The organism is Neobacillus sp. SAB-20_R2A, assembly GCF_049568635.1.
Lineage (GTDB): Bacteria > Bacillota > Bacilli > Bacillales > Cytobacillaceae > Neobacillus > Neobacillus citreus.
This window is the reverse complement of the sequence record NZ_CP145895.1, coordinates 167,501-225,171: the sequence shown is the minus strand read 5'-3', so window position 1 is coordinate 225,171 and position 57,671 is coordinate 167,501. Positions and strand designations below refer to the sequence as shown.

Annotated in this window: 53 protein-coding genes, 1 riboswitch and 1 other annotated feature (2 of these 55 running past the window's edge); of the genes, 13 read left to right on the top strand and 40 right to left on the bottom strand. The window is 41.7% G+C overall.

Going from position 1 to position 57,671, the window contains the following annotated elements; translation table 11 throughout:
- Positions 1 to 275: the 5' portion of a D-alanine--D-alanine ligase gene (locus V5M37_RS01225; RefSeq protein ID WP_423800398.1), read on the bottom strand. 802 nt of this gene lie to the left of the window's left edge; 275 of the gene's 1,077 nt are visible here — the first part of the coding sequence; its start codon is at positions 273 to 275; its stop codon lies beyond the left edge, outside the window.
- A 173-nt stretch (positions 276 to 448) separates the two neighbouring features.
- Positions 449 to 1,228 (bottom strand): hypothetical protein, encoded by a 780-nt coding sequence (locus V5M37_RS01220; RefSeq protein WP_213148141.1) that lies wholly within the window; start codon positions 1,226 to 1,228, stop codon positions 449 to 451.
- Between the two features lie 275 nt (positions 1,229 to 1,503).
- Between V5M37_RS01220 and mgtE the strand changes: the two genes are divergently transcribed.
- The 3 genes from mgtE to V5M37_RS01205 all read left to right on the top strand — a co-directional run bounded on the left by mgtE (position 1,504) and on the right by V5M37_RS01205 (position 5,006).
- The gene (gene mgtE / locus V5M37_RS01215) at positions 1,504 to 2,862 is read left to right on the top strand and encodes a magnesium transporter (RefSeq protein ID WP_423800397.1); all 1,359 of its coding nucleotides are present in this window, start codon (positions 1,504 to 1,506) and stop codon (positions 2,860 to 2,862) included.
- Positions 2,863 to 3,084: 222 nt separating this feature from the next.
- The gene (locus tag V5M37_RS01210) at positions 3,085 to 4,269 is read left to right on the top strand and encodes an FtsW/RodA/SpoVE family cell cycle protein (protein ID WP_423800396.1); all 1,185 of its coding nucleotides are present in this window, start codon (positions 3,085 to 3,087) and stop codon (positions 4,267 to 4,269) included.
- A gap of 143 nt (positions 4,270 to 4,412) precedes the next feature.
- Positions 4,413 to 5,006: a DedA family protein gene (locus V5M37_RS01205; RefSeq protein ID WP_423800395.1), complete on the top strand. Its 594-nt coding sequence runs from the start codon at positions 4,413 to 4,415 to the stop codon at positions 5,004 to 5,006.
- Positions 5,007 to 5,488: 482 nt separating this feature from the next.
- On the opposite strand, the gene V5M37_RS01200 is transcribed toward V5M37_RS01205, so the two are convergent.
- From V5M37_RS01200 to argS, 6 genes are all read right to left on the bottom strand, one after another.
- Positions 5,489 to 5,803, bottom strand: coding sequence for a DMT family transporter (locus V5M37_RS01200; RefSeq protein ID WP_423800394.1), 315 nt, complete (start codon positions 5,801 to 5,803; stop codon positions 5,489 to 5,491).
- Positions 5,803 to 6,144 carry a DMT family transporter gene (locus tag V5M37_RS01195; protein ID WP_423800393.1) on the bottom strand — a complete coding sequence of 114 codons (342 nt, stop codon included), beginning with the start codon at positions 6,142 to 6,144 and terminating at the stop codon, positions 5,803 to 5,805. The genes V5M37_RS01200 and V5M37_RS01195 overlap by 1 nt, the downstream gene beginning before the upstream one ends.
- A gap of 66 nt (positions 6,145 to 6,210) precedes the next feature.
- Positions 6,211 to 6,315, bottom strand: a riboswitch (guanidine-I (ykkC/yxkD leader).
- 78 nt (positions 6,316 to 6,393) lie between these two features.
- Positions 6,394 to 6,912: a methylated-DNA--[protein]-cysteine S-methyltransferase gene (locus V5M37_RS01190; RefSeq protein WP_423800392.1), complete on the bottom strand. Its 519-nt coding sequence runs from the start codon at positions 6,910 to 6,912 to the stop codon at positions 6,394 to 6,396.
- A gap of 59 nt (positions 6,913 to 6,971) precedes the next feature.
- Positions 6,972 to 8,168: an MFS transporter gene (locus V5M37_RS01185; RefSeq protein WP_423800391.1), complete on the bottom strand. Its 1,197-nt coding sequence runs from the start codon at positions 8,166 to 8,168 to the stop codon at positions 6,972 to 6,974.
- Positions 8,169 to 8,261: 93 nt separating this feature from the next.
- On the bottom strand, positions 8,262 to 8,732 hold the full coding sequence (locus tag V5M37_RS01180) for a DinB family protein (RefSeq protein ID WP_423800390.1): 471 nt from the start codon (positions 8,730 to 8,732) through the stop codon (positions 8,262 to 8,264).
- Between the two features lie 71 nt (positions 8,733 to 8,803).
- A complete protein-coding gene (gene argS / locus V5M37_RS01175; protein WP_423800389.1) occupies positions 8,804 to 10,501 on the bottom strand; it encodes an arginine--tRNA ligase in 1,698 nt (565 codons plus the stop codon).
- 53 nt (positions 10,502 to 10,554) lie between these two features.
- Positions 10,555 to 10,770, bottom strand: a binding site (T-box leader).
- Positions 10,771 to 10,882: 112 nt separating this feature from the next.
- On the opposite strand from argS, the gene V5M37_RS01170 reads away from it, so the two are divergent.
- The gene (locus tag V5M37_RS01170) at positions 10,883 to 11,134 is read left to right on the top strand and encodes an alpha/beta-type small acid-soluble spore protein (protein WP_213148151.1); all 252 of its coding nucleotides are present in this window, start codon (positions 10,883 to 10,885) and stop codon (positions 11,132 to 11,134) included.
- Between the two features lie 53 nt (positions 11,135 to 11,187).
- Here V5M37_RS01170 and V5M37_RS01165 read toward each other — a convergent pair whose 3' ends face one another.
- The 3 genes from V5M37_RS01165 to V5M37_RS01155 form a co-directional block, all read right to left on the bottom strand.
- Positions 11,188 to 11,766: a TetR/AcrR family transcriptional regulator gene (locus tag V5M37_RS01165; RefSeq protein WP_423800388.1), complete on the bottom strand. Its 579-nt coding sequence runs from the start codon at positions 11,764 to 11,766 to the stop codon at positions 11,188 to 11,190.
- 213 nt (positions 11,767 to 11,979) lie between these two features.
- Complete coding sequence (locus tag V5M37_RS01160; protein ID WP_213148153.1) at positions 11,980 to 12,162, bottom strand: Arc family DNA-binding protein; 183 nt, start codon at positions 12,160 to 12,162, stop codon at positions 11,980 to 11,982.
- Between the two features lie 12 nt (positions 12,163 to 12,174).
- The gene (locus tag V5M37_RS01155) at positions 12,175 to 13,041 is read right to left on the bottom strand and encodes an SPFH domain-containing protein (RefSeq protein WP_423800387.1); all 867 of its coding nucleotides are present in this window, start codon (positions 13,039 to 13,041) and stop codon (positions 12,175 to 12,177) included.
- A gap of 182 nt (positions 13,042 to 13,223) precedes the next feature.
- On the opposite strand from V5M37_RS01155, the gene V5M37_RS01150 reads away from it, so the two are divergent.
- On the top strand, positions 13,224 to 13,805 hold the full coding sequence (locus V5M37_RS01150) for an undecaprenyl-diphosphatase (protein ID WP_423800386.1): 582 nt from the start codon (positions 13,224 to 13,226) through the stop codon (positions 13,803 to 13,805).
- Between the two features lie 266 nt (positions 13,806 to 14,071).
- On the opposite strand, the gene V5M37_RS01145 is transcribed toward V5M37_RS01150, so the two are convergent.
- From V5M37_RS01145 to V5M37_RS01135, 3 genes are read right to left on the bottom strand one after another with little or no spacing between them, the layout of a single operon-like run.
- Positions 14,072 to 14,854: an ABC transporter permease gene (locus V5M37_RS01145; protein ID WP_423800385.1), complete on the bottom strand. Its 783-nt coding sequence runs from the start codon at positions 14,852 to 14,854 to the stop codon at positions 14,072 to 14,074.
- A gap of 6 nt (positions 14,855 to 14,860) precedes the next feature.
- Positions 14,861 to 15,664 (bottom strand): ABC transporter permease, encoded by an 804-nt coding sequence (locus V5M37_RS01140; RefSeq protein ID WP_423800384.1) that lies wholly within the window; start codon positions 15,662 to 15,664, stop codon positions 14,861 to 14,863.
- Entirely contained in the window at positions 15,661 to 16,638 is a 978-nt protein-coding gene (locus V5M37_RS01135) for an ABC transporter ATP-binding protein (RefSeq protein WP_423800383.1), read from the bottom strand. Before V5M37_RS01135 ends, V5M37_RS01140 begins: the two co-directional genes overlap by 4 nt.
- 171 nt (positions 16,639 to 16,809) lie before the next feature.
- Here V5M37_RS01135 and V5M37_RS01130 point away from each other — a divergent pair, with 171 nt between their 5' ends.
- On the top strand, positions 16,810 to 17,727 hold the full coding sequence (locus V5M37_RS01130; protein WP_423800382.1) for a nuclease-related domain-containing protein: 918 nt from the start codon (positions 16,810 to 16,812) through the stop codon (positions 17,725 to 17,727).
- 661 nt (positions 17,728 to 18,388) lie between these two features.
- On the opposite strand, the gene V5M37_RS01125 is transcribed toward V5M37_RS01130, so the two are convergent.
- The 8 genes from V5M37_RS01125 to V5M37_RS01090 form a co-directional block, all read right to left on the bottom strand.
- Entirely contained in the window at positions 18,389 to 19,579 is a 1,191-nt protein-coding gene (locus tag V5M37_RS01125; protein ID WP_423800381.1) for a M14 family metallopeptidase, read from the bottom strand.
- 76 nt (positions 19,580 to 19,655) lie between these two features.
- Complete coding sequence (locus tag V5M37_RS01120; RefSeq protein WP_423800380.1) at positions 19,656 to 20,567, bottom strand: class I SAM-dependent methyltransferase; 912 nt, start codon at positions 20,565 to 20,567, stop codon at positions 19,656 to 19,658.
- Between the two features lie 143 nt (positions 20,568 to 20,710).
- On the bottom strand, positions 20,711 to 22,108 hold the full coding sequence (locus V5M37_RS01115; RefSeq protein ID WP_423800379.1) for an FAD-binding oxidoreductase: 1,398 nt from the start codon (positions 22,106 to 22,108) through the stop codon (positions 20,711 to 20,713).
- Between the two features lie 111 nt (positions 22,109 to 22,219).
- On the bottom strand, positions 22,220 to 23,599 hold the full coding sequence (locus V5M37_RS01110) for a dihydrolipoamide acetyltransferase family protein (protein ID WP_423800378.1): 1,380 nt from the start codon (positions 23,597 to 23,599) through the stop codon (positions 22,220 to 22,222).
- A 29-nt stretch (positions 23,600 to 23,628) separates the two neighbouring features.
- The gene (locus V5M37_RS01105; RefSeq protein ID WP_213148161.1) at positions 23,629 to 24,609 is read right to left on the bottom strand and encodes an alpha-ketoacid dehydrogenase subunit beta; all 981 of its coding nucleotides are present in this window, start codon (positions 24,607 to 24,609) and stop codon (positions 23,629 to 23,631) included.
- On the bottom strand, positions 24,609 to 25,673 hold the full coding sequence (pdhA, locus tag V5M37_RS01100; RefSeq protein ID WP_423800377.1) for a pyruvate dehydrogenase (acetyl-transferring) E1 component subunit alpha: 1,065 nt from the start codon (positions 25,671 to 25,673) through the stop codon (positions 24,609 to 24,611). The genes V5M37_RS01105 and pdhA overlap by 1 nt, the downstream gene beginning before the upstream one ends.
- 169 nt (positions 25,674 to 25,842) lie before the next feature.
- Positions 25,843 to 26,400 carry a DJ-1/PfpI family protein gene (locus V5M37_RS01095; RefSeq protein ID WP_423800376.1) on the bottom strand — a complete coding sequence of 186 codons (558 nt, stop codon included), beginning with the start codon at positions 26,398 to 26,400 and terminating at the stop codon, positions 25,843 to 25,845.
- Between the two features lie 132 nt (positions 26,401 to 26,532).
- Positions 26,533 to 27,135, bottom strand: a complete 603-nt coding sequence (locus tag V5M37_RS01090) for a DedA family protein (protein ID WP_423800375.1) — start codon at positions 27,133 to 27,135, stop codon at positions 26,533 to 26,535.
- A 172-nt stretch (positions 27,136 to 27,307) separates the two neighbouring features.
- Here V5M37_RS01090 and V5M37_RS01085 point away from each other — a divergent pair, with 172 nt between their 5' ends.
- The 5 genes from V5M37_RS01085 to V5M37_RS01065 all read left to right on the top strand — a co-directional run bounded on the left by V5M37_RS01085 (position 27,308) and on the right by V5M37_RS01065 (position 34,013).
- The gene (locus tag V5M37_RS01085) at positions 27,308 to 28,144 is read left to right on the top strand and encodes an alpha/beta hydrolase (protein ID WP_423800374.1); all 837 of its coding nucleotides are present in this window, start codon (positions 27,308 to 27,310) and stop codon (positions 28,142 to 28,144) included.
- Between the two features lie 185 nt (positions 28,145 to 28,329).
- A complete protein-coding gene (locus tag V5M37_RS01080; protein WP_423800373.1) occupies positions 28,330 to 29,049 on the top strand; it encodes a response regulator in 720 nt (239 codons plus the stop codon).
- Positions 29,046 to 30,455, top strand: a complete 1,410-nt coding sequence (gene pnpS / locus V5M37_RS01075; protein WP_423800372.1) for a two-component system histidine kinase PnpS — start codon at positions 29,046 to 29,048, stop codon at positions 30,453 to 30,455. The genes V5M37_RS01080 and pnpS overlap by 4 nt, the downstream gene beginning before the upstream one ends.
- 183 nt (positions 30,456 to 30,638) lie before the next feature.
- A complete protein-coding gene (locus tag V5M37_RS01070; RefSeq protein WP_423800371.1) occupies positions 30,639 to 32,555 on the top strand; it encodes a PhoX family protein in 1,917 nt (638 codons plus the stop codon).
- Positions 32,556 to 32,687: 132 nt separating this feature from the next.
- Entirely contained in the window at positions 32,688 to 34,013 is a 1,326-nt protein-coding gene (locus V5M37_RS01065; RefSeq protein WP_423800370.1) for a multicopper oxidase domain-containing protein, read from the top strand.
- Between the two features lie 113 nt (positions 34,014 to 34,126).
- On the opposite strand, the gene V5M37_RS01060 is transcribed toward V5M37_RS01065, so the two are convergent.
- The 5 genes from V5M37_RS01060 to V5M37_RS01040 form a co-directional block, all read right to left on the bottom strand.
- Positions 34,127 to 34,825, bottom strand: a complete 699-nt coding sequence (locus tag V5M37_RS01060; protein ID WP_423800369.1) for a DUF4352 domain-containing protein — start codon at positions 34,823 to 34,825, stop codon at positions 34,127 to 34,129.
- A gap of 113 nt (positions 34,826 to 34,938) precedes the next feature.
- Positions 34,939 to 36,306, bottom strand: coding sequence for an alkaline phosphatase (locus V5M37_RS01055; protein ID WP_423800368.1), 1,368 nt, complete (start codon positions 36,304 to 36,306; stop codon positions 34,939 to 34,941).
- Between the two features lie 176 nt (positions 36,307 to 36,482).
- Entirely contained in the window at positions 36,483 to 37,412 is a 930-nt protein-coding gene (locus tag V5M37_RS01050) for a phosphate ABC transporter substrate-binding protein (protein ID WP_423800367.1), read from the bottom strand.
- A gap of 181 nt (positions 37,413 to 37,593) precedes the next feature.
- A complete protein-coding gene (locus V5M37_RS01045; RefSeq protein ID WP_423800366.1) occupies positions 37,594 to 40,680 on the bottom strand; it encodes an efflux RND transporter permease subunit in 3,087 nt (1,028 codons plus the stop codon).
- A 178-nt stretch (positions 40,681 to 40,858) separates the two neighbouring features.
- Positions 40,859 to 43,606, bottom strand: a complete 2,748-nt coding sequence (locus tag V5M37_RS01040; protein WP_423800365.1) for an alkaline phosphatase family protein — start codon at positions 43,604 to 43,606, stop codon at positions 40,859 to 40,861.
- A gap of 302 nt (positions 43,607 to 43,908) precedes the next feature.
- Between V5M37_RS01040 and V5M37_RS01035 the strand changes: the two genes are divergently transcribed.
- Positions 43,909 to 44,091 (top strand): hypothetical protein, encoded by a 183-nt coding sequence (locus V5M37_RS01035; protein WP_423800364.1) that lies wholly within the window; start codon positions 43,909 to 43,911, stop codon positions 44,089 to 44,091.
- Positions 44,092 to 44,116: 25 nt separating this feature from the next.
- Here V5M37_RS01035 and phoU read toward each other — a convergent pair whose 3' ends face one another.
- The 6 genes from phoU to V5M37_RS01005 all read right to left on the bottom strand — a co-directional run bounded on the left by phoU (position 44,117) and on the right by V5M37_RS01005 (position 49,210).
- Positions 44,117 to 44,776 (bottom strand): phosphate signaling complex protein PhoU, encoded by a 660-nt coding sequence (phoU, locus tag V5M37_RS01030; RefSeq protein WP_423800363.1) that lies wholly within the window; start codon positions 44,774 to 44,776, stop codon positions 44,117 to 44,119.
- A gap of 14 nt (positions 44,777 to 44,790) precedes the next feature.
- The gene (pstB, locus tag V5M37_RS01025) at positions 44,791 to 45,564 is read right to left on the bottom strand and encodes a phosphate ABC transporter ATP-binding protein PstB (RefSeq protein WP_423800362.1); all 774 of its coding nucleotides are present in this window, start codon (positions 45,562 to 45,564) and stop codon (positions 44,791 to 44,793) included.
- 12 nt (positions 45,565 to 45,576) lie between these two features.
- Positions 45,577 to 46,386, bottom strand: a complete 810-nt coding sequence (gene pstB, locus V5M37_RS01020) for a phosphate ABC transporter ATP-binding protein PstB (protein ID WP_423802555.1) — start codon at positions 46,384 to 46,386, stop codon at positions 45,577 to 45,579.
- A 28-nt stretch (positions 46,387 to 46,414) separates the two neighbouring features.
- Positions 46,415 to 47,302, bottom strand: coding sequence for a phosphate ABC transporter permease PstA (gene pstA / locus V5M37_RS01015; RefSeq protein WP_423800361.1), 888 nt, complete (start codon positions 47,300 to 47,302; stop codon positions 46,415 to 46,417).
- Complete coding sequence (gene pstC / locus V5M37_RS01010) at positions 47,302 to 48,222, bottom strand: phosphate ABC transporter permease subunit PstC (protein ID WP_423800360.1); 921 nt, start codon at positions 48,220 to 48,222, stop codon at positions 47,302 to 47,304. The genes pstA and pstC overlap by 1 nt, the downstream gene beginning before the upstream one ends.
- 76 nt (positions 48,223 to 48,298) lie before the next feature.
- Positions 48,299 to 49,210 (bottom strand): phosphate ABC transporter substrate-binding protein, encoded by a 912-nt coding sequence (locus V5M37_RS01005; protein ID WP_423800359.1) that lies wholly within the window; start codon positions 49,208 to 49,210, stop codon positions 48,299 to 48,301.
- 222 nt (positions 49,211 to 49,432) lie between these two features.
- Here V5M37_RS01005 and V5M37_RS01000 point away from each other — a divergent pair, with 222 nt between their 5' ends.
- Positions 49,433 to 49,645, top strand: a complete 213-nt coding sequence (locus V5M37_RS01000) for a hypothetical protein (protein ID WP_423800358.1) — start codon at positions 49,433 to 49,435, stop codon at positions 49,643 to 49,645.
- Between the two features lie 89 nt (positions 49,646 to 49,734).
- Here V5M37_RS01000 and glmS read toward each other — a convergent pair whose 3' ends face one another.
- From glmS to rocF, 7 genes are all read right to left on the bottom strand, one after another.
- Complete coding sequence (glmS, locus tag V5M37_RS00995; RefSeq protein ID WP_423800357.1) at positions 49,735 to 51,537, bottom strand: glutamine--fructose-6-phosphate transaminase (isomerizing); 1,803 nt, start codon at positions 51,535 to 51,537, stop codon at positions 49,735 to 49,737.
- A 450-nt stretch (positions 51,538 to 51,987) separates the two neighbouring features.
- Complete coding sequence (glmM, locus tag V5M37_RS00990) at positions 51,988 to 53,340, bottom strand: phosphoglucosamine mutase (protein ID WP_423800356.1); 1,353 nt, start codon at positions 53,338 to 53,340, stop codon at positions 51,988 to 51,990.
- 36 nt (positions 53,341 to 53,376) lie between these two features.
- On the bottom strand, positions 53,377 to 54,594 hold the full coding sequence (locus V5M37_RS00985) for a CdaR family protein (RefSeq protein WP_423800355.1): 1,218 nt from the start codon (positions 54,592 to 54,594) through the stop codon (positions 53,377 to 53,379).
- Positions 54,587 to 55,414: a diadenylate cyclase CdaA gene (gene cdaA, locus V5M37_RS00980; RefSeq protein WP_213148181.1), complete on the bottom strand. Its 828-nt coding sequence runs from the start codon at positions 55,412 to 55,414 to the stop codon at positions 54,587 to 54,589. The genes V5M37_RS00985 and cdaA overlap by 8 nt, the downstream gene beginning before the upstream one ends.
- 126 nt (positions 55,415 to 55,540) lie before the next feature.
- The gene (locus tag V5M37_RS00975) at positions 55,541 to 56,164 is read right to left on the bottom strand and encodes a zf-HC2 domain-containing protein (RefSeq protein WP_423800354.1); all 624 of its coding nucleotides are present in this window, start codon (positions 56,162 to 56,164) and stop codon (positions 55,541 to 55,543) included.
- A 19-nt stretch (positions 56,165 to 56,183) separates the two neighbouring features.
- Positions 56,184 to 56,747, bottom strand: a complete 564-nt coding sequence (gene sigW, locus V5M37_RS00970) for an RNA polymerase sigma factor SigW (RefSeq protein ID WP_423800353.1) — start codon at positions 56,745 to 56,747, stop codon at positions 56,184 to 56,186.
- Positions 56,748 to 57,008: 261 nt separating this feature from the next.
- A protein-coding gene (gene rocF, locus V5M37_RS00965; RefSeq protein ID WP_423800352.1) for an arginase crosses the window boundary here: on the bottom strand, positions 57,009 to 57,671 show its 3' portion. The gene runs 237 nt beyond the window's last position; the window shows 663 of its 900 coding nt (coding positions 238-900); its start codon lies beyond the right edge, outside the window; its stop codon occupies positions 57,009 to 57,011.

Here is a 57,671-nt window from a genome sequence, read left to right as displayed (position 1 = left end):
TCAAGTGCAGCGTTCTCTTGGTTCTCTGATTGGAATAGAGCAGGCGATAAAGCGGCCGGCACTTGACTGTCAGCGGAATATGCCAGTTCCTTTACTGTTTCAGCCGGTTCTTTTAGCTGCGGACCTTTAATCCAGCGGCCTTCAACATTTATATAAATTGGATGAATTTCAAATTTTTCAAGATCTAATGCTTTCATGACAGCAAGAGCCGTTTGTAATGACACCTGATGCTCTGCGGATTTTCCTCCGTAAAGCAATCCTAATTTTGTTTTCATGTTGAAACCTCCATCTTTTCATTCACAGTCTATTTTATCACTTTCTTTAATCAGAAAGGAAATTCGATATACCTAAGTTTACTTGTTTTTCAAATTTATATTATGAAGCCCATAGTTTGTTTGTTTCCTCTTGATTTTTCCACGACAAAATAAGGCTGACTTTTAGGTCAGCCTTAAACAACGTTAAGTTTCCATTCTTTTGTCTTTTTGTCAAAAATAATTTTTGCATGATAAGGCTTTGTTCTTATATATTGATATTCCTCATACATATCATCCATATTGGCATAGTCGCCAATCACCCAAATTGGAATTTCAATTCGGGTCCGCTGAGCGTCCGCATCCCTAAACGAAATGCAAATCCCTTCCTTGATGAACGGCGTCAAGGACAGCAGGATTTCCTTATTTACCGGAGTGTATGTCCGTTTTTTACGAAGTCCAAGCAGCGATTTTTCCGGTTTTATTTCCCCCAGCTTATCGGAAACCACTTCACTTAGTAAATGGAAAAAATCCTTGAAGCTGCGGTAATATGTTTTATTAAACCAGCCGTCATCATGAGCTAAATAAACGAAACGGTTGCCCAATTTATTATAGAACGGGGTTTTCAAGTGTTGTTTATGGTGGCCTAAGTATAATAATTCCGCCATTTCCTGCCCAGAAAGTTCATTTAAAACATCTTCTTCCAGAAAATCAATCCAGCAGAAATCTCCGTAACCGTAAACATCATCCGCAGCCAATTTGTTTATTCCTTCTTCCGGACAGTACTCGAGCAGGGTGTGCATGTTAAAATCAGCATCATCATAGCGGTGCTTAAGTAACAGCAGGTGATTTAAAGACCCGGAAAAAGCTGCCGCAAATTCGGCGAATTCAATCCCATAGGATAAAACATACTGGTCTGATTGATTTAAATGTAAATAAATAAGGTCCCGTATGTCTTGATGATGATGCTTTTTCAACGCCAAACTCCTCCGTTCAAACACGTTTTATATTTTATCAGTTCCAGTTTCCATGAAACTTCCAAATGCTTATAGACAATACCTCCTCATTTTATCAAAAAATAGGAAAAATAGCTTATTTCATTTCTTTTACAAATAATAATATTCGATTAATGATTTAACCTAAAGGTAATACCCATAATGACGTATACTATGGATTAACCATATTGACTATTCTATGTACTCCAGCCTTATTTAATTTATAACGATTTGGTCTAGGAAAGGAGTGATAAACCTTGGTTAAAGATATGACTCATGAGGAAATAAGTTTATATATTATCAACACATTAACTGAAAATAAAAAGGCCGAATTTGAAGATGCTCTGGATGAACTTCAGCCCTACGATGTCGCGGCGATTTACAAAGAGTTGCCAGAAAAGCAAAAAAGCCGGTTTCTACTTTATTTAAAATATGATCTTCTTGCCGACCTGATGGAAGAGCTGGAAAAGTCCGAGCAGCTTGAATTGTTGAATATGCTGGGGATTGAGAAATCCAGCAAGGTCCTGGATTTAATGGACAATGATGATTTGGCCACGCTTCTGCATGAATTGTCTCCTGAAAAAATAGATTCCCTCCTTTCGGAAATGGATACAAAGGAATCTAATGCCGTCAAGGATATTATGAGTTATCCTCCTGAAACAGCAGGAAGAATTATGACGAACAGGTTTGTTTGGATTCGCAACTATTATACCGTCAGGGAAGCGGTTGATAAGCTTAAATCGTTTGCTGAGTTTGCCGAAACGCTGAATTATTTATATGTCATTGACGAAGATAGCAAGCTGGTGGGAGTTGTATCCTACCGCGATTTACTGCTGGCTGGTGAAGGCGACAGGATTGACAACATTATGTTTGAACGGGTTATTTCTGTTACCGTCACAACAGACCAAGAAGATGTCGCCAAGACCGTTGAACGCTACGACTTTATCTCTGTACCGGTTGTCGATGAGGATCATGTGCTGCTCGGGATTATTACGGTTGATGACGTCATCGATGTCGTGATTAAAGAAGCAAATGAGGATATCGAGAAGCTGTCTGCTTCAGGTAAAGCGATTGATTTTGATACAAAAACGCTCGTTGCCGCAGCGCGAAGGCTTCCTTGGCTTATCCTGCTTCTGTTCATCGGGCTTATTTCAGGACGAATAATTTCAAGCTTTGAAGACACGTTGAAGCAGGTGGTCGCCCTTACCTTTTTCATGCCAATGATTGCCGGAATGACCGGTAACACCGGAACGCAATCGCTTGCTGTCGTTGTCAGAGGTCTAATCTCCCACGATATTGATAAAAAAGTCATCTTTCGTTTAATTATGAGAGAACTCGGAGTGGGAATTTCCATCGGCGCAACGTGTGCGATATTAATATCGATCATTGCGTATATTTGGCAGGGAAACCTGACGTTAGGATTTGTAGTCGGCAGCTCACTATTTTTCACTCTAATCATCGGAACGCTTGCCGGGACCATCATTCCGATTATTCTTTACCGTATAAAGATTGACCCTGCAGTGGCCTCAGGGCCGCTGATTACCACCTTAAATGATATTTTTTCCTTACTCACTTATTTCGGAATTGCGACGATGTTTCTTCATTATTTAATGTGAGACTGAAACTTTTCCTTCGTTAAAATCGTTAAATAGTATGACAGATTTTCCCTATGTTGTTGTAGGCTTACCATTTCTTTGTTAGTCTGATATAAATGGAAACTCGCCGATTGGCGAGTCCGATAGGACGAAGACAGAGGCGTAGTTGAATTTATGCGTTCAGAATTTATGAACATAAATTCTGATTAGCTTAACTAATTGCTTAAAAATAAGGTGTGGTCTATGGATACAGAAATAAAAAAAGCGGACCGTTTTGATTGGACATTAACATTATTATTATTTCTTTTCTTTCTTATCAGCTGCCTAGCAATTTACAGTGCCCAATCGACCGGTCAATACGGGGAACGGAATTTCCTGATTATGCAGGTCTTTTGGTATGTAGTCGGCGCTGCCATTGTTTTGGGATCCATTCTTTTCGACAGCTATCAGTACCGCAAACTGGCCTGGGTTCTATATGGCTTTGGGATTTTCCTGCTAATCCTGTTAGCGGTTGCCCCGCCAAGTATTGCACCAGAAAGGAACGGCTCAAAAAACTGGTTTGTGATTAAAGGTATTGGGACCATCCAGCCCTCAGAGTTCGTCAAAATCTTTTTAATCTTGGCCTTAAGCCGGGCAGTGGCCGCTCATCATGAAAAGTATATTGAAAAAACGCTGACGACCGACCTGCTGTTGTTGCTTAAGCTTGGGCTTATTACCGTGGTGCCGCTTGGCTTAGTCGTAGTGGAAGACTTAGGGACAGCCCTGGTCATCATGGCGATTTTGACCGGTGTTATCCTTGTTTCCGGCATTTCGTGGAAAATCATCTTGCCCATTTGCAGTGTTGGCGCTTCGTTTGTTGCCCTAATCTTTTATCTTGTGTTAAATAAACCGGAAATTCTTGAAAAATATCTCCATGTGGAAACCTATCAATTCAATCGAATATATTCTTGGCTTGACCCGGCTAATCATTCATCCGGATCAAGCTTTCATCTGCTGCAGTCATTAAAAGCAATTGGGTCAGGTCTTATATCTGGCAAAGGCTTCAGCAATGGGGTGGTTTATGTCCCCGAAGCCCATACCGATTTTATTTTTAGTGTGATTGGCGAGGAATACGGCTTTGTCGGCGGCAGCGTTGTCATCGGACTGTACTTTTTGCTAATTTACCATTTAATTAAAACGGCGCTGGATACGAATGAACCGTTCAATACATATGTTTGCACGGGCATTATCTGCATGATTACCTTTCATGTGTTCCAAAATGTCGGCATGACGATTCAAGTGCTTCCGATTACCGGAATTCCCCTGCCCTTTATCAGCTACGGCGGCAGTTCGCTGATGGGGAATATGTTTGCGATGGGTCTTGTCTACAGCATCCGCTATCATCATCGAAACTATATGTTTTCTACAGAAAAATCATTAAGTTCCTGATTGTTTATGAGGCAGCGGCTGTTATGCTGCTTTTTCTTTTTGAATGGAATGTCTCGATGAAAAAGACCATATATATTTCTTTATGAGACAAACTATTATAAACTGATTAGAGTGATTATTATTTACATAAGTGTAGGTGTGCTATGGAAGATTTTATTTTTTCAGTATTAGACTTTTTATCACGGTTAGGCTATTTCGGGATTGCATTAGGTTTAATGATAGAGATCATCCCAAGCGAGCTTGTTTTAGGATATGGCGGCTACATGATTTCGCTGGGGAAAATTAATTTTGTTGGAGCTGTCATTGCCGGGACCATCGGCGGAACACTTGCCCAGTTGTTTTTGTATTGGGCGGGCTATTATGGCGGACGTCCATTTTTGGAGAAATACGGAAAGTATGTCCTAATTAAAAAGAAGCATATTGATGTGGCGGAACACTGGTTTGAGAAATATGGAGTAGGCGTCATTTTTACAGCCAGATTCATCCCTGTCGTCCGCCACGCGATTTCCATTCCTGCGGGAATTGCGAAAATGTCTGCGCTAAAGTTCACTCTTTATACCGTGGCAGCGATTATCCCGTGGACCATATTGTTTCTTGTGTTAGGCAAGACATTAGGTGCAAACTGGTCGCATATTAAAGAAGCGGCGCAGCCATACGTCATGCCGCTCCTGATTGCAGCTATCGTATTAGGAGTCATTTACTTTTTAATTAAAAAGACGAAGAAAACCACTGACTAGACTTGTCAGTGGTTTTCTTGTGAGGTGCAAAACGGTAAATCACAACCCTAACCACATAGCAAATCACATAACCTTTCACAACACAAATTACAGTATATTGCACAGTCCATAAGGCTTTGAGATGAAAATATCTCTAAGCCTTTCTTAAAATTTTCTTTATCTGACTAAAGCAACCGTAATTTGTACAAGTTCATTAGACAGAGTATGATAAATAAGGGGAGAAATTTCCCTTAATTAGCAAATAAGATTAAGAATAACTAAAATAGGCGGAGAAATTTCCCCTATTGACTAAAAAAACTCCAGAATTGGGGATTTTGCTTTGTTTAAGCGGAAAACCTTCCCTTATTTACGCCGGAATGAGCCCTATTCTCCTATTAGCGGAAAAATGTTCGCTTATTTTATGATCACTAGTTACTCCATCAAGGATAAGACTTCTTATGTGTCAAAAAAATCAAGTGAACCTCATTAAATGAAAGGGCAAACTACGAAACCACCTTCAACCCAACCGCCGCACTCAAAACCATGGCTATAAACAGAAGTCTCTTCCATTCCCTCGATTCACCATAAAATAACATACCTAATAACGCCCCGCCTGATGCACCTATTCCAGTCCAAATGGCGTAAGCAGTGCCCATCGGCAATGTTTTCATCGCATTAGCGAGAAATAAGAAACTGCCGCCGAAGCCAATCACTAATAACATAAAGGATTGCCAGTTTCGATCCCTATGCACTTTGTTAATCATCGCCACACCAAACATCTCAAAAAAACCAGCCAACATTAGCGAAATCCAAGCCATTAGGAATCAGCCCCTTCCTCAGCAGAATCTGTCGTTACTAATTTCAAGCCGACCACTCCTGTCAGCAGCACGAGTATTAAAAGGATTTTTACTATATCAAACGGTTCCCCAAAAAAGAGAATATCCGAAATAACCGTACCGGCTGTGCCTAATCCTACAAAAACTGCATATACCGTACCTACAGGGAGTTTATTCCCCGCAGCGATTAAAGCATAGAAACTGATAATTATAGACACACCCGTACCGGCCCATTCCCAAACATTATCAGCATGCTTTAATCCTACCACCCAAAAAACTTCGAAAAATGCTGCAAAAAACACCTTCATCCACTGTAAATTCATTCTATTCACTCCTTCCCCAAATACCGGAACCAAACAAAAAAAGCCCGGAGATAACTGTTTATCAGTATCTCCCAGGCTTTTATCCCTCCGTGTACACAGATATATCTGTGCGTTTTCTCTCGGACCAGACTGGTGCGGATTTTGCACCACGGAACCCTAGAAAACTTTTCAGCTATTTAATTCATACCGCCATTATAGCACAATTTATTTATGAAATTGGTTAGCAGTTTCGACCATTTCAAACCAAACCTAGAGCATCACCTTATGCGGCGCTTCTTCTTTCATTTTGCGGCCTTCAAGTTCAAGCAGCTGCTGTTTAATCGGGGTATTACTGCCGGCATAGCCGGTTAGGCTTCCGCTTTTTCCAATTACCCGATGACACGGGATAATAATCGGCAGCTGGTTCGCCCGGTTGGCTTGTCCGACGGCCCTGACCGCTTTCGGATTTCCAATCGTTTCCGCGACATCCGCATAACTGCGAACTTCGCCATAAGGAATCCTAAGCAGCGCATCCCAAACCTTCCTGCGAAATTCGGTCCCCTCGACGGAAATCGGTAAGTCAAAATCACGGCGCTGGCCGCAAAAATATTCATCCAATTGCCGGACCGCTTCCTGGCAAATGGCTGTATCCTCTTTTAAATCAGGATTTTCTTCCAAAAACTTAACCCAGTCCTCTTCAAACAATTCAATTCTTTTCAAACCCGTTTCGTCTGCAATAATCCGCAATATTCCAACTGGGGACTGATAGACAGCAAAGCCTAAACTCATCGTAATCGCTCCCGGACTTTGTATTTATGTTTATTATACAAAAAATAAAGAAGACTTGCCTAAGCAAATCTTCGATTCGGTTTTTCCTTATTCATTTTTTCCTTATATATGAAAAAGGCATACAAAAGCATTGAAACGAATACAGAGAATGCCGCTGCTTTATAAATGCTGCTATAGCCCAATAGATGGCCGATTTGTCCAAACACCATTGCCCCTATACCGATTCCCAAATCAAAAAAGGAGAAAAAGGTGGCATTGGCCATCCCTCTGCGGTTAATGGGGGTCTTTTCAATGGACCACGCCTGCAGGGCAGGCTGAACCGTGCCAAAGCCAAGGCCATACAGGCCCGCTGCAAGAAATAGAATAGTGCTGTTGGGAAGCCATGATAACAATAGCATCGCCGCTAAAATTAACAACGTCCCGGGAATAAAGACTGCCTGATGCCCCTTCCGATCGTATAACTGTCCTGCAAAGGTTCTCGTAATCATTAAGGCAATGGCATAAATCAGAAAATACCATTCAATTCCTTCAATCTGTTTTTGGGCCGTATAAAGGGGGAGGAATGACGCAATACCACCAAAGGTAACGGTTAAAAAGAACATCAGCATCGATGGCTTTAGAGCGCTCTTTTCGTAAAAATTAAGTCTCCCCTTTGGCTTTTCCTGTCTCGGCTCCACCTTTTTATAGGTTATTCTTGATGACAATAATAAGGCAATCAGCCCTAAACCCGAACAAATTAGAAAAAATGTTTCAAACTTCAATACCCCGGCTAAAACCAAACCTAGCGCCGGACCAAAGGCAAGGGCCAGATTCCCCGACAGCCCATAATAGCCCATCCCCTCCCCGCGCCGGGATGCCGGAATTAAATCGGTGGCGATGGTTCCCGATGCGGTGGTAGAAAGGCCCCAGCCCACCCCTTGGACAACACGCATCACAAATAAGAAGGCAATGCTTGTCAGGAAGCCAAAGGATCCCACTGATAGGACAAAAACGGCCAACCCCAATAAGTATACGAAGCCTCTCCCCTTTGTTTCCAGTGCTTGCCCCGCAAAAGGGCGGAGAAGCAGTGCAGAAAAGGTAAAAATACCAATGACGAAACCAATTAACTGGTCATTGCCGCCTAGTTTCTCAACAAAGAGCGGAATCGTTGGCAAGGTCATTTGAAATCCAAGGAAGATAAAAAAGTTTGCGAATATGATAAGGACAAAATCCTTTGTCCAAATTCTTTCTTTCAGTCTTTCCTGCTGATTATCCATAAAGATTGTTAGACGTCCTCTCTTTTTTCTATGTTTCCCTATTATAACGAAAAATCGTTTCTACTAGAGCAGAAACGAAATTTCACTTTTTATTTATTTCACTTGAGCAGCCGCTTGGACAACTCGTTTCATCGCTGAAATTTGCCCTAAATGCATGGACTCATGGAAGATGGCAAAGCTCGTCAATTCGCCGTACGTTTCTTGACCAAGAAATGGTGTTTTAAGTTTCTCTGCGAAACTTTCAACCGGAATTCCTTGAATTCGTTCAAATTGTTCCTTTAACTGAACCGTCAATTCCTGGACAGATGGGACTTCACCATTCCAATCAGCCGGTTTTGTACCGTTGCCAAATAGTTCTAAATAATTGGCTGGTAAATTAGCTGACTTTTTCGGAAAGCCAAACATAAATTGTTCGGCAACAGTTAACACATGGCCCACATGCCAGTGGATTGTATTATTGAATCCTTCCGGCTGGATATCTACAATGTTTTGATCCAGCACCTCAACATTTTTTAGCAGGTAATTCCTCGCTGTTGCAAAACTTTTTAATAATACCTCACTCATCCCTTAGCCCTCCAATCATTAATCTAACTTTTATTGTATCCCATTTTTAACCAATGGTTAAGTGAAATGCTTTACATTTCTTCAGGCGCCTCAATCCCTAAGAGACGCAAACCTTCTTTAAGAACGACTGTTACAGAATAAACAAGTGCCAGGCGTGCATTTTGCTCCTCGCTCTGCTCGAGTACTTTAACTTCCGCATAGTATTTATTGAAGACTTGAGCAAGGTCAACAATGTATTTTGCGACTTGGGATGGATCATAATTTTCGCACGCGCGCTTAATGGCGTTGGAGAATTCCATTAACATGCTGATTACCTTCCACTCGTTTTCCCATGTAGTCTGGTATACGGACGCCGGTGCCGATTCCGCCTTCCATCCAGCTTTGCGTAATATTGAGCTGGCTCTCGCAAATGTATATTGAACATAAGGGCCGGTTTCCCCTTCAAAACGAAGCATTTCCTCTAAGGAGAATTCAATATCATTCATCCGGTTGTTTTTTAGGTCGTGAAAAATAACTGCACCGACACCGACCTGTTTGGCCACACCATCTTTGTCTGCCAGATTTGGATTTTTTTCCTCAATATTATGCCGGGCCATCGCGATTGATTCGTTCAAAACTTCCTCCAGGAGGACAACCTTGCCTTTACGGGTTGACATTTTCTTGCCGTCTTTTAGCATCATCCCAAATGGAATATGGACCATTTTATCGGCCCACTCGAAGCCAGCTTTATTCAATACCGCAATCAGTTGTTTAAAATGAAGGCTTTGCTCATGGCCGACGACATATAAGGATTGTGCGAAGTCGTAATTTTCTTTCCGGTAGATAGCAGCCGCTAAATCACGAGTGGCATACAGCGTCGCTCCATCCGATTTTTTAATGAGGCATGGCGGAAGCTCCTCTTCGGTCAATTCGACAACTTGGGCCTGGTCAGATTCCACGAGCAGCTGTTTTTCCTCGAGAAGCTGGACAACACGGTCCATTTTATCATTGTAAAAAGCCTCCCCGGCATAGGAGTCAAATTCCACGTTCATAAGCTGATAAATTCTTGAGAACTCCTTTAGGGACTCATCACGGAACCATTGCCATAAGGAGTGCGCTTCTTGGTCGCCATCTTCAAGCTTTTTAAACCAGCCGCGTCCTTCGTCTTCAAGAGCCGGATTCGTTTCCGCCTCTGCATGGAATTTAATATACAGGGCGAGCAGTTCCTTGATTGGATTTGCCTTGACCTTTTCCTCATCTCCCCAGCGTTTATAGGCAGAAATCAGCTTTCCGAACTGGGTGCCCCAGTCGCCTAGGTGGTTGATTTTGATTAGCTTGTAGCCGCACTTTTCAACAATTAAGGCAAGCGCATTTCCAATAACAGTAGAACGCAGATGTCCCATGGAAAATGGTTTTGCGATATTAGGAGATGACATGTCAATGGTAACATTGCCACCCTGGCCAAAAACATGGGCACCATACTGGCTTTTTTCAGTCATAATGTTGTTAATGATTTGTTCGGAGACAAGCCTTTTATTTAAAAACACGTTAAGATAGGCTCCGACCACTTCTACTTTTTCAAAAGTGGGAGACTGGATTTTTTCACTTAACTCTTGGGCAATTAAATTTGGCGCCTTACGTTTCAGTTTCGCGAGTGAAAAACACGGGAAAGCTAAATCCCCATGGTCCTGATTTTTTGGTTTTTCAATTAACTGCTCGATATTCTGGGAGGCTAATTCGCCTTCTAATGCTTGATGTAAGACTTCTGCAAGCCCTTTCTTAAAATTCATTTCCTATGACCTCCTTCATTTTTCTATAAATGCAAAAAACTCCCGTCTCTATTTAAAGAGACGAGAGTTTGAAATTCCCGCGGTACCACTCTAATTGTTCATACTGAACCGGCTTTGATCTTTGTTAACGGAGGATTCTCCGGCACCCCCTACTATTTTCAAGGGCGCTTCTCCAAAGTGCGTTTCATTATCTGCTCCGTATCAGGCTTCCACCGCCCCTGACTCGCTTGGACTTACGAGATAACTACTCTCTTTTTCACCGAATTTATTCGCTTAATTATTGGTTATTATACTGGAAAGAAACGGTTTTATCCAGTCCTTGCCGGTGTTTTTGATGAATTTTTCCGTTCTGGAAATTCTATTCGTAAAGGAGGGATTTGTATGGCGAGAAGAAACAAAATTCTGGTCCCAGAGGCGAGAAGCGGGTTAGATCAGTTAAAGGCTAAGGTCGTGCAGGCACAGCGTCCTGAGGATGCCAAATTTGAGGCTGCAGAAGAAGTGGGCGTACCCTTATCAAAAGGCTATAACGGCAAGCTGACCTCGGAACAAGCCGGCAAGGTTGGCGGCCGGCTTGGCGGCAGCATGGTCCGTGAACTCGTCAAAATGGCTCAGCAAAACCTAAGCAAAAAATAACCCAAACTAAAAGCACTGGAGCACTGGGGCCTGTCCCCCAGTGCTTTATCGCGTTACTTTCCTCTTGGCAGCCCCTTTAACAAAAACACCTTCATAATTTCCGCAATTTGCTCAGAGCTTAACGGGTCATGATTTTTTTCCCAATCCGAAACCAATGCGATATACATTTTTAGCAAAAGAAAGCTAGTTATTTCCGGGTTCACCGCTGGGATTGCTCCCTTAGCAATAGCCGTTTCGATTTTTTCCTTTAAATAACCGATAATTTCGTCCTCCACATGCTGGAGCATTTCCGAAACTGCTAAAGTTCCCATTTCCGCCTCTTCTTGTACCAATTTAATCATTAATTGGTGCCTAGAGCGGAATTCCAGTAAACGATAAAGGGCCCGATGGACATTTTCCGTAAAGGGCAATTCCGGGTTAATGACAGAATCCGCCTCCGCAATCATTTCCTTCACCAAAGAAGAAATAATTTCTTCAAATAACTCCTCTTTATTTTTAAAAAATGTATAAATGGTTCCCTTTCCGACGTTTGCAAGCTTGGCAACTTGGTCCATCGTCGTTGCTTTATAGCCAAACAAGGAAAAAGACCTAGTTGCTGCCTCCACAATCATTCTTCTGCGATCAGGTGCCATAGCGCACATCCTTCTCATTGACTAATTTCGTTCTACGGTCAATTAATATGCTTTTACTATAGCACAGCCTGAATTCGGTTTCAAATTTATCTGGAAGGTTTTTGGAAGGCTGTCAAACTTGCGGAAATTTGGCTAGTCAATAATTATAAAATCGTACAGTGTCAATCTCAGACACTCTGCTGTTAAAAAACCGGAGGCGGTTTGCCTCCGGTTTTAATCTTCTTCTTTTTCTCTGGACGTCTTTGAGTTTTTTAATCTTCCGGCATCCTTTAATGCTTTTTTTATAATCAGCTCAATCTGGGCATTCACACTGCGGAATTCATCATCTGCCCATTTCTCCAAGGCATCATATATTTTCTGATCAACGCGTAGTAGAAAACGCTTCTTATCGGCCACATTATCACTACCTTAATAAATCGATCCTGTATTAATTACGGGCTGACTGCCTTTATCAGAAACGATGGCAACCATTAAATTATTCACCATTTGCGCTTTCTTTTCCTCATCCAATTCGACAATTCCTTCATCCTTTAATTGATCAATTGCCGATTTGACCATGGATACGGCACCTTCCACAATGACCTTGCGCGCTGCGAGGACCGCTTTGGCCTGCTGTCTTTGCAGCATCGCATGGGCAATTTCACTCGAATACGCCAGATGCATGATCCTTGCTTCAATAATCTCCACTCCGGCCAATTCCAAGCGTTTCTGCAGGTCCTTTGTCAACTCGTCACCAACCTCATCCGAGTGCTGCCTTAACGATACTTCATAATCATTGTTGACATTATCATATGGGTACTGGCTGGCAATATGGCGCAGGCCTGTTTCACTTTGCGTATGCACAAACGTTTTGTAGTTTTCAACATCAAAAACGGCTTTGGCAGAATCAAACACCTTATATACAACTACCGCAGCGATTTCAATCGGGTTTCCTTCCAAATCATTTACCTTTAATTTATCACTATTAAAGTTTATTACCCTCAGGGATACTGTTTTTCTTATCGTTAAAGGAAGCGTCAACCAAAACCCTTCATGTTTGATCACCCCAAGGTAGCGGCCAAATAAAGTAAATACCTTTGCTTGATTCGGTTGAATGACAGTGAACCCGGAAAGCAGGAGAAACAACACCACCGCACTAATCACCGCGAGAATAAAAGATACGGGACTTTCCGTCAAGGTAAATTGCCTGAAGGAATATACTGCTGCCGCCCCGACTAACAGAAACAATAATATCCCCAAAAATCCATTAATTCTGTACATATCTTTCTCTTTCATCCCAACCACTCCCCTTTTGAAAAAATTTTCCATCTATATCATTATGATATCATTTTGGTATCAAAAGGTGAAGGAATATTTACCTATATTTTTTAACCCGTTTGGCATTATTAACGGTAACATTTTCACTAACTTTATAGTATAATCCCTTTATCTGGTAGATTCGGAGGTTATAATTTAGCATGTCTATTATGGAAATTAATATTAATGTGTTTCGAATGATTAATAATTTGGGGAAACAATACGACTTTTTGAATCCTCCCATTATGGCTATCGCTGAATACACTCTGTATGTGTTAATAGTGGCTTTAGTGTTGTATTTGTTTACAGGCGGTCGAAAAAATAAAGTGATGGTCATTTGCTCGGTATTCACCTTGTTAATGGCAGAAGGTCTAGGAAAACTAGCAGGAATGCTCCACTCCAATAATCAACCCTTCGCTGAACTGTCCAACGTCAATAAACTTATCGAGAAAGCAGTCGACAATTCCTTTCCCAGCGACCATACGATGATATTTTTCTCCCTATGCGTAACGTTCTGGCTTTTCAGGAGAGGCTGGAGTTTCTTGTGGATCCTGTTGGCTGTGCTTGTAGGGTTTTCGCGGATATGGGTAGGGGTTCATTATCCAGGGGATGTTTTGGTCGCTGCTATCCTTAGTATCATATCTGCTCTAGTTGTGCACCGGTTTGTTCCGAGACTTAAATTTATGCAAAACATAGCAGGAGAACAAAACATTCCAAACCGGACGAAATATGAAGAGCTTTAATATTTAATAGCAAATAGAAACGCTTGGATAAAAATCCAGGCGTTTCTGTTTGTACTATACTATTCAAACGTTTGATTAAAGCGGCTAGGCAAATGTGCTTTACTATTCAAACGTTTAATTAAATTTTGTAATGGGGGAAACTTCTGTATTAATGGGGTACTCCTTTTTTTATGATATGCTATTCAATCGTTTAATTAAAAACGGTACTATACTATTCAAACGTTTAATTAACTAATCAGGGGGTTGACCAGGAATTTTTCCTCAGTTTACGAACCTGTTGATCGATAGCGCCTAACACCAAATTGCCAGATTAGCAGGCATGGCAGGATAAACAGGCTGCCCAGTACAGGGAGCAGCATAAAGTAAATGGCGCTGCCCGTTGTTTTTCCAAGAAGGTACATAAGCGGCAAATAGTTAACCGTCCCAAAAGGGATGACATACGTAAAAAAGCGGGTCACCCATTTTTGATAAATATTTAGCGGGTACTGTGCCATCTCCCGGCCGCCGTCGGTAAAAATATTAGCCACCTCCAAATCTTGTACCGTCCAAAAGCACAGCGTCGCCTGAAGAATGTAGATGCCTGTGAAAATGAGAACGCCGCTGGTAATCATCAGGAATAGGGTAATGATTTTTGCCGCAGTCCATCCGATAGTGAGATTGTCTAGGGTCCAAGCCAAGACAATTAGACTTTGCAGCAGCCGACCGAATTTCGTGAATTCAAATTTTGACCCAAGGACCTGAAGGAACGTGCTCCGCGGCCTCACCAGCAGGCGGTCAAACTCCCCTCTGACCACCAGCCCCGAAAACGTATCAAACCCCCGGGCAAAACACTCGCTTATACTGAATGCCATGTGAATTACCGCAAAGCAAAGCGCAACCTCGAAAAATTGCCAGCCTTTTATTTGCCCGAAGCGTTCAAATAATAAGTAAAGCCCTGCAAAAATGGAAAATGGAATAAAGAACTGGCCTATTGCTAACAGCCAAAACGAAGCCCGATATTGCATCTGTGATTTAAAAAGAATTTTTAAATACTTAAAATATAACCCCACCTATTTTCACCCGCCTTGGACAACTACTTGATTTAGGACTCTGTTTAACGCTAGCCTGCCCGACCAAACTAGTACGAGAAGATAAACTAGCTGAATGACGATTCCGATGAGCGCTTCATGCTGCGGAATGTGCCCCGAGTAGACCCTGAATGGAAAATCGGCGGTCCAGCGAAACGGCAGGATGTAGGCAATATTTTGCAGCCACTCGGGCATCAATGGTATGGGGATAATTAACCCGGCGAAAAATTCACCGAGCACACTGAATAATAGCAGCGAACCGGTCGGTGACTTTGTGATAAAAACGGATATATACATGAACATTGAGACCGCTACTAACAGTAATAGGCCCAGTATTAAAGAACCTAAGAATAAGATAAATGCGGTGAAGCTTGGCGGCAGAGTCATCCTATAAGGACTTGGCAAGAAAAAGGCGACGATTAATATTGGGAAGCAGCGCAGGATGGCGCTTGATAGCCGCTGGGCAAGCAGCTTGGCATACCAAAATCCATATAATTCGCATGGCCGGCAAAGCTCATAGGCAATGTTCCCGCTTGTAATTAGTTCAAACAGTTCGGCGTCGCGGAACCAGATGGTCACAAAAACAAGAAACGCTTGCTGCAGCCATATGTACGTGATGATTTGTGTTAAAGAGATGGGAGGCGCCGTGAGAGCCGATTCATAGAAAGCCTCAAACACCATGATGGTAATCATGCCCCAGAAAAACTGCGTCGCCACCCCGGCGAGCGCGGCCGCCCGATACTGCATGCCCATTAAGAGACGGAGCTTCAACACCGCTAGATACACTCTCATATTTGATACTCCTTATAAAGCTGAACGATGATATCTTCGATTGGCTGTGCCTCTATCGCCACATCCTTTAGATCTACCTTTTTGGAAAGTTCGGCAATCACTTCTGAGGTGCTTATTTTTGACGCATCCAAGCTTAAGGTTGCCCGTTCGGGTGTCCAAGAAAGAGTCTGTGTTCCTTTGATTTGAATCGGGTTTTGATTTTTGTGATAATCCACTGTAATGTTTTTTTGCGTTGCGAATCTCTTTTTTAGGGTTTCTAACTGGCCATCGTATAATAAACTTCCTTTCCCGATTAAAATCACCCTTTCGGCCAGCGCTTCGAAATCATTCATATCATGGGTCGTTAGGATGACAGTCACGCCTTTTTCTTTATTAATAGTTTTAATAAATTGACGGACAGCTATTTTGGAGACCGCATCCAACCCGATCGTCGGCTCGTCGAGAAAAAGGATGTTGGGACTGTGAATCAGGGATGCTGCGATTTCACAGCGCATCCGCTGCCCTAAACTTAGTTGTCTGACAGGAGAATTCATGATCTCTTGCAGTTCGAGAGTTTCAATGAGGAGTTCAATGGTAGATTGATAGTCTTGCTGTGGAATCTTGTAAATATCTTTAAGAAGTTCAAATGAATCGATCACCGGCACATCCCACCACAGCTGCGAACGCTGTCCAAAGACGACGCCGATATTTTTTACATACTCAACCCGGTCCTTCCAAGGGGTAAAGCCCATTATTGAGCATTGGCCTGAGTCAGGGACGAGAATCCCGCTCATGATTTTGATGGTAGTCGACTTGCCTGCCCCGTTTGGACCAATGTAGCCGACGATTTCTCCCTGGCTAATGGAAAATGAGACATCTTTGAGTGCCTCGACGGTGGAATGTTCCCTTACGAACAGGGCCTTGGCTGCCTGCTTTAGACCAGTGGTCCGCTTGGCTACTTTGTAGGATTTGCTAATGCCTTTAAGTTCAATCAACTATGATTCCCTCCCTTTTTTGGAGTCGTGGAGGAAAATAATAACATCGTTTCGTCAAAATTGTCAATAATTTTTGAATGTTAACAAAATATTCATTTTTTGGAGCGGCGGGGTCGGCGATTCCGTTTAAAATGGACTTGGAGTTTATTTTAGAAAAGGATGTGGTCGGATGTGAATATAAAACCACTCGCTGAATCGAAGAGATTTAAGATTTACCGCTCTTTAAACACACGGATGGAGTTGCTTTCAGATGATAGGTGGAATTATCAAAAATTAAAAAGCGGCTTCGAAGGTGAGCTGTTTTTTCAGTCTTTAACAGACAAGCTTCAATGCAACTGCTTTGTGTTAAACGATTTACTGTTTGAATTAAATGGCACTACGTTCCAAATCGATTCGTTGATTATTTTTCAAGATATTATCTCGTTGAATGAAGTTAAAAATTTTACAGGAGATTTTTTTTATCAAGATAGTAAGTTCTATGATTCTAATGGAAAGGAACGCAAAGACCCCTTAGTCCAATTGGAAAATTGCGAGTCTATGTTTCGCCAATTGCTGGAAAAGCTTGGCTTTAAATTCACTGTTATAGGGAAAGTTGTCCACGTGAACCCCGAATTCACCCTTTACCAAGCTCCTCTAAAGGTACCAATCATTTTTCCAACTCAACTTAATAATTATATGCGGAAATTAGAGGCTGCTCCTGCGGCGCTTAATAGCAAACATCGGAAACTCGTAGAGAAATTATTAGCTCTTCATCTGGCGGAGAATCCGTATACCAAATTGCCTGCCTATGAGTATGGCAAGATGCGGAAAGGCCTTACTTGCGCGAAGTGCTTATCTTTCGAGGTTTCAGTTGTGGGTCAGCGGTGTATTTGCGGTGATTGTGGGCATGAGGAAAAAGTTGAGTCGGCGGTGCTGCGGCATGTGGAGGAACTGCGGCTGCTGTTTCCGGATTTCAAGATTACTACTAATTTGGTGTTTGAGTGGTGTGGCGGGGGTGTGGATAAGAAGAGGATCTTCAGGATTCTGATGAAAAGTTTTGAAATGGTTGGGGACAGAAGATGGGTCTATTTTGTACAAAAACAACGTTAGAGACGATTTTAATTTTGTTTTTTTAATAAATAGGCATTTTTAATAGACTTGGATAAGTCATAAATACCCTGTTTTAGGGGATTTCGTTAATAAACACCTTCTATTAGACATTTCCTCTTCTTTCCCCAGCCGTTTTGTCTTTTTGAGGGCTCCTATTAGACATTTCCCCCTCCCTCCTCAGCTGTTTTGTCTTTTTGAGGGCTCCTATTAGACATTTCATTCCTGCTCCCTAGCGTTTTGTCTTTTTGAGGGCTCCTATTAGACATTTCATTCCTGCTCCTCTGCCGTTTTGTCTTTTAGAACCCTTCTATTAGACATTTCATTCCTGCTCCTCTGCCGTTTTGTCTTTTAGAACTCTTCTATTAGACATTTCATTCCTACTCCCCTAGCGTTTTGTCTTTTAGAACCCTTCTATTAGACATTTCATTCCTGCTCCTCTGCCGTTTTGTCTTTTAGAACCCTTCTATTAGACATTTCATTCCTGCTCCTCTGCCGTTTTGTCTTTTAGAACCATTCTATTAGACATTTCATTCCTGCTCCCCCCAGCGTTTTGTCCTTTAGAAGCCCTCAATTAGACATTTCTTACTTTACTCTATATCCCTTCCGTCTATCTTTTAATAAAAAAAAGGCAGCTACTCCCGCCAAGCGGCTGCCTTACAACTCAAAGATACAACCCCGCCAAAAAGATCCCCAAAGCCTTCTCATAAATTTCATCAAATTGCGAAAGGGGCAGCGGGTTCACCCCGTGGCCAAGTTCGACCGTGAAGCCTGGCCGCTGCCAATCCTGAATGAACCAGTCTTTGTAGCCAGCATAGCTCTCGAGGGTTTTAACAGGTTTATACCCGCTTACCCTGCTTAACTCATTGACCATCCTCTCGGATACCGGTGGTTCCATGTTCTCAAAGCCCCAATAGATTTCCTCGCCCTGGGTATGGAAGGCAAAGACTCTGGCATAATCGCGGTTCCGGGTTAAGTCTGCCATTGCGATAGCTTCCGGTTCTGATAACGGCTTCTCGCCGCCATAATCGCGCGGGCCCGGCTCTTTTGGATTCCGCGCCCGCTCCAGCTCCCAGCGCGCCGGGAACTGATCATTCAAATCGACGCCCCGGATATTCGCTTTCCAGCCGGAAAAATCCGTGCTTCCTTTGTTGAATTCAACAACTCTATTTTTCCACTCAGGATTTTCAGGCGGTCCATGCAAAACGAGATTAACCCCATCCGGATTGACCATAGGCACCACCGATAAAGCGGTTTGCTGATACAATCTGGACATCTCAAGGCCGCGGATCGGATTTTGATTAGTCAGCGACAACAGGTAATCGTTTAGAAATGTCATTAACACCGCCGTCGTGATCCACTCATTGGCATGGAAGGATGCATTATAATGAATTCTCTTTGAACCCTTACCCATCCGCAGTTCAGACAACTCGTTGCCGAGAACCGATTTCCCGATTGCGTTTACCTCCATAAATGGATATACGCTCTGCAATCGCCTGATATCCTTCATCGTTCGACTGAAATCGTAGTTTTGCTTTCCTTGAACCAATCTCCAAGTAATTCTCAGCGGCACTTTTATCATTTGCCCAATATACAGCTGGTTCGGGTTAATATGTTGATTTACAAGTAATAATGCATCCATATCCAGATTCCGTTGGCGGCCAATTGCCCATAAGGAATCACCCTGCTGGACCTGGTAGTCCTGTGCGACAAAACCGGGTATCCTAATATGCTGCCCGACAGAAACATTATTGGGATCAATCCCCCGATTTGAATCCAAGATAAGCTGTAAATCTAGATGAAACAATTGGCTGTAGTACCATAAAGAGTCCCCTCGCCTAACAATAATGTCCATGAATGCCTCCTACAGCTAATAATTGGTATCAATAAAAATGTATGCAGGCATTCCGGAAATATTAATTTGCAGCCAGTTATTTATGCACCGCCAAATGCGCGAAGTGAAAATGGTCAAAGGCGTGGAGGCCATCTTCTCTGTTGGAAAAATATAATTCTTCGATATTAGCTGGGGCTAGGTTTTCATACACGAGCATGTTACAATTCTGCAGTTCGAGGTCCAGTTCCAACGGATCAAAGCCTGTTTTCATCGGTTCTCCCGTTTGTGCGGTAATTTGCCGCATCTGAATCAGTCTTTTGGAGGCAAACTGGTCATCAAACGCAGCAGCATCTAGGTAATCGAATACGAAAGAAGTTCCATTTACAGACATTCCTGAAATGGTCGACAAAAGTTGAAAAAAGTCTTTTTTCTCGAGGTACATCACCACACCAAGCAAACTAAAAAAGCTTAATTTTTGCGGATCATAGCCGTATTTTTTGAGTTCGTTTTGAAGTGAATTGTGTTTAAAATCTACGGGGACAAATTTTACGTTGGCTGGCAAGTCAATGTCTAGTTCTTGAAGCCGATTTTGTTTAAAGGCTTGGGTTGCGGGATGGTCGACTTCATAGATGGTGAAATCTTGGGGTAAATCCAACTGCCTTAATGAAAAGGTATCAAATCCGGCACCTAAAATCACATATTGCCGAACACCACGTTCAATCGCTGCCATTAGCGCATCCTCTGCATATCTTGCCCTGCTGACCAATTGCGGAACCGTCTGATTATTCATGACCCAGGCTAATTTTTCCTCAAAGGCAGTCAATTTTGTACCTGGATCAAAGAAGGCAATGGCGTTGGCCCAATTGGCGCCAATCAATTGCTTTTCCTCCTCAAGCAAAAGGGCATTGGCCATATTGTCTTGAAAAATTGGCTGGCTTGATGCAGCTGCATGATAGCCTCTGGCAAAACAGCTTACTAACGCGGTCAAACTTTCCTTTGTTTTTTCCAAATCAATTCCCCTTTCTTTTAAAAAAAAGAAAAAACCCCCAGCAAAAAAATTCGCTAGGAGTTAATAGTAAGCCATCTATCAATACATGTCAATTGCATAATATTTAATTATAACATAAAAATTTTTATTTGTCAATACTTATTTTATTTAAGTTCAAATGGAGCTGACAAAGGAACATCGTCGAAAATCTTCCCTGGATTTAAGATATTGTTAGGGTCAACCATTGTTTTTATTCCCTTCATAATGAAAAGAGTGTCCCCATGTTCCGCTTGAAGGAATTTCTTCTTGCCGAGGCCAATTCCGTGCTCACCTGTACAGGTCCCCCCTTTGGACAGGGCATACTGAACGATTTGCGTATGAACCTCCTCGACCTGCTTCATGTGCTCTTCATCCTTTGTATCCACCGAAAAAACGGCATGGTAATTCCCATCGCCAACATGGCCGAAAATGACAGCATCAATTCCATACTGGTCAACAATTTTTCTAGTATATTGTAAGGCATCGGAAAGCTCTGATAACGGTACGCATACATCCGTTACCATATGCCCCTTACCAGGATTCGCGGCGATGATGGCCAGAGCAGCCTGGTGGCGCGCCTCCCAGAGCTGTGCTCTTTTAATGGAATCATTTTCAAATTCAAAGGTGACACATTGCTCATCCTTGATAATTTCTTGGACGATTTCGAGGCTGTTGGTGACTTCCGGTTCACTGCCGCTAAATTCCATAAACAGCGTCGGTTCCTCCCGATATGATGTGTTTTTAAAGGCATTAACGGCTTGGATTGTTTTTTGATCAACGAGTTCAATCTTCCCAATCGGCAGGCCGGCTTTTAGAAGTACAGTGGCCGCTATTCCCGCTGCTTCAATCGATGGGAATGTTGCTTTGATATCAATGGTGGTCTCAGGGATGCCTTGCAGCTTCAGGATAATCTCTGTAAATACTCCCAGTGTTCCTTCCGAGCCGACAAATAAACCGGTTAAGTTGTATCCTGCTGATGATTTATACGAATATCCTCCAGTGCGAATGGAGGAACCGTCTGCCAGGACTAGCTCCAGTCCGAGAACCTGGTCCCGCATGACTCCATACTTAACTGTATTCGTCCCGCTCGCGTTGGTAGCCGTCATGCCGCCTATCGTCGCATCTGCCCCCGGATCGACCGGAAAGAAGAGTCCATACTTTTTCAACGCTTGGTTTAGCTGATTTCTCGTAACCCCCGGCTGAACCGTGACAATAAAATCATCAGGGCGAACGGAGATAATTTCATTCATCAACGTAAAATCAAGACTAATGCCGCCGTTTAAAGGGATGATATGCCCCTCAAGGCTCGATCCCGCCCCAAACGGAACAACCGCAACCTTATTTTCATTTGCAAACCGCATGATACGGCTGACCTCTTCCTTAGAAACCGGGAAAACCACCACATCAGGCATCCGCGGCGAGTGATACGAAATCCCCTTGCTATGCTGCTCCAACACCGCCCCATTCACACTAACCCGCTCATCATCCCCAACAATCCTTAGCAACTCATCATACAGCCACACAACCTAGCCCCCCTCACAAACTCATAAATTCACAAATTCACAAACTATCCACCCACGTCGGACAAATGTCCGCGCTCGGTGCCTGACTCCATATTAATTCACCCAATCAAATTATCGCCCTTCCAGGATGAATAGTTCCGGGTTTCCGATTAGGGTGCCGATTTCTTCCATGAAGGCGTTGGCAGGGGCCCCGTCGATGACGCGGTGGTCGAAGGTGATGGACATCCCCATGACTTGACCGATGACGATTTGGTCGTCCAGGACGATTGGTTTTTTCTTGATGCTGTGGACACCCAATATGGCGACTTCTGGATAGTTGATGATTGGAGTGGCAAACCAGCCGCCATTTCCGCCTGTACTCGAAATGGTAAATGTACTGCCCGAAAGCTCATGCGGTTTTAATTTTCTTTCTCTCGCCCGCTTTGATAGGTCTTGAAGCTCCGCTGCTATTTCCAAAATCGTCTTTTGGCCAGCATGTTTGATGACCGGGACGAGCAAGCCGTCATCCGTGGCCACGGCAACCCCAATATGAATGTTTTTCTTATAGATAATTTCCAGCTTCTCATCGTCTACCGTTGCGTTAAAGATAGGATACCGGCTTAGTGCCTTGGCTGCGGCCTTCACGAAAAACGGAAGATATGTAAGCTTCACTCCGGCCCTTTCAGCATGCGGCTCCAGCTGTTTCTTTAATTCGACAAGCTTGGTGACAACGACCTCGTCCATCCCGCTGCAATGGATGGCTGTGAATTTTGATAGTTTCATGTTTTGGTAGATTTTCTTCCTTAAGCCCCGGATTGGCTCCCTTACTTCCTCTTCAGGCCCAACTGCTATTTCACGTTCTGATAGAGATTCCATAGGCTGGGCGGATACCGCTGGAGCATCCTGCAATTCGAAAGTCACAACAGCCGCCGCTGCCTCCTTCTCTGCAAGCGTCTTGAAGTTCCTGACGTCCTCTTCCGTCACCTTTCCGCCTTTTCCTGTTGGCACAACCTCGGTAATATCGATACCAAGTTCCCTTGCCAGCTTTCTGACAGACGGTGCCGCAATAACGCGTTTTTTTGGTAAAATGCCTACTGAATTTTGCTGTAAATTATGTTGATTAAATGAATTGGTTTGTGTGGAGACTTGTTTCGTGTGTTCAAATTGTGTGGATTCTCGTTGTAATGTATTGATCCCGTTTGAGCCTTGTTGGATGGATTCATGTTGTCCGGACGTTTTACCAGCTGACACCAGCACTCCCGCTCCCGCCTTTACGTCCTCAAGAACTGTGAATAAAACTTCGCCGACCTTAACAACCTCGCCGACTTCCGCGCCGAAGGATTGTACTACTCCTCCGACTGGTGACGAAATTTCCACCACAGCCTTATCGGTTTGCACCTCTACGATGTTCTCATTTTCCCTTACATAGTCACCGGCCGCCTTAAACCATGTCAAAATCTCTGCTTCGTGTAAGCCTTCGCCAATATCAGGAAGACGGAATTCATAAGCCATATTTTTATGCCACTCCCATTTTTGAAAAATTAATGTGCTAATACCTCTCTAATCCCTTGGCTGATTCTGTCTGCATTTGGAAGCCAGTCTTCTTCCACTGATGGTACCGGATATGGCGTGTCAAAGCTTGTAACCCGCACAATTGGCGCCGACAGATGAAACAACGCTTTTTCGTTAATCATCGCGGAAATTTCAGCACCCGGTCCTCCGGTTTTCACAGCCTCATGAACAATCATGGCCCGTCCTGTTTTTTGCACGGAAGCAATGATGGTATCCTCGTCAATCGGCGACACCGTCCGCAGGTCAATAATCTCAATCGAAACAGGCTGCTCCTGCTCCCACTGTTCAACTACCTTGCTTACGAGCGGCACCGTCTGTCCCCACGTAATTACCGTTAGGTCTTCGCCATCTTTTACAACCTTGGCTTTGCCAATCTCAATGATGTAATCCTCTTCCGGCACTTCCTGCTTGAAAGCACGGTATAACTTCATCGGCTCCAAAAATAAAACAGGGTCATTATCGCGGATAGCCGCTGTTAACAGCCCCTTGGCATCATAAGGGGAACTTGGCATTACCACTTTCAGCCCCGGTGAATGCAAAAATAAACCTTCTAAACTATCAGAATGCAACTCCGGAGTCTTGACTCCCCCGCCATACGGTGCACGGACAACCATTGGCGCACCCAGCACCCCGCCAGACCGGAAGCGAAGTCTCGCTGCCTGTGCTGCCATTTGGTCCATCGCTTCATAAATAAACCCGAAGAATTGGATCTCCGCCACCGGGCGCAAGCCCCTTGCTGCCATGCCGACTGCCGTGCCGACGATTGCCGATTCCGCAATTGGCGTATCTACTACCCTGTCTTCTCCAAAAATAGCCTGCAGGCCGTCAGTTGCCCGGAACACACCGCCGTTTTTTCCAATATCCTCTCCCAAGCAAATGACTCTCGGGTCTCTCTCCATTTCCTTCTTTAAGGTAAAATTAATTGCCTCTATCATTGTCATCGCGGTCATTATTTCAAAACCCCCTCTGATGAAACAGATTGCTGCTGCTCAGTAAGCTGGCTGGTCTTTTTCTCATAAACAATTTCAAATATATCTTCCACTTTACTTTTCGGAGTATTTGCAGCCAGTTCAAAGGCCTCAGTGACCTTTTGCTCTGCTAGCGCAAATTCTCTCTGTTCCAGTTCTTCGTTCCAGATTCCTTTTTCGAGTAAAAACGCCTTTATTCGCTTTAGCGGATCCTTGGCCAGCCACTCATCTACATCACATTTATCCCGGTATTTCGTCGGATCGTCCGCTGTTGTATGCGGGCCCTGTCTGTATGTAACAGCTTCAATTAAAACAGGCTGTCCACTTCGTGCCCTTTCTAACGCCTGCTTCATAGTCGTATAAACCGCCAGGACATCGTTGCCATCCACCTGAATTCCGGTAATTCCATAGGCAACCGCCTTTTGGGCAATGGTCCCGCTTGCTGTTTGTTTCGATCTTGGAACACTGATGGCCCACTGGTTATTCTGAACGAAGAAGACCATCGGAAGCTTGTAAACACCGGCAAAGTTGAGGGCCTCGTGGAAATCACCTTCGGAGGTGCCGCCGTCACCGATGTAGGTCACACTGACACTGTTTTCACCTTGGTATTTACCTGCCCAGGCCCCGCCTACAGCATGAAGGCACTGCGCACCGATGATAATTTGTACTGGAAAAACATTGGCCCCTTCGGCATCCGTTCCCTTTAAATGCCCCATCGTATAAAGGAAAAAGTTTTTCATTGGGAATCCGTGAACAAAAAGGGCAGCCCCTTCCCGATAGCTTGGATAAATCCAATCCTGCTTTTCTAGTGCGAAAGCGCTGCCAACTTGTGCCGCTTCCTGCCCGCTTAATGGTGCATATGTACCAATTCTCCCCTGCCTCTGAAACTTTAAGGCTCTTTGGTCAAATACTCTTGCTTGCACCATCCATTTGTACATCGCAATTAACTCGTCATCACTTACCTCAGGCGCCCCGATTGTCAGCTTTCCGTTTTCATCCAAATACTGAACCCTGTTGACTGGCAATTCATTCGGTTCAATCCACATATAAGTACCTCCTTTTAAAAATCTCCCTAATTCCACCTGCTGGCATTTGTCCATGCTTGCGACTAGCATATATGCCCTCTATGTTTTTGTCAATACAGTTGTTCGAAGGTTCAGAAAATACACTTATTTTCAAAAAAGCAGAAGCACTGCTGCACTTCTGCCTAAATTGTTATTTATTTTGGTTTAATTGTTTTATAAATTCCCTCATAAATCCAGGCAGGTCTGGCCAGGCATGGCCGGAAACGAGATTTCCTTGAACATGGAGATGGTTTTCAATATATGTCGCTCCTGCCGCTTCCACATCTGGTTTGCAGGCAATATAAGCAGTTAACTCGCGGCCTTCCATATACTGTCGTACAGTTGTTAGCACAAGACTAGCATGGCAAATGGCACCGACTGGTTTGTTTGCCTCAAAGAAATGGGCAACAATTCGCGGCACATTCTCATTTAAGCGGATATATTCCGGCGCTCTTCCCCCTGGAATAATCAGCCCGTCAAATTCCTCTGGGTTTACATCCTCAAAAGCAGTTTGGGCTTCGATTAAGTATCCTTTGCTTTCCGTATAAGTATCCCAGCCGATAAAATCATGAACGACCGTCTGCAGCTTCTTTTTCGAAGGAGCTGCGATTTGCACCTCGAACCCTTCTTCCAAGCAGCGAAAATATGGATAATAGACCTCCAGCGCTTCTACAGCGTCCCCTGCTATAATAAGGACTTTTTTAGACATTGAAATTCCTCCTCTCTAAAAATAGGGCCTTTGCCCTTTATTTATATATTCTGAATCTCGAATTCTATTTCCTTCCAATTCTGTGTTTTTTAGCAATTTAAAAAAGCAGGCGGTTGAACCGCCTGCTCCGCTTTACACCTTTCCGACCATTCCCTTTCGCCGCCAATAAACATAAAAAACGCCGAATAGAATGAGTGCCAACAAAATAATGTAAATACTGTATTTAGATAAATATCTCTCTACCAAGATCCAGTCCTGCCCAAGTTTTTTTCCTAGTGTGATGAATGTAAAGGTCCACAATAGTGCTCCACTGTAGGCATAAACGATAAATTTTTTAAGCGGATATCTGTTTATGGCGGCCATGTAGGCTGCCAGGTGACGGATTCCTGGGATAAAATAGCCGACCAGCAAAAGAGGCGGCCCAAATTTTTCAAACAATCTTCTGGTTCGATTGATTTTTGCTTCGGTAATGTGTAATTTTGGACCAAACTTCAATAACAGTGGCAGCCCGAATTTATATCCAATCAAGTAGCTAAGGGAAATACCGCCGACGGCCCCTATAAAAGCACAAACCAATGAACTTAGGAATGCCATCTTCCCTTGGAAGACATTATAACCGACATAGGTCAAGAGCACCTCATCAGGTATCGGCAATCCAATAATGCCGCCGATTAAAGCAATAATGATACCAAAATAACCATAATGCATAAGCAGATAATCTATATGCTGCTCCACTCTTATCCCCGCCTATTTAAAACAATTCAACATTCTTTATATTGATATTAAACCGCACAAATCATGCATTTAGCAAATCCGTTTATCCCTCATATAATCTAACAAACCCTTGAATAGTTTTACCAATAATTAGGGCAATCTATTTTTTAAAAAGAAGAAAGAGATGAAGCCAATGCTTTTCAGACTATTTCTATTGTCCGTTACTTTGGTTATAACAATGTCCTTTACTCAATCTATTAATGGGCAAGAATTGAAACATATGAACCTTCATTATGGTGCGGATGTGAAGCAAACATTAGACATTTATACACCAAGTGGTAAAGAGAGCATTAATCACCCGGTTATCATTTATGTCCATGGCGGCGGCTGGATGCGCGGGGATAAATCTAATGTATCGGATAAGCCCTCTTTTTACACTAACAGGGGGTATGTATTCATATCCGTTAATTACCGGCTCCACCCTAATGCAACGTACAATGACATGGCGAATGATATTTCTAATGCGGTGAAATGGGTTTACGACAGGGCTGACCAATATCATATAGATAAACAACGGTTCAATTTGATGGGTCACTCTGCTGGCGGACATTTGGTCATGCTCATCGGTACGGATCATAGCTATTTGCAGCATGCAGGGATACCAGCAAACACGGTACAATCCATAGTGAACCTGGATGGGCCAATCGACTTAGTGAAGTTTCTCCCTAAAAATGAGCAATATAAAGAGGTTTTTGGATATGATCGTCAAGCCTGGAAGGAGGCATCCCCTGCTGCTAATTCTGTTAATCAACACTTGCCGCCCATGTTGTTGGTTACCCAAAACAGAAATAGTGTTTTTGATTTTATAGAAGAAACAAAAAAAGCTGGCAATACAGCAGATATATTTGTAACTCATTCATTAACACATCGGGAGATTACCAAGCTGCTTGGTTCAAATAATAACTCGGCTGAAGCGATGAGTTTGACTAAAGCAGTGGAGGATTTTCTGAAGACTTATAACTCAATGTAAGAGCGCTTTTGGATAAATGGTAAGCTAGGACTTACCTTTTTCTTTGTTGTTATTTACTCACTTTTAGATATTGAGGCAGAAGAACCGTCCCCATGTCTCAAAGATTTACATTGTCTTTACTCTAGATTTACATTCCCCTAATAAAGGGTTAACAATTTGTATGTATTCTTGAATGGGGGTGTATTATGAAAACTAAAGTACTTGTTGTAGATGATGAACAGTCTATTGTGACGCTTCTTCAATATAATTTGGAGCAGGCTGGTTTTGAAGTTATAACAGCGATGGATGGTGAAGAAGGAAAACTGTTAGCAGAACAGGAGTCACCGGATATTATCGTTTTAGATGTAATGCTTCCAAAATTAGATGGAATGGAAGTATGCAAACAGCTTCGTCTGGAAAACATCAAGACTCCTATTATCATGTTAACAGCAAAAGATGATGTATTCGATACCATATTAGGTCTTGAGCTTGGCGCCGATGATTATATGGTAAAGCCATTCAGCCCGCGAGAAGTAATTGCCAGAGTAAAAGCAATTTTAAGAAGAATCCAGGCTCAAGCGGAACAATCTTCCGAAAATACTAATGATGAGCAGCAGGAAATAGTAATTGGTAATTTAGTCATCCATCCTGAACGTTATGAAGCCTACCTTCAGAAAAAGCCGCTATATTTAACACTAAAGGAATTTGAATTGCTTCTATTTCTTGCCCAAAATAAGGGTCGAGTATTAACCCGCGAACAGCTGCTCAGTGCTGTTTGGAATTATGACTTTGTGGGGGATACTAGAATTGTCGATGTAAACATCTCGCATTTGCGAGAAAAAATAGAAGAGGATACTAAGCGGCCGGTTTATATTAAAACGTTACGTGGACTTGGCTATAAACTTGAGGAGCATAAAGACGAATGACCATATTTAGGACTAGGTTAATAATGGCATTAATCGCCCTAATCAGTTTCGTATTAGTAGGGTTAGGAGTATTGCTTGGTGAGGTGCTCAAAGACTTCTCCTTAGTATCAATGAGTGATGGCCTAAAAATGAACATCATATGGGGCATTGCCATATTCCTTGTCATTGCCGTAGTGGTCATCATTTTTCTTGGAATAAGAATTACCTCAAAGTTTACAAAACCAATCGTTGAAGCCACGGATGTCGCTATTGAACTTGCCAAAGGAAATTACCGGGCAAGAACTAACGTAGATCGGCTGGACAAAACAGGAATGTTGGGCACATCCCTTAATAGACTTGCCCAAAATCTTCAAGAACTCGTTAAATCTCAAGAAATGCAGCAGGAGCAGCTTAAGGTATTGATCGAAAATATGGGTGCGGGTTTAGTCCTAATTGATAGCAAGGGATACATTAATTTAATAAATAAAGGGTTTATCGATATCTTTCATGTTAGCCCCGCCGATTATTTAAATAAACTATATCATGAAGTTATCGATCAGGAAGAAATCTGTGATTTAGTGACCGAGGTTTTTCGAATTGAACAAAAGGTCAGCAAGCAATTACACATTCCATTATTTATTGAAAGAAGATATTTCGCTGTATACGGCGTGCCAATTATTGGCACAAATCATGTTTGGAAAGGAGTTTTGCTCGTTTTCCACGATATTACGGAAATTAAAAAACTCGAGCAAATGCGAAAGGATTTTGTGGCAAATGTTTCGCACGAATTAAAAACTCCCGTTACTTCGATAAAAGGTTTTACTGAAACTCTTTTAGATGGAGCAATGAACAATCAAGAGACATTAGAATCCTTCCTGTCCATTATTTTAAAAGAAAGTGAACGGCTCCAATCTCTCATTCAAGATCTATTAGAGCTTTCAAAAATAGAGCAGCAAGGCTTCAAGTTAAACATACTTGAAATAGATTTATTTAAATTGCTTGAAGATGTTATTGCTCTCCTTAAAGGGAAAGCAGAAGAAAAGAACATTAACCTCGAGCTTCTTTGTCCAGCGGAAAACGTACGAATACGCGGGGATGTGGATCGGCTGAAACAGGTGTTTATCAATTTAATTGGCAATGCTATTACCTATACACCAAGCAACGGGAATGTAGGAGTAATCATTCTTAATCACGGTGAAACTGTTCGTGTTCATGTTAAAGATACCGGTATAGGAATTAAAAAGGAAGAGATCCCCCGTATTTTTGAGCGGTTTTACCGTGTTGACCGTGCCAGGAGCAGGAACTCCGGCGGAACGGGGCTTGGCCTGGCCATCGTTAAACATTTAATCGAGGCACATCATGGTCAAATAAGCGTAGTAAGTAACCTTGGTGAAGGAAGCGAATTTATTATTGAACTTAAAAAATAATCGTTTTTTTATTATAGAAACAGTTCCCTTTCCGGGACTGTTTTTTTTATGGTTCCATTTGAGATAAGGTTTTAACCTAATCTTTTCATTCCCTTAACAAAACTCTAATACGCGCTTAACAAGTATTTTGTTTAATTGAATAGGAGAGTTTAATTTTTCTATTATACGAGGAGGGTCATCCTAATGAAAAAGATGTACTTTGGAAAGAAATATCCTACTATAGCTCTTGCTCTATCATTAACAATTCCTGCCTTAACCCCAGCGGCAGCTGCAACTAATAGTGAAGTAAAGATTGATTCTGTTAAGTTTAACGGAATGCCAGCACCTACTACTATTGATAAAATGGTAAAAACGTACACAGAAGCAACAGTAGATGTAAAATACAGCAATGGTGAAGTAAAGAACTTCCCGCTTACTTATAAGAAACTATTTAAATCTGAAGATAAAGTGGCTATCAATAAAGGCGAGCTGATTCCTGCTGGTACTCCGATTGATGTAAACGGAAATCCGATCATGGATACTAGTGTAGCAGGGCAGCCGACGTACTATGTATCCGATGCTCCTGATTCCAATAGTTTATTAAAGCCAATTGCCGGAAAGCAATATATGGTAACTCATTATGAATACCAAACGATTGATGCTGCTGGCAAATCCGCTTATGGAATTGTTCCTGCATCCATGTCCCTGACAACTCTTGACCAAAATAATAAAACCGGCGAACTAACTACAAAAGAGGTTAAGAAGATCGACTTTTCAAGCGTGAATGGCCTTTGGATTCCATGTAACGGCTCTCTGTCACCTTGGAATACCCATTTAGGATCTGAAGAGTATGAGCCGGATGCCCGTACTTTTGAATCAAACCCACTATCTTCTGTAAGATCTCAAGTAGAAAGCTTTGCCAAGCTTTATTTTGGGGATGCTTCAAACGCAAATCCATATTTCTATGGATTCATTCCTGAAATTACTGTAAACAAGGATGGTTCTACATCGGTCGAAAAACATTACAGTGCTGGACGTTTCTCGCACGAAGTAATGAAGATGATGCCGGATAAGCGCACTGCCTTCTTCGGAGATGACGGGTCCTATACGACGTTGTTTATGTATGTAGCAGATAAAGCGAAGGATCTTTCTGCTGGAACACTATATGCGGCTAAATTCCATCAAACAGGAACAGAGAATGGTGGTGCTGGAGACTTAGAATGGATTAAACTAGGTCATTCAACTGATAAGGAAGTCAAAGACATCATTGACAGCGGTGTTAAGTTCAGTGATATCTTCGAAACATCAGACGTGCCAAAGGAAGGCTTTAAAGCTGTCAAGCAATATTCATACGGAAAAACGGAATACTTGAAATTGAAGCCTGGTATGGAAAAAGCGGCTGCGTTCTTAGAGTCCCGCCGTTATGCAGCAATGCTTGGAGCTACAGCTGAGTTTAACAAAATGGAAGGCGTAACCCTAAACAAAAAGGACAAGAAAGTATACGTTGCGATTTCCGACCAAAGCAAAGGTATGGAGGCAAACTCCACGGATCCGGCTGATGATATCCGTCTTCCAAAAATTAAATCTGGTGTTACGTATCAATTCGATTTAACAGCTGGACAAAAGGACAGTCAAGGCCAAAAGATAAACAGTGAGTATGTAGCGGCTAAAATGTCTGGGCTTATTGCCGGGAAGGATATGCCATCTGCAGATGCATTTGGAAATACCGCAGATGTGAATTCTGTAGCCAATACTGATAATTTAAGCTATTCCGAAGCATTACGAACATTGTTCATTGGTGAAGACAGCGGAATGCACACCAATAATTTCGTTTGGGCCTATAATGTTGATACAAAGGAATTATCAAGAGTTTTATCCGTACCAGCAGGGGCTGAATCAACAGGTTTATTTGCTGCAGATAATCTAAAAGGACACTCTTATATTATGAGTAATTTCCAGCATCCTGGCGATGAGTTGGAAGGTAAGAACATTACTGCAGTAGATAAGAGTGAATTAATTAAAGCTATGGAGAAAGAAATCGGAATCGATAAAACCGGCGGTGTGGGCTATATTTCTGGTCTTCCTTCACTAGGAGATTTACTTAACGAAGATCAAGATTAATAGTTAAATAGTTAAGATTTCAGCATAAATTCATACTCCGGTAATCTAAAGATTTCCGGAGTTTTTCCTTTTTGGTCTAAATATTCATCACTATCATACTAAAAACTATCAAAACAACTTAGGAGTGCTTACATGAAGATTCGCTTTCCTTTAATATTTATTCTTTCGGCTATTGGATGCTTTTTAGCCTTTGCTGTTTTCTTTTTGAACGCAACCCAAGAAGAAGCTTCATCTAAAACAGAAAAAGGACAAACTAAGGTATTTCATCTATATGCTGCAGATATGGAACAGGAATTGTCCCAGGGCACCACTCTCTACTCCTGGGGATTTGGATTATGGAACCCGGAGAAAAAGGCACCGGCTTCCCCGCCTAGTATTCCTGGACCTGAAATCCGCGTAAAAGAAGGAGATCACGTAAAAGTGGTATTTCATAATCAACAAAAAGAAATGCACACTATCCATTTTCATGGAATTGACAATAGTTTTGCCGGGGACGGGACACCGGAGATGAGTCAACATGCGACAATGAAAAACGAATCTTTCACTTACGAATTTGATGCAACTAAAGCAGGAACCTATTTCTATCACTGCCATGTTGAACCGGACAGACATCCAGAAATGGGGCTATACGGAGCAATCATTGTAGAACCAAAAACGCCTAAGTATAAAACAGATGGAGAATTTACACTTCTACTCTCGGAAAGGGATCCACTGTTAAGCCTATCTGAAGGCCAAGAAGCTCACGAGTATGTCGGAACAGCAGCCGAGCATCTTCACCTAGATGGGGAATATGACACAACCGATCGAAAAGCAAGATATTATACAATTAACGGAAAAATTGACCCAGAAATACCGCCACTCCCTGTAAAAGAAGGAGGCACCTATTTAATAAGACTGATTAATGCAGGTTCGGAAGTTCATACCTTTCATACGCATGGTCATCATTTCAAGGTAATCGCTTCTGATGGCAGGGACCTTGAAAATCCGATGACCAAGGATTCAATCACCATCGGGCCTGGAGAAAAATATGATTTACTGCTAAAGGCAAACAACCCTGGTATATGGCCAATCCATTGCCATATGGGCCCTCACGCTACACACGGAATGCATATGATGATGGTTTATGATAAATACCATGATAAAATGACCCATGGCAATATGAGTCCAGTCAGTGGGGCAAAACATCATTTAGCCTTGCTAAAACAATATCAGTTTGAGAAAAAGTATGACTTAATGAAGCCAGAAATAGCGGAAATCAGAAACGGATTACATGAATTTTATAATTTAGTCTCTGATGAATATTTTGAAGAATGGACTGCACTTGATAACGCGGCTGCCTCCGTTGAACAACAACTAAATGGATCAGCAGATCCAGCCGTTTTAGAAAAGTCAATTGACGATCTTGAACAAAAAATCAATGCGATGGAGGAAATTTTACAAACTAGTGATATGAGCTGATTTATTAAAAAGAACCCGTAGGCTACTACCGGGTTCTTTTTAATAGTTTATATTGCGAAAGGAGGGTTTGAATGAAAAACAAAAACACTGAATAGGTCATGCAACAAAATTAACTAATTTAACTCTATTTTTACTTTTTGTGACTTGCCAATTTCCTTGTGGTCTTGGTCAAGTACATCACTTGTTTGGATTTCGATCCAATTTACATCTGGACTAGATTTTTCAACGATAAATCCAAGTGCTCCCTGCTTTGAACCCTTTGGCTCAATTTCTCCACCCAAATATTCTATATAAAAGTCATCTTCGAAGTTTTTTGTCTCACCATTGCTCGTATTAAGATGAGCAATTGGCCCGAAATGAACTGTTTGATCAGATTTATTGACTAGTTCCACTTCCACTTTAATAAAATCGAACTCTTCATAGTTTTCCGTATAATAATGGAAGTAATCCATTAAGGAATATGTGGGCATGTTATGAACGAGCTTAACATTTTTGATTTTCATTTCAACAGGTCCAACTGTAAGGACCTGATTTAAGGATGCGATACCTTTTAAGGTTGCTTTACCTTTACTATCCTCTATTGTTTGTCCTACATTAAGAAGTTTTGTATCATCAGACACTTGTGGATTTGGGACATAAACGTCTGATAAAGATTTGGCTCTGTTTTTATCTTTATTTGAACCGTCATTATTTTTTTCAGATGTTTCTTCCTGTTTTTTAATTTCTTTCGCAGCAGATTCATCCTTTTGGACGGCATTACAGCCAAACAAAACAAGGGATAGCACTAAGATGATAGGCGTTAATAATTTCACGAAAATCCCCTTTCCTTGCTGGTTCATGATAAATCATTTTTTTACATAAGATTAGTTCAATAAAAAAACTTCCCGTTGAACACCGGCCCAACGGGATATAGTTATTTTAAAGATTACTTGCCGTTTTTCAGAATATCAAAGATATGTTTAGCCTGGTCAGTGTTCTCTATATTTCCAGCAAACAGGTTGCTTCCAGGACCATAAGCATATACGTTAACATCTTCACCAGTATGGCCGCCTGTTGTCCAACCAGTTACAGAACGCATGTCAAATATAGTTTCGATTGCATTATCAATCGTTGTTACATTCTTAGATTCAGCAGCCTTTTTAACAGAATCGATTTCTTCAGGTTTTAATTGTAAATCAATGTAGTTTTTAAGAGTAGTTTCTACATCTGCACCTTTTGCGATTTGTTCAGCCATAAAGTCAGGTGTACGCTTTGCTTTTGCAATAGGAGCTCCAAACCAGTTATAATCTCCTCTTGCACCGATAGAGTACCCGCCAGTTGAATGGTCAGCTGTTGCAATTACTAGAGTATGTTTGTCTTTTTTGGCAAATTCAATTGCAGATTTAAAAGCTTTCTCAAAATCTTCCATTTCACTCATAGCTGCAACAATATCGTTATCATGTCCAGCCCAGTCGATTTCGCTTCCCTCTACCATTAAGAAGAAACCATTTTTATTCTGGCTTAATTTATTCAATGCTGTATCAGTCATGTCTTTTAAAGAAGGCATGGATGCTTCACGGTCAAGCATTTTAGGCATTCCGCCAGGAGCAAACAATCCTAACATACGAGGGTTGTCGCTTTTTAACATTTCATCTTTATTTGTTACATATGAGTAACCATCTTTTTGGAATTCTTTAGTTAAATCACGGTCTTGACGAACGAAGTTGCTTACACCCCCGCCAAGCATTACATCGATTTTATGACCACCATTAATCATTTCATTATAATAATCATCTGCAATGGCATTCATGTTCTTACGGCTGACATCATGTGCACCATAAGAAGCAGGTGTAGCGTGTGTAATTTCTGAAGTCGCAACCAATCCAGTAGACTTGCCTTTTTCTTTAGCGGCTTCAAGAACAGTTTTTACAGATGAACCATCATTATCTACACCAATGGCTGCATTATAAGTTTTAATACCTGCTGACATAGCTGTTGCTGCAGCAGCTGAATCCGTTACATTTTGGTGAGGATCTTCTGGATATGTTTTTTGTTGACCAACTAAGTATTTATCAAATTCAGTTTGCTCAACCTCTTTTGTTGAAGGGTTATCTTTTAAATAACGATAGGCAGAAGTATAGGAAACTCCCATTCCGTCTCCAATTAAAAAAATAACATTCTTAATTTCTGCATTGTTTTGAACTACTCCGTTAGCCTTTACATCGTTATTTGCCGTACTGAACAAGGCTCCGAAAGCTACTGAAGATAACACCGCTACTGGTAAGATTTTTTTCTTTAATTTATTTTTAAACAAATTGATAACCTCCGTGAATTTCATTATTTTATTTACTATTAAACTATAAAATAAAATTATCAATCCACTGTTAATCGATCATTAATACTGAGTAAAGATTTTGTATTGATTTCATTAAAGGGTTAAAAATATTAAAAAAAGGTAAATGCGAAGCGCATTTACCTTTTTTGTCAATATTATAGATTTTTTTGAGTTCCTTTAGCGTCACGTTCTACTTTCATTTTAGTTACAGGAAGGTAACCTTGTTCTTTCAATAAAGTTGTTTGAACATCGTCACTCATTAGGTAGTCAAGGAATGCTTTTGCAATTTCAGTTGGCTCACCTTTAGTATATGAGTGCTGGTATGCCCACACTGGGAATTTACCAGATTGAACGTTTTCTGCAGTTGCTTCAACGCCATCGATAGCAAGTGGAGTTACAGTATCATCAGTGAAGTAAGAGAATGCAAGATAACCAATAGCACCGTCTGTTTCGCTAATAATCTTTTTAACAGTGTTGGAAGAATCCTCAGTCACGCCTTCAGCAGGTGTTGCGCCGTCAAGAGCAAACTTATTGAAAATAGCACGAGTACCTGAAGAGTCAGGACGGTTTACAAGAACGATTTTTTGATCTTTCCCGCCAAGTTCTTTCCAGTTTGTGATTTTACCAGTGAAAACTTTGATTAAGTCATCTTTTTTAATATCTTTAATACCAACTTTAGGGTTAACAGCAGCAGTCATACCAACAACAGCTACTTTATGGTCTTTAAGTTCGCTTGCTTTATCAGGTATTTTTTCTTCAGCAAAAACGTCAGAGTTACCAATTTGAACAGATCCTTCAGATACTTGAGATAAGCCTGTACCAGATCCGCCGGCATTTACTTGAATATCAACTTTTGGATTTTTTGCCATGAATTCTTCAGCTGCCGCTGCTACTAATGGCTGCATCGCAGATGAACCAGAAACAACTAATGAACCAGAAAGTTCTTTCACTTCTTCAGTTTTAGGTTTTTCCTTGCTAGTATTTTCTTCTTTCTTATCTGTAGAAGCACTGCCTCCACAAGCTGCCATGATGACCATTAATGCTGCAAATAATGTAAGAAGGCTTAATTTTTTCAAGCTTTTCATTGCGTTGGTTCCTCCTCAGGAAGTTTGATTATATTTATTTACCTTACACATATAAAGATAGTCCAATAGTATTAAGGCAGTTTTAATTGGATGTAAAGGTTTAGTAATTGGATGTAAATGTTTTGTAAAAAGTTCAGTTTTAAAAATTTCCTATAAGGTGGATTAAAGGATAACTTCCTCTTTATGCTGAAATCTGCGAGTGTTGCTTAGCCTTCATAAGGTTGACTCTCCCGCTCATCCATTCATACATGATAGGTATTACTAAGAGACAAATAAGTGTGGAACTGACCATGCCTCCGACAACGACAACTCCCAGTGTTTGTGAAATGATGGTGTCCCCATTACCTGATACGGCTAAAGGAAGTAATGTTAAAATAGTCGTTCCGGCTGTCATTAAGACTGGTCTTACCCTGGTCACAGTTCCCTTCAGAATGGCCGATTTTGGCTCAAGCCCCTCAGAAAGATTTCTCTCAATTTTATCAACAAGAACAATACCATTTGTAACGACAATTCCGGTTAACATTAATAAGCCAACTAATGCCGCAAGATTCCATTCAAGCCTAAAAATAAACATTCCTATTACAGATCCGATAAATGCTAACGGAATACACATCAAAACGGACAGAGGGGCTCTCCATCCCCGAAAAACAGCACTAATGATGACGAGAACAAGCAAAGTGGAAAAGAATAACGCGATGGCCATTTCGTAAATCATTTGATATACCTGCTGCGGTGCACCGGCGAAGGAATACTCGATTCCCTCAGGCAGCGGAACCTTCTTAAGAGCATTTTTTACTTGTTTCGTTACCTTCCCAATGTCACTAGAAATGATGTTTGCTGTGATCACCGCATATGGTTGTCCATCCTTTTCCTGAATCACCGATGAACCCGTTGGCTCTAATAAGGCGAGCTGATCCAGTGTCACAGTTTGACCATCCTTACTTAAAAAGGTTTCTTCACCCAACAAAGCAAAAATATCTTTCGAACTGTCGTTTTGTACGTCGGAATGTATAACAATTGGGAAGGTATTTTGATTAATTGAAATAAACCCTTTTGTTCCCTCAGCCATATATTGCTGGATTCGATCTAACACATCCTCCCGCTTAATGCCAAAATACTGGATTGCCTTACGATTAAGATTAATCTGATACTGAGTTTGTTGATCGTCATTATCAGCAGCCCCTTGTACTGACAGTCCCGGAATAAGTTTAAGTTCATTTCTCACCGTTTGGGCCATTGTTTCAAGTGTCTGGCTATCAGATCCGGTAAGATTAATTTTTAATTGGGAATCATCACCTGCGATATTCTGATTGGAAACGGCGTAAACAGCTTTGCTTGAAAAAGCATTTAATAGTTTCTGTAAACTCGCAATAAAGTTATCAAGATCAGTTCCATCCTTTACCTTTATGGACAAATTAGCAATATTCGGTTTCTGAAGCCAACCGCCGCCAGCATCAAATACGTCATCCGATTGAGGGGTAAAGGAAGAACCTAAACCGGAAGAATAGGAGTCCACCTTAGGATTTTCCGCCAATAAGGTTTCCAATCTTCTCACCTCGGCGTCAACTTCTGTTAAGGAAGTATTTTGAGGCAATTGTACTTGTACAGCGACTTGGCCATTTTTACCTGCTGTTGGTAAAAAATTTACCGGAAGGAAAGCTGCTACCAACGAAGTTAATAGAAATAAGCCAACAAAAGCTGCTACTACTTTTTTCTTCCGTCGAAACGCCCAGGTTAAAGCTTTATTGGCAAATGGTTCTACATCAACACCGCCGGAGATCGGTTTTCCTCTCCATAATAAGTTGTAAAGAACCGGAACAACCAAGATGGAAACTAATAATGAAATGATCAACGCAATTACCACAGACCAGGCAAATCCTGAAAAAGCTGCACTCACCAAGCCGCCAATTAGGGCAATCGGTACATAGACAGCTATGGTGGTAGCTGTTGATGAAACAATCGCAGGAATCATTTCACAAACTGCATTAGTTAACAGTTGAATACTGGATTTGCCTTGTGCCTCGTTTACTTTTCGGTTCATATTATCAAGGATAACGATCGAGTCATCAACTACCCGGCCCATAGCAACAATTAACCCCGAAACTGTGAGAATATTGAGACTGATTCCCATCGTTTTTAATAAACCGGTCGTTGCCAATAGACAAATTGGCAGGGATAGGGTAATTAATAAAGTTGAACGCACTTTACGGAAAAATAGAAACACACAAATCATCGAAAATAAGCAGCCTAATAACCCCTCTTTTATAAGACCTTTTAAAGACGCCTTCACCTGTTCGCCTTGATCAAAAAGAATGGAAGCTTGAACATCTTTATTTTTTAATGCAGGAATATCTTGGATTCTGCTCTTTACTCGGTCAGATACATCCGTAATATTGGAAGAAGGAGTCTTTAAAACATCTAAAAGAACACTAGGTTGCCCGTTTGTTCGTGAAACGGTCTCCAGATTAACAATGGAGTTGGAAATATCGGCTACTTCTGAAAGTGGAACGGTTTTACCATCCGAATTATGAATCGGCAGCTGCAGCAGATCTTGTTGACTTAATCCCCAGCCTGAAACTTGGACAGGAATGGAAACCTGGTTATTTGTTACCTTGCCTTCTATTCCAGTTGTATAGTTTTCTTCTAGAGACTTTTTTACGTTATCTACTGTTAACCCCGCTTTTCTCATATCTTCCATCCGGAGGTTAATAGCATATCCGGCGGTACCTCCACCGGATACTCGTACATCCTTTACCCCAGGGACTGATTTCAATCGATTGACAAAATCCTCTTGAATCGCTGTTCGGAGCGTATTTTCTGTTATATTTGCGGAAGAATTCATTAGACTTATTCTAATAATCGGCATGGAATGGGTACTAAGACGTGTTACTAGCGGTTTTTCAATATCGGCCGGCAGGTTGATATATTCTAAGGCTTTTGAAACTTGCTCTTCAGCCTGCTTCATATCATAACTCATCGGAAAGTTTAAACTAATCAAGGCCCCGCCGTTAAAGGAGTTAGTCTCCACATCCTCAAGGCCTTCCACTACCCGTACTGCCTGCCCAATTGGTTCTGTTATCATCGCCTTTACCTGTTCTGCTTGGTAATGATCGGCTCGAACAGTAACCGACAAGGTGGAATTGTTAATTTCCGGCAAGTAATCCCGTTGAATTTGCCAAGCAGACATTCCACCCCACACAAGGATCAGAATGATTGAAGTTAGTATGAGAATGGCACGTTTCATCGATTCATTTATCAATCGTTTCATATCAGTTGTATCCGGGCAATGACCCGAACCTCTCCCCCTCTTATATGATAATTAGGCTTTTTCTTTACTAGCTCATGGCTTGTCTTAAACAACAATAGCTACCCTTACAGATAGCTATTGTTGTTATAATAACTTTTTGTTTAAAACAATTCCCTATGAATTCCGTAGATTACTAGTTTTAATCATTGTCAGTTTGAGTTGGAGCAAAGCTTTCAGGCTGCTTCTCAACCTCTTCTGGTGCAAGAGCTTTTTTCTCACCTGGATATGGCTTATCAAAACCTTCGGTCGCATACCAAACGGCATGGTTTTGCATATTTGCGTTAATTTCATCCGGTACTGCATTTTTGCCGGTTAACTTATCTTTGTTCTTGTTGGACCACTGTGTCCATTTTTTCGAAAGTTCCTGTGCCTCCGGTGTTACATTGGTTGTGTTGGCAAGAACTGCCGTATTGGCTTCAGGTGTTCCGTTTAAGGTGTCAAGCGGGATTTGGTTTGGCACAAATTCGTATGGTGTAAAGTCCGGCTTATTCGTAAAGAGCTCACTCATTGGCTCAGCAGCTGCATCATTTTGGTTCATGGTAGGAATTCCAAGAATCTGCTCAATACTGCGAACCATATTGATAACAGTCCAATAGTGGCTGTTAGTGACCCCTTTCTTCACCCAAGGGCTGATGACAAGCGCTGGCTGACGATGGCCGTCAACGTGATCTAAACCGTTTTGAGCGTCATCTTCTGTAACGATTATGACAGAGTCTTTCCAGTAAGGGCTGTGAGAAATCAAGTCAACAATTTTACCTACAGCCAAGTCATTATCTGCAACCATCGCTTGAGGTGTAGGGAAGCCCGAAGCAAGTCCATTGGTATGGTCATTCGTCACCCACATTGTCGTAAGTGCAGGTAAATCCTTATTCTTAACGTGTTGTTCAAACTGTTGTTTGAAAATTTCAAAACGATATTGGTCTGGTATGCCCATATCAAACGTTGGGTACGGTTTATGAGTAATTGGTTCAAGTGACGGAATATCCGTCTTTGCCTCATAGTTTCCAATCGGGACATGAAGATCGCCTTGCTTTTGGCTGGAAAGAATTAAATAATCATTATACCAGTCAGTCCAAGAGCCTTGTGGCAGTGTTCCGGTAAAAGCAGTAGTATCTTCCCCAAAGTTTTCTACAGTCTTGCCATGTTTAAGGGCCTGATCCCACAAATGGCCTGTAGGTGCATATGCCATCGCATCCCCAGCACCACCAGGATAGCTTCGCACGTTTGCAGCATCTGTTTCTTTATCCTCATAGTCATTGTTAGTTCCTTGCATAACCCATTGATGTCCGCTTGCTGATTGGATACCGCCAACGTAAGTATTGTCCAGAAGCGGGAAAGTAGTAGCCAATTTATGCAAGTTAGGAGTCACTTTTTCCGGGAACTGTGTTAAAGCTACTTCTCCGTTTCCTTTTCCAAGATCACCAAATACTTGGTCATATGTCCGGTTTTCTTTAATAATGTAGAATACGTGTTTAATCGTTGAAGGCTCACCGATACGCTCAGGCATCGCAACAGGCTTTTTATTCTCGCGCGGCTCCGCGTTAAGATCCTTTAAGCCGTACCAGTTATTGTTTTTGTACACTTGATCTGTTCCCTTTGCTAAGGCCTCTGCAGTCGGGAATGGAATCAAGGAAAGTGACCCCTTCTGCGCATAAGAAGAGTGACCGTTTACCGTAATTCCCTGGATGTTTAAATTACGTGTTGGCCCGCGTGAACCAATCCCATCGGCATTGGCAACGACAAGATTTTTATTGGCTGAATCGACTGCGATATCGACTGGGAACCATGCTGTTGGTAATAGTCCTTGTAATTCAGGTGTCTTATCTGGACCCTGCCAGTCATAGACCGCAATCGCATTGTCACGGCCAAGGCTGACCATTAACTTGCCATCCACCATTTTAACAGCGTTTGGTGCTGAACCTTTTGGCGCATTTGGATATGGTTTAATGTCAATTGTCTGGACGACATCATTTGTCTTTGAGTCAATAACGGAAACTGTGTCACTATTGGTGTTGGTTACAAATATGTACTGTCCTGACTGTGTCATCCGTTCAGGCTGTACGCCAACTGTAATATTTTTAACCACTGTATTTGTCGAAAGGTCAACCACAGAAACGGTTCCCGTCGTAGTGGCACCTGTTTTATCTGTAACAACTGGAGTTCCAGAAGAGTCAACCGTAATGTCGCCAGGTTGAGCTTTGCGGCCGCCTTGGTTGGTTACATAAGCGAAGTTACCATCAACTAATACGCTTGTAGGAGCATTTTCGACGGCAACCTTGGTTAATGCACCTGTTACCGGATCGATGACACCAAGGCTGTTGTCACGGTTTAAAGCAACCAGAAGCTTACCGTCTGGCGCCACAGTAATATCAAGCGGGTTGATTTTACCACCAACAGATGCGGCCGGAAGGTTGATAGATTTTTGGACTTTTGGAGTACCATCTTGTCCAACGGTCAAAACGACAACTTTACCAGTACTGCCTGACGTACCAGTTGCATAGAGCTGGCTTCCATCTTTTGAATAAGCCAAGCCCCACATACTGGAAAGACCTAAGCTGATATCCTGGGCTTTCATCACTCCGCTTGCAAGATCAATGACATTGATTCCAGTTCCCCCGTAATTATTGCGGCCAACGATTGTTACTGCAGTCTTTCCATTTGGATGAACAGCAACGGTCATTGGGTTGCCCCCAAACTCGATCTGCTTTCCTGCTGGTGTAATTAATTGGTTGACTGGTGTCTGTACAGAACCATCAGCTTGTACACCTACTAGATTGCTGCCAAAAGCACCGTTTTGAGCAGCGTATGCACCAGCTGAGCCTAATAGCATGGTACTTAATGTTGCCGCAGCAACTAGCCTTTTCTTTTTCTTTAATTTCTTTAACATTCCTCTCACTCCCTTACTTGCTTGTATCATACAAGTAAAATACTACTCTCTATTTATTAAACACGAATTATGCTTTCGTAAAAGATACATGAAAAAAATGGCAACTATTTATCTATTACCATTTTACTAGTGATTTATGGATTCATTTCAAAATAAATAAGGACGCCAAGTTATCTACTTGTGCGTCCCTTAAAAACTCAATCCTAAAATTATAAATACTTTACATTTTTTTTATACTGACTTAATACACCCGTTTTACAATGAAGCATGTTAAAACAATTTCACTTTAAAGGAGAATCCCCATGTTTTTAAGACAGTTTACTAATAATCGCATGATTACTATTGATTATGATACAAATGGAACTTCTAAAACACTGAAAGGTAAAGTTTGCGGTGTTAATTTAAAAGAACAAGTTCTTTTTTTAAAGGATGAAAAGCAAAAATCCTTTTCAATTAAATTATCAGGTATTAGGCACATTCATTAGCTCCATCATATTCTAATGAACAATCTTAGGCATTTAAATCATAACGTTCTCCGGTCACAAGATAAATAACATGCTCTCCAATATTGGTTGAGTGATCCGCAATCCTTTCGATATATCTGCATACAAATGCTAACTGATTAATTTGATTAATATGATCTGAATATTTCTGTACATATCCCATTAGCTCTTTTATTAGTTTTCCGTACATTTCATCAACCTGATCGTCTTTCTTAGCACACGTCTTAGCCAGTTCGACATCTTCGGAGAGGAAGGCGTTTAGCGAATCGCTTAGCATCTCCAATGCAAGATTCATCATAATTGGGATGTCGACTATTTCTTTAATATGTTTTTCTTTGCCGATATGTACCGTTGATTTTGCAATATTAACAGCATTATCAGCAATACGTTCGACCTCTGATGATATTTTTAGAGCGACAATGATTTTCCGGAGATCTCTTGCTACGGGAGATTCCTTGGCAATTAGGATAATGGCTTTATTATTAATTTCATGCTCCAAATCATCGATGATTGTATCATTTTGAATAATCTCATTTGATTTATCAATATCTTGATTTATGAGGGCATTAATACTTTCCTTAATGGCATTTTCCGATTTGCGGGCCATTTCCATCAGCATATCTTTTAATTCTTTTAAATGACTATCAAATTTTGACCTTGTATTCACTATTGTCACCCCTATTATCCAAATCTCCCTGTGATGTACCCCTCAGTCCGTTCATCCCTTGGGTTCGAGAAAATCTTTGAAGTTTCATCGATTTCAATTAATTCTCCCATTAAAAAGAAAGCTGTTTTATCCGACACCCTTGAGGCTTGCTGCATATTGTGTGTCACAATAACAATCGTATATTTTTCTTTTAGTTCTAAGATTAATTCTTCAATTTTCAAGGTGGAAATGGGATCAAGGGCAGATGTTGGCTCGTCCATTAATAAGACTTCTGGTTTTGTGGCAAGAGCCCTGGCAATACACAGCCTTTGCTGCTGGCCGCCGGAAAGCCCAAGAGCAGGTGCATGTAATCGGTCCTTTACTTCATCCCATAATGCTACATTCATCAATGATTTTGTAACAATCTCATCAAGATGCTTCTTTTTTTTGATTCCATGGATTCTTGGCCCATACGCGACATTATCAAATATTGACTGTGGGAATGGATTTCCCTTTTGAAAGACCATTCCAACCTTTTTTCGCAATTCTACCAAGTCCAATTTTTCATTTAAAGTATTTTGGCCATTAAAATTAATTTCCCCCGTCATCTTTACATTTGAAACGTAATTAATCATTAAGTTCAACGTCTTTATAAAGGTTGACTTTCCACAGCCGGAAGGGCCAATCATAGCTGTGACCTCTTTTTTGATAATCGGAAAATTAATATTCTTTAATGCATGATGTTCACCATACCATAAATTAAGGTCTTTAATATCAAATACATTCCTAGTTAAGGCTGCAATCGTCACACCATTCCCCCCTTATCCGAATCTTCCAGAGATATATTCCTCTGTTTTTTTGACAGATGGATTGGTAAATATCGTATCTGTTTTGTCATACTCTATCAAATCACCACTCAAAAAGAAGGCCGTTTTATCGGAAATACGTGATGCTTGCTGCATATTATGAGTAACAATTATGATTGAATAGTCCTTTTTCAACTCCACGATAAGATCCTCAACCTTGGCATTCGAGATAGGGTCCAGCGCCGAAGATGGCTCGTCAAGGAGCATGACAGTTGGCTTCATTGCAATAGTCCGGGCAATGCAGAGACGTTGCTGCTGCCCTCCGGAAAGGGATAGTGCTGATTTATGCAGACGGTCTTTTACTTCTTCCCACAATGCTGCTTTCTGAAGACTTTCCTCCACGATTTCATCCAGATTGCTTTTCTTTCTGATGCCTGCGAACTTCAAAGCGTGGGTGATATTATTATAAATGGATTTTGGAAACGGATTCGGCTTTTGAAAGACCATCCCGATTTCTTTCCGTAACGCTACAACATTTATTTGCTCTGATAAAATATTTAGGTCATCATAAATAATTTCCCCTTTTGCCCTTGCTCCGGGTATCAAATCATTCATCCTGTTAATACTGCGTAAAAATGTCGACTTTCCACATCCCGATGGGCCGATAAGAGCCGTTACTGAATTTTCTTCAATATCCATTGAAATCCCATTAACAGCCCGTTTTTCACCATAGAAAATTTCTAAGTTTTTAACATGCAAAACAATATTTTTTTGCATACTTTCATTTCTTTGAACCATGTCATTTTCGGCTGGTCTTTGCTTCATTGCTGTAGCCATGTTTTTTCACCCGCTTTTATTTAGTTGCCGTGACTTTACGATGAATCAAACTTCCAATCCATCTTGCTAATAAATTAAAAATTAATACGGAAAGGACTAAAACGGCAGCCGCACCGCTTGAGACCTCTTCCACGTCTGGAATTAAGCCTTGCGTATTGACAGCCCAAATGTGTACCGCCAAGGTCTCCGCTGGACGAAAAATATTTAATGGGGAAGTGGCAGAAAAGGGGTTCCAGTTTGCATAATCAAGTCTTGGTGTAGACAATCCGGCAGTAAATAATAATGCCGCCGCTTCCCCAAATACACGGCCTGAAGCAAGGATGATACCGGTTAAAATAGTGGGAAAAGCGCTAGGCAATATAACCGTTTTAATGGTGTGCCAATGAGTAATCCCTAATGCAAGGCTGGCTTCTTTTAACTCCCGAGGAACAGACCGAATTGCGTCCTCACTCACACGGACAATAACAGGCAGATTGAAAACGGTAAGAGCTAATGCACCGCCTAAAATTGTATAACCCCATCCTGTTAAATTAACAAACATTAATAAGCCGAACATTCCAATCACAATTGAAGGCAGAGAAGCTAAAACTTCGATACAAGAACGAATAGTATCAGTAATCTTCCCCGGTTTAGCATACTCCGCCATATAAATGCCTCCACCTAACCCTAATGGGACGGCAATCACCATCGTAATGACCAAAACATACAAGGAATTGAACAATTGATCGCGGATTCCCCCTCCAGCTCTTACGTTGCTTGAGGGAGTTGTTATAAATTCTAGCGAAATATTTTTTAATCCGTTAACCAAAATATAGTAAAAAAGACTAACAAGAATTGCAATGATAATAAATGCTATGCAATAGAACACACCAGTAGCTATTCGATCAGCAGTTTTCGTATTCATTACAATTTCCTCCTTGCTGATAAATAACGAATGAGGAGAATAAATGCAAACGACATGACTAATAAGATTAAGCCCATTGACCAAAGAGTATTATTTTCCACACTTCCATATGTAGTATGACCCATGTTTAACGTAATAATGGTAGTTAACGTGGCAGAAGCATCCAATAAACTTGAAGGCAAATTCTTAACGTTTCCAATTACCATTTGGACAGCCAATGCTTCACCAAATGCTCTCGCCATTCCCAGTACAATAGCTGTCAGCAGTGATGGCATGGCAGCAGGAATAAGCACTTTTTTGATGGTTTGCCAACGGGTAGCACCCAAAGCAAAAGAACCTTCTCTTAAGGTCCCTGGCAGAGAACCCATTGCATCGGTAGCGATGGATGTTACTGTTGGCAAAATCATAATGGAAAGAACAATGGTTCCGGAAAGCAGGCTAAATCCAAGTCCTCCTACATTTTCCCTGATAAAAGGGACTAATACGGAAAGCCCGATAAACCCATACACAACAGAAGGAATTCCAACTAACAACTCAATAACAGGCTGTAATATTTTTCTTCCCCAGGATGGGGCAATTTCTGTCATAAAGATGGCCCCTCCTATCCCTAATGGTGCTGCAACAAGCGCAGAGAGAAAGGTGACTGCAAATGACCCAAAAATAAACGGCAGTGTACCATATTTCGGATTAGCCTGATCCGTAGGATTCCAAGTCTTACTAGTTATGAATTCGATAAGGCTGACACCATCTTTGATAAAGGATTGAAGCCCTTTTGTCCCAAGAAATATCGTAATGGCAATGGTTGCAGAGATCATAATGACAGCACATAAGATGACCAGGGTCTTTCCCCTAAATTCTCCACCCAGCCAATCTTGGCTGGATTTCAGCAGCCTATCTTTTGCAGAACTCGCTTTTTCCATATTGCACCAACCCCCTAAAACTACGTCATAAGGGTAAATGTGGTGACACATTTACCCTTCTTACTGCCACTGCGACTTATTTGTTTGTTTGATTACCCTTCGCGTCTCGTTCTACCTTCATTTTTGTTACAGGTAAGTACCCCTGCTCCTTTAACAACTTATTTTGAACATCATCAGACATTAAATAGTCCAAGAATGCTTTTGCTGCACCGCTTGGTTCACCCTTGGTATAAGAGTGTTCGTACGCCCAAACTGGGAATTTACCTGATTGAACATTTTCATCTGTTGGTTCTACCCCATCTATTGATAGTGGAGTTACTTTATCATCCGTAAAGTATGAGAAAGCTAAATAACCAACTGCACCAGCAGTTTCATTAACAATTTTTTTAACCGTGTTGGAGGAATCTTCTGTAATTCCTTCAGCAGGTGTTGCTCCATCTAGTGCAAATTTATTAAATACCGCGCGTGTACCTGAAGCATCTGGACGGTTTACTAAAACGATCTTTTGATCCTTGCCGCCGACATCTTTCCAGTTTGTAATTTTGCCTGTAAAAACTTTAATAAGGTTTTCTTTTGAAATGTCTTTAATTCCGACGCCAGGGTTAACTGCAGCAGTGATTCCAACAACCGCAACTTTATGGTCCACTAATTGATCAGCCGGAATCCCTTCCTTTTCTTCCGCGAAAACATCAGAGTTCCCAATTTGAACAGATCCTTCAGCAACCTGGGATAATCCTGTACCAGACCCGCCCGCATTTACTTGAATGTCTACTTTTGGATTATTAGCCATGAATTCTTCTGCCGCCGCCGCTACAAGAGGCTGCATGGCAGATGAGCCGGAAACGACCAAGGAACCGGAAAGTTCTTTTCCGGCTTTATCACCGGTATCTTTAGTTGTGTCTTTTTTTGCTCCTCCGCCGCACGCAGCTGCAAATATCATCAAAGCTACAATTGTTAACAATAGGCTGATTTTTTTCAAACTTTTCATTGCGTAAATTCCTCCTAGATAAGGTTAGTATTAGGAATTGCATCATTCTTTTTTATGATGCCTCTGCCAAAAATAAATATTTAAGTAAGATAAAAATTTTTCATGGCAAACAGCCTATACTACCTTTGTCCTAAAATATTCCTTGTCGTCCTGTGAATTTATTTTTTCAAAAAATTGAACATTAGAAGGGAGAATAAATTAATAAGTAAGAGAGGGATTAGCGTGTTTGAGGGTGAACAAAACAAAAATGAGGCTACGGAAGTAAATCAATATTTAAGTGAAGAATTTAAAGATTATAGTGCAAGGTATTCTCAGGTAAATTCAGATACAGAAAAGGCAAATCAACAAATTCAGGAACAATTCTATGGAGAAAATAAAGAAGATAATTTACTTCCTTTTCATGTTGATAGCAACAATCCTCCCATAAAAAAGTAACAAGCCCCATTGCATCAAGCTAGATCCAAAAGCAAAAAAAAAAACGGTTCTTTTGCTTCAAAACTGAAGCAAAAGAACCGTCTCCATGCTTACTCCACTGTTACCGACTTCGCGAGGTTGCGTGGTTTGTCGACGTCACAGTCGCGGTGCAGGGCTGCGTAGTAGGCAAGGATTTGTAATGGTATGACAGAGATAAGTGGTGTTAATAATTCGTGCACTTCTGGAATGACGAAGCTGTCTTCGTCCATGTTAAGTCCGTTCATTGAGATAATGCAAGGATTGGCGCCGCGGGCAACAACTTCCTTCACATTGCCGCGAATGCTTAAATTCACGCTTTCCTGAGTGGCAAGAGCAACGACCGGAGTACCTTCTTCGATTAAGGCAATCGTTCCATGCTTTAACTCGCCGCCAGCAAAGCCCTCTGCTTGAATATAAGAAATTTCCTTAAGCTTCAAGGCGCCTTCCAAGCCAACATAAAAGTCAATGCCGCGGCCGATAAAGAAAGCATTCCGTGTGACTGAGAAGAATTCACGGGCAATGACTTCAAGGATTTCCTTAGAGTCACATAGAACATCCATCGCATTAGCAACTAAGCCAAGCTCATGAATCAGATCAAAGCCAACTTCTAAACTGCGGCTCTTGGCTGTCACTTCGGCTAAAATTGCAAGAACTGCCAACTGTGCTGTATAAGCCTTAGTCGAAGCTACAGCGATTTCCGGACCGGCATGCAGCAATAAAGTATAATCCGCTTCACGTGATAATGTCGATCCAGGCACGTTTGTAATCGTCAACGCTGGATAGCCCATTTCTTTTACCTGAACGAGCACGGCACGGCTGTCGGCAGTCTCACCGCTTTGTGAAATGAACACAAACAATGGCTTTTCGGATAAAAGCGGCATATTGTAGCCAAATTCGCTGGAGATATGGACTTCAACCGGAATCTTTGCCATTTTTTCAATGAACTGCTTACCAACAAGTCCTGCGTGATAAGAAGTCCCTGCAGCAATGATATAGACGCGGTCCGCAGCGTTTACAGCATCAATGATGTCGCGGTCAATCACAAGCTTGCCTTGCTCATCTTGATAATGTTGAATGATTTTACGTATAACAGCAGGCTGCTCATCAATTTCCTTCAACATATAGTGAGGATATGTCCCCTTTTCAATATCGCTGGCATCAAGCTCGGCTGTGTATGGCGTACGGCTGATGACTTCTCCATCTAAGTTTTGAATAGTTACAGCATTTTTTGTTACGATGACGATTTCTTTATCCATTAATTCAACAAACTGATCGGTGACTTGAAGCATTGCCATCGCATCGCTTGCGACCACATTGAAGCCGTCCCCTAGGCCGACAAGCAGCGGGCTTTTATTTTTTGCTACATAAATAGTGTTATTGTCTTCTGCATCCAAAAGTGCTAGTGCATATGAGCCATGCAAAAGTGTCAATGTTTTGCGGAAGGATTCTAATACGCTCAGGCCTTCGTTTGCAAACTTCTCGACAAGCTGCACAATGACTTCTGTATCGGTTTCACTTTTGAAAGAAACATCTGCTAAATATTCGCGCTTTAGCAGATCATAGTTTTCGATGACGCCGTTGTGAACAAGCGTAAAGCGGCCGGATGCGCTTTGATGCGGATGGGAATTTCCTCTGCTTGGAACCCCGTGTGTTGCCCAACGTGTATGGCCAATTCCAACGTGTGCCAATACTTTTTCATCGACAATGCTGCGAAGGTCGGCGATGCGTCCTTTTTCCTTAAAAATTTGAATCCCGTCTTCGTTTTTAACAGCTATACCTGCTGAATCATAGCCTCTATATTCAAGCTTTTCTAAGCCTTTTAGTAAAATTTCTTTCGAATCTAGATTTCCAATATATCCAACAATTCCGCACATATTAATTCTTTTCCTCCCTGATATAGGGGGCAAGAAGCTTTGGAGGCGTACCTGCCCCCTTATCTCTGTTTTTTTCGGTATCTGTCTATACCTTTAAACATTATTCTTAGTATGCGCATTTTCTCCCCTTTGTCCACAAAGTTGCCTTCGTGTTTTAAGGAAGAAATTGACGGTTGTGCGTCTCAACCGGGAGGTATCCGCCGAATGTTTCGATAAACCCTCCACCTCGTCAACTAGCCAAACCCTCTTTCGACTAGTTCTGGCGCTTTTGTAAAACAACTGTTCTACCGCTGCCCCCCTTCCAATAACATTGCTTTTATTAAACAAAGCAAGTTAATAGTACATGATACGCATTGGTTCGTCAACTTAAAACTTAATGGAAAAATTAAAACCATACATAATAAAATATGCATAAGGGAATAAGAAGTTCCCTTATGCATATAGCGAAATTTATTCTTCGTTTAAACCCATTTCCGCTTTAACAACAGCAGCAATGCGGTTTACATATTCTTCGCAAAGCTCCTCTGAAGATGCCTCTGCCATCACGCGGACAAGCGGTTCTGTTCCTGACGGACGAACAAGGATGCGTCCGTTTCCAGCCATTTCACTTTCCACCTGTGCAATAATTTCTTTTACCTTTTCATTATCAGTTACATGGTGTTTGTCTGTAACCCTGATATTGACAAGTTTCTGCGGGTACTTTTTCATTTCGGCCGCGAGTTCGGAAAGCTTCTTCTTAGTTGCTTTCATAATATTCACTAACTGCAGGCCTGTTAATAGACCATCACCAGTCGTATTATAGTCAAGGAAAATAATATGACCGGATTGCTCACCGCCAAGATTATAATTATTTTTCTTCATTTCTTCAACAACATAGCGGTCGCCCACTGCCGTAGGAACACTTTGAATGCCTTGGCTTTCTACTGCTTTATAAAAACCAAGGTTGCTCATAACGGTTGAAACTATCGTATTATGCTTTAATCGGCCCTGTTCCTTCATATATTTTCCACAGATATAAAGGATATGGTCGCCATCAACGATGTTCCCTTTTTCATCAATCGCAATTAGACGGTCACCGTCGCCGTCAAAGGCCAAACCAACGTCCGCCCCTTTTTCCTTCAGCAAAGCAGCCAGCGCTTCTGGATGGGTTGAGCCTACGCCCGCATTAATATTTAAACCATTTGGGGCTGCTCCCATCGTCGACAAATCTGCATCCAAATCAGCAAACAAGTGCATTGCAAGCGATGAGGTTGCCCCGTGGGCACAGTCCAATGCCACATGGATTCCGGAGAAATCCTCATCCACCGTATTCTTTAAATATTGCAGGTATTTTTGACCGCCTTCGAAATAGTCCATAACAAGACCAAGGTCAGCCCCTATCGGCCGCGGCAGCTGGTCCTCTGGCAAGTCCATCAATCCCTCAATTTCCAATTCCTGGTCATCAGAAAGCTTAAAACCATCCGGACCGAAAAACTTAATTCCGTTATCCGCAACAGGATTATGAGAGGCAGAAATCATAACACCTGCCTGTGCACCTAAAGCTTTAGTTAAATAAGCCACACCTGGTGTGGAAATTACACCAAGGCGCATGACTTCGGCTCCAATTGAAAGCAAACCGGCCACTAAGGCGCCTTCTAACATATGTCCGGAAATCCGGGTATCACGTCCAATTAAAACCTTTGGACGGGCATGTTCCTTTGTTAACACATATCCGCCAAACCGGCCAAGTTTAAAAGCCAGTTCCGGAGTTAATTCGCTGTTTGCGACTCCACGTACTCCGTCGGTTCCAAAATATTTTCCCATTCTATTATCCGCTCCTTCTATATCTATTACTCCGAATTAAGCATTGTTTGTTATTGTTATTTTTGCTGTAGATTTATCAGGCTTATAATTAACATTCGGCGGGCCATCAACATGAATATTCACTTCATGATTTCCTTCCGGAAGGCTTGAGAGATCAACATATGCGTTAAAATCATCAGGCCCGAGACCGCTTAGGGCAGTGCTTGGCCCATTCACGATTAAATTAATCACTTTGTTTGCCGGATCAGTAATGTCTGCTTTCAAATTGGGCCCCAAGCCTCTAATCTTAAGCGGAATTCCAGATACGGTTGTTTCCGCCTGCTTGCTCACCTTTACAGTAGCCTTTACCATTTGCGGGGTTACCTTCGAGATGCCATTTGAAATAATAACAGGCAAATCCAATGTCGTATTATCATTTATTTTACTGACATCCACTTCTACCCTGACACTTTCGGTATTTTTTAATATATCTTCATCCCCTGTGATGACAGCCTCCGCTGTATCTAGGTCGATGGAATCTATTGTCACGCCGGCCGGCGGCGAACCTTTTCTAATTATATTGATGGGAACCGTTTTGGCGGTTTCTTTGATTGGAAGTGTGACCCTAACGGTTTCCGGTTCCACCGTTACATCCAGTTTATTTAAATCCTTATCAAGAACCTGAATCCGAGCCGATTTTGTTGTGGTTTCCTTCAGCTTTTCTTTTTCCTCAAGGACGGCCTTAACATACGTAATTCGGTCGATTTCACTTTTGGCTCCAGTAATTTTTACCCTTTTCGGTTCCACTACTGGGGTTCCGGCAGCATATCCATCTTCAATTTGGCCTGGGTTAAACTCTGCCTCAATCTTAAATTCCTTTGTTATTTTTTCCTGTATGGTTACATAAACGGAGTCCGGCTTAATGGAAGCCTGCAATTTATCGGATAAATCCTTCACCTTCAGATTCACCTTTTGCCGACCTATTTTGGCATTGGTTAAATCCACATAAACTTCAAAGTTTCTTAAAGCCTTAGCCGACTGAATATGTGTGATCGGCCCTTTGAGGCCCACATCAACTGTATATGGTACTCCCGAGACGACTAGATTTTCAGTATCATAATAAATCTTTACCGGTATATCCTTTATGGTCTCACTCGTTTGCTCTCCAGGCACATATACATCTTTGCCTGCATGCGGAACCGAGGAGTATAACAAAACCGCCAATACAAGCGCCAAGATTTTTATAAACCATGGGGTATCCATTAATTTATCCATTGCTTTTTCCCCTCCAGTTCCAACGAGCTGAAGAAGCTTGTTTTGCTTTGTGCTGATCCAGCAGTTCATTTGTCAGTAATTCGCGAAATTCATCCGCTTTTACATCACGGTGCAACTCGCCATTTTTGGTAAGCGAAATGGCGCCCGTTTCCTCCGATACGACAACCGTGATACTGTCCGTCACTTCGCTTATTCCTAAAGCCGCCCTATGCCGTGTTCCCAATTCTTTTGAGATAAAGGGGCTTTCTGATAAAGGCAGATAACACGCCGCTGCCGCCACATTATTTCTTTGGATAATGACTGCGCCGTCATGAAGCGGTGTATTCGGAATAAAGATATTGATCAGCAACTCGGAAGAAATTCTTGAATTTAATCCAATTCCCGTTTCTATGTAATCGCTCATCCCCGTTTCTCTTTCAATCGAAATAAGGGCTCCAATCCGCCGTTTTGCCATATAATCTGTTGCTTTCATAATGGCTTCCACTGTTTTCTCCTGATCCTCATCTTCAGGATTGTTTGATCTGGAGAAAAACCGGCCTCTTCCCAACTGCTCAAGAGCCCTTCTAAGCTCTGGCTGAAAAATAATGATAATGGCCAGGAATCCGTAGGTAATAACCTGCTCCATCATCCAACTCAAGGTGGTCAGCCCGAAAAAATCACTGGCGACCTTCACAAGCAGAATAACAAAAATTCCTTTTAAAAGCTGAACCGCTTTGGTTCCTTTAATAATATTAATTAATTTATAAATGACATACCAGACAAGGACAATATCAATTGTACTCGATATATACTTCCAGAATGTCCAATCGGCAAACGGCATGGTTTTTCCTCCGTAAATTTGCTAGTAAAACAATATAACCAATACATTATATCACAAACTAAACTTGTACTTATTATATGTTACTGTTTAAAAAAACAAATCACTCCATTTTGAGTGATTTGTCATTTATTTAGTTTCCGTCTGGTCAAAAACACCTACTACGTCTTTAGCTGTTTTTTTCATCTGGTACCAGACCCAATCAAACACTTCGTTTACTACCTCAATATCGCCCGTAACATGGCCTGCAGAAGCGAGGTACTTTTCCCCATTGATGACAGTTGCGTCTCCCTGGATTTCTCCTTCTATTCTGAGTGTTCCATTTCGGACGACAACGTCACCCTTGACGACTTCTCCCTTAGGGACTATGACCGTGTTGTTTTTGACAATTAAATTTCGTTGTTTTGTCACAGAGAACTCCCGCTCATGATTCCACGTTGACATTAGGCTGCCTCCCATTAAGACAACAAATAAGGACGCTGCCGTTAGAATTGGGTGATTCTTAAACCAGCGTGTCATTAGTACCTTCTTCTTTTCCTTCGGCAGACGTGCCAAAACATTGGCTGTAAAATTGGCTGGTGCCTGCATATTTGAAACGCTTTTGACAAAAGCGATCGTTTTCTTCAGTTCGTTAAAAATCGTTTCACAGTCTTTACAGTTTTGGAGGTGTAGTCGTAAAACCTTCTCCTTTTCTGAATCAATTTCTTCGTCCAAGTATTCGTGCATGAGTTCGATGATATGGTCTGGACACATTCTTGTTTCACCTCTTTTTTTACACATACCTTAATTGTTGTTTCAATGCTTCTCGTCCGCGGTGAATTCTTGTTTTGACTGTTCCAACCGGAAGGTCGAGAATTTCACTTATTTCGTTTAAGGACAAATCCTCCATGTATTTTAATACGATGGCTGACCGATATTTTTCGGGGAGTTTTAAAATTTCCTTTTGGACTGACTCTTGCAGTTCCATGCTTTCTAATTCCTTTTCCGGCAGTTCGGTATTGGATGGAATCTGCGAATACATCGTCAGCCCTTCCGTACCGGCCACCTCTGCATCCAAATAATGGTCCGGTTTCTTTTTGCGCATCCGGTCGATACAAAGATTGGTGGCAATACGAAAAAGCCAGGTGGAGAACTTTAAATCTTGGTTAAAGGACTTTATATTCACATAGGCACGGATGAATGCTTCCTGTGCTGCATCCTCAGCCTCATGCCGGTTCCCAAGCATTCGAAAACAAATCTGAAAAACACTGTTTTTATATATTTCAACAATTTCCCCAAATGCGTCTTGGTCGCCTTTTATGACTTGTTTTATTCTCTTTTTTACTATAGCTTCCATTAAATTACCTCAGCTCCAATGCTGCTATCCGATATACGTATCGTTAGCAAAAAGGTTTCGTTTTAGGTAAAAAAAGTTCTCAATACCTATAATTTTAACAAAAAAATAGTAAAAATTGCTAAAAGAATTCATAGAGGTATTAATAGTAATATTACATTGGAATTATGAACGATTTGTGGAGGAATGATAAATGAATTGTAAAAATTGCAGCTGCAGAAAAAATTAGCAGCTGCCCTTGTTTCGGCAGCTGCTGTGTGGTTTTTATAGAAGTTTTTCGCCAAATAAAGACCCCATCAGTCCGACAGCAATGGAGGCGGTTTTATTTTTTTCATCGAGAATTGGATTTACCTCAACAAATTCTGCAGAGGTAATTAATTTTGATTCCTCGAGCATTTCCATAGCAAGATGGCTTTCGCGGTAGCTGATTCCCCCCATTACCGGTGTCCCAACACCTGGGCATTCGCTTGGATCTAGGCCATCAAGGTCAAGCGATAGGTGAACACCATCGGTTCTTTCCTTGAGGTAAGCGATTGTTTCTTCCATCACCTTTGCCATTCCCAGGCGATCGATTTCGTGCATAGTGTAAACCTTGATGCCTCTTTCTTTAATTAGAATCCGTTCTCCTTCATCAAGGGAGCGGGCTCCGATAATGATGACATTCTCAGGCTTCACTTTTGGTGCGTAGCCGCCGATATTTGTTAATAATGGATGTCCCAAACCAATGCTGACCGCAAGAGGCATACCATGGATATTTCCGGATGGGCTAGTTTCAGCCGTATTCAGGTCACCATGGGCATCGTACCAAATAACACCAAGGTTTTGATAATGCTTCGCCACACCTGCCAATGTGCCGATGGCAATGCTGTGATCGCCGCCAAGAACAAGCGGGAACCAGCCTTCATTAACGGCTGCGTCAACCTTTTC

Coding starts and splice junctions, on each gene's coding strand:
- V5M37_RS01210 (WP_423800396.1), top strand. CDS start 3,085: ATGGATACAGAAATAAAAAAAGCGGACCGTTTTGATTGGACATTAACA.
- V5M37_RS01205 (WP_423800395.1), top strand. CDS start 4,413: ATGGAAGATTTTATTTTTTCAGTATTAGACTTTTTATCACGGTTAGGC.
- V5M37_RS01200 (WP_423800394.1), bottom strand. CDS start 5,803: ATGGCTTGGATTTCGCTAATGTTGGCTGGTTTTTTTGAGATGTTTGGT.
- V5M37_RS01195 (WP_423800393.1), bottom strand. CDS start 6,144: ATGAATTTACAGTGGATGAAGGTGTTTTTTGCAGCATTTTTCGAAGTT.
- V5M37_RS01190 (WP_423800392.1), bottom strand. CDS start 6,912: ATGAGTTTAGGCTTTGCTGTCTATCAGTCCCCAGTTGGAATATTGCGG.
- V5M37_RS01185 (WP_423800391.1), bottom strand. CDS start 8,168: ATGGATAATCAGCAGGAAAGACTGAAAGAAAGAATTTGGACAAAGGAT.
- V5M37_RS01180 (WP_423800390.1), bottom strand. CDS start 8,732: ATGAGTGAGGTATTATTAAAAAGTTTTGCAACAGCGAGGAATTACCTG.
- argS (WP_423800389.1), bottom strand. CDS start 10,501: ATGAATTTTAAGAAAGGGCTTGCAGAAGTCTTACATCAAGCATTAGAA.
- V5M37_RS01170 (WP_213148151.1), top strand. CDS start 10,883: ATGGCGAGAAGAAACAAAATTCTGGTCCCAGAGGCGAGAAGCGGGTTA.
- V5M37_RS01165 (WP_423800388.1), bottom strand. CDS start 11,766: ATGGCACCTGATCGCAGAAGAATGATTGTGGAGGCAGCAACTAGGTCT.
- V5M37_RS01155 (WP_423800387.1), bottom strand. CDS start 13,041: ATGAAAGAGAAAGATATGTACAGAATTAATGGATTTTTGGGGATATTA.
- V5M37_RS01150 (WP_423800386.1), top strand. CDS start 13,224: ATGTCTATTATGGAAATTAATATTAATGTGTTTCGAATGATTAATAAT.
- V5M37_RS01140 (WP_423800384.1), bottom strand. CDS start 15,664: ATGAGAGTGTATCTAGCGGTGTTGAAGCTCCGTCTCTTAATGGGCATG.
- V5M37_RS01125 (WP_423800381.1), bottom strand. CDS start 19,579: ATGGACATTATTGTTAGGCGAGGGGACTCTTTATGGTACTACAGCCAA.
- V5M37_RS01110 (WP_423800378.1), bottom strand. CDS start 23,599: ATGGCTTATGAATTCCGTCTTCCTGATATTGGCGAAGGCTTACACGAA.
- V5M37_RS01105 (WP_213148161.1), bottom strand. CDS start 24,609: ATGACCGCGATGACAATGATAGAGGCAATTAATTTTACCTTAAAGAAG.
- pdhA (WP_423800377.1), bottom strand. CDS start 25,673: ATGTGGATTGAACCGAATGAATTGCCAGTCAACAGGGTTCAGTATTTG.
- V5M37_RS01095 (WP_423800376.1), bottom strand. CDS start 26,400: ATGTCTAAAAAAGTCCTTATTATAGCAGGGGACGCTGTAGAAGCGCTG.
- V5M37_RS01085 (WP_423800374.1), top strand. CDS start 27,308: ATGCTTTTCAGACTATTTCTATTGTCCGTTACTTTGGTTATAACAATG.
- V5M37_RS01080 (WP_423800373.1), top strand. CDS start 28,330: ATGAAAACTAAAGTACTTGTTGTAGATGATGAACAGTCTATTGTGACG.
- pnpS (WP_423800372.1), top strand. CDS start 29,046: ATGACCATATTTAGGACTAGGTTAATAATGGCATTAATCGCCCTAATC.
- V5M37_RS01070 (WP_423800371.1), top strand. CDS start 30,639: ATGAAAAAGATGTACTTTGGAAAGAAATATCCTACTATAGCTCTTGCT.
- V5M37_RS01065 (WP_423800370.1), top strand. CDS start 32,688: ATGAAGATTCGCTTTCCTTTAATATTTATTCTTTCGGCTATTGGATGC.
- V5M37_RS01050 (WP_423800367.1), bottom strand. CDS start 37,412: ATGAAAAGCTTGAAAAAATTAAGCCTTCTTACATTATTTGCAGCATTA.
- V5M37_RS01045 (WP_423800366.1), bottom strand. CDS start 40,680: ATGAAACGATTGATAAATGAATCGATGAAACGTGCCATTCTCATACTA.
- V5M37_RS01040 (WP_423800365.1), bottom strand. CDS start 43,606: ATGTTAAAGAAATTAAAGAAAAAGAAAAGGCTAGTTGCTGCGGCAACA.
- V5M37_RS01035 (WP_423800364.1), top strand. CDS start 43,909: ATGTTTTTAAGACAGTTTACTAATAATCGCATGATTACTATTGATTAT.
- pstB (WP_423802555.1), bottom strand. CDS start 46,386: ATGAAGCAAAGACCAGCCGAAAATGACATGGTTCAAAGAAATGAAAGT.
- pstA (WP_423800361.1), bottom strand. CDS start 47,302: ATGAATACGAAAACTGCTGATCGAATAGCTACTGGTGTGTTCTATTGC.
- pstC (WP_423800360.1), bottom strand. CDS start 48,222: ATGGAAAAAGCGAGTTCTGCAAAAGATAGGCTGCTGAAATCCAGCCAA.
- V5M37_RS01005 (WP_423800359.1), bottom strand. CDS start 49,210: ATGAAAAGTTTGAAAAAAATCAGCCTATTGTTAACAATTGTAGCTTTG.
- glmS (WP_423800357.1), bottom strand. CDS start 51,537: ATGTGCGGAATTGTTGGATATATTGGAAATCTAGATTCGAAAGAAATT.
- glmM (WP_423800356.1), bottom strand. CDS start 53,340: ATGGGAAAATATTTTGGAACCGACGGAGTACGTGGAGTCGCAAACAGC.
- V5M37_RS00985 (WP_423800355.1), bottom strand. CDS start 54,594: ATGGATAAATTAATGGATACCCCATGGTTTATAAAAATCTTGGCGCTT.
- cdaA (WP_213148181.1), bottom strand. CDS start 55,414: ATGCCGTTTGCCGATTGGACATTCTGGAAGTATATATCGAGTACAATT.
- V5M37_RS00975 (WP_423800354.1), bottom strand. CDS start 56,164: ATGTGTCCAGACCATATCATCGAACTCATGCACGAATACTTGGACGAA.
- sigW (WP_423800353.1), bottom strand. CDS start 56,747: ATGGAAGCTATAGTAAAAAAGAGAATAAAACAAGTCATAAAAGGCGAC.